We start from the raw sequence: 57,671 nt of genomic DNA on the forward strand, positions 1-57,671 counted from the left end.
GTCGTCTTGCAGAGGGGTGCCGGGCGCAAAGTGGGCGACGGCAGCGATCAGCTGGCCCTTGTCGAAGTGCCACCCGGTCACTGCCCGCGAGGACATCACCGTATCTGGCGGCACCGGAGCCAGAATCTCCAGGACAGCACGGGACTTCGGGCCGTCACCAGGCAGGGCTGGGGCTCCTTCCCGCCGGGTGACTCCGACGTAGGGCAGGGAGGTAGTGGCTATGACCTGGCGCCACAGTACGAAGCCCGTGATGTCTTCCCAGGGCACGTGGGTGGTGGTGGCCTTGTACCGGGCGGGGCTCCCACCGAGGAGCACGCCTGTCTCGTCCACCCGGAACGCGACCTTGCGGCTCATTGCCACGAACGCCATGAACAACCCTCCCGCGCCGAACAGCGGCAGGCCGAGTATCCGCGCGAGCAATGGCATGCCTGGGAGCAGCAGGGCCGCAGCGAAGATGATGGAGAACACCGCGACTCTTATGGTCTTGGGGTCCCAGCCGTAGCGCGCCTCATACACGGGCGAGGTGTTGCGAGTCATGGCTAGATCATGACAATGCCCAACTCGCTCGGGAAGCCCTGCGGACAGTGCCGTCAAGGGTAGGAGCGCATACGGCGGACCCTAGTCCAGCGAGTTCGGTTTGATCTCCACTCGGTTGGTGTCGAAGCCCCTGCCCTTCCTCGTCGCCGGGAGTACGACTACGGCCGCGAACAGGAATCGGTAGATCGCGTTCATCCGCTCGTAGTCCTCAGCCTCCTCCAGCTTCTTCCAGTTGGCTTCGGCCTCCGGTCCGGCGATGCCCTCCAGGACGGCGATGGGCCGCTTGACCGTCTTCCGCTGGCGCTCCTTCATCCGCTTGAGTACGACGGCGCGCATGGTGTGGAACTCGGCGGTCGTGAAGTCGTCGTCCGTGAGCCAGAGTTGTTTCAGCTCCTCCAGCTTCGCGCGGTCCTTCTCGTCCGCGGTCACGTCGGCCTCGGGACGTGTGGTCGTCGGGGGCTCGTAGCCGGAGGTGTCCAACTTCGTGAGGACCTTGATCGCCACATCGCGGGCGAACGCTTCGAGAGGAACGGCGGAGACGGAGCGTCCGCACTTCTGCTGTCCGACTTCGTCGGCTCGTATGCACCGGTAGTAGGCGTACTGCATGCTGTTGGTGCCGGCCATGCGGACTCCGCATGAGCACGTCGCGACTCCACGCAGCAGGTAGAAGCGGCTCGGTCGCTTCTGGTCGTCTCTGTGTTGCTGGGCCCGGTACTCCCTGAGCCGTTGAACCTCGTCCCACTGGCCGCGGTCGATGATGGCCGGCCACGTCCCGGTTCCCACTTCCTCGCCCTGGTGGATGCGGACACCCGCCACGAAGTTGGACGACAGCAGACGGCGGACGTGCTCCGGCTGCCAGGTCCTGCCCTTGGACGTCGCCACTCCCCGCGCGGTCAGATCCTGGGCCAAGTGCATGGGTGACTCGCCGTCCAGGTACCGCCGGAAGACCTCGCGGACGATCTCCGCCTCTTCCTCGATGATCGCCTGACCGTTGCTCGTGTAGCCGTAGGGGCGACTGCCCACATGCGGCCTGCCCTCGCGGGCCTTGTCCTTCAGGGCATCCTTCAGCCGACGTGACGCGTCGTCGGAGGAGCGGCAGGCGTGAGCCACCTCGATGCGGAGGATGAACCGGTCGTCGGGGTCCGAGAGATCGCGCCGGTTCGCCTCGCCGTGCAGAAGTACGCGCTTGTCGTCGGCTATCGAGAGGAGCTCTTCGAGGTCCTTGGGCTGCCGCATGAGGCGGTCGGGGTGGTAGACGATGACGTGCCGGATCTCTCCGTCCGCCATCGCGCGCAGCATTTCCTCCCACCCGGGACGCTTGCGGTTGCGCTGCCACGCCGAACGGTTGTTGTCGACGTAGATGTGGGCCGACTCGACACCGAGTTGAAGGCGTTCGGCGATCTCTCGGCAGATGCGCTCCTGCCGGTCGACTCCGGTCTGGTCCTCGTCCTTGGTGTGCGAGATGCGGCAGTAGATGGCGGCGGGCTCACCCGGGGTGATCGCGGCCTTGGCTAACTTAGGTCGGCTCATGCAAAACACTGTATGAGCCCGGTACGACCTCGATCACCAGCAGTGCGGTGTTCGGGCGATCGGGCAGGGTCGTCATCAGGGTCTCCTGTCTCTCGTCATGCTCTTCACAGCAGCCGCGTCCGGCCATGGATCCTCTGCTCGACCACACTAGATCCGGGCACTGACAACGACACCGGAATGCGGGGAGGGGCCCGCGAGAACACCTCGTGGGCCCCTCCCTCCCCTCCGGGTGCCGCCCGGTCCGTCACCACCGGGGCAGTACCACGACATGCGCGGCCGGATCGCGGTCGTTCGCGGCCATCAGCGCGGTGCGCACGACCGCGGCCTGCTGCTCCATCGCGTCCCGGAGCCCCCGCGGGGTGATGCGGACGACGGTGATGCCCAGCCGCTCCAGGTACTCGCGCTTGCGGGCGTACGCGGACCGCGCCGCGTCCTCGTCCTGGCGCGGGGCGCGGGTGTCCAGTTCGACCGCCACCGCCTGCTCGGGCCAGTACGCGTCCAGACCCCCGAGGTGCGGACCACCGGGCAGTCGCAGGTCGACGTTCCAGACCGGGTCGGGCAGCCCGTGTTCGCCGACCATCCGGTACAGGCGGTTCTCCGCGATCGCCCTGCCCTCCGCCACCAGCGAGTCCACGGCGTCCACCACGTGCGGGCGGCCGAGCAGCCGGGCCGCCGTCAACTCCTCCACGACCGGCCGCGGTTCGCAGTGACCGCGGCGCACCGCCTCGGTCAGCAGCCCGCGCACGGCCTCCGCGTCGGTCAGCTCCGCGACCGCGTCGGCCAGCGCGCGCGGCACGGCGGCGACCGGGACACCGGCCACGAACACGGGGGCGGGCAGCGTCGTCGTGCGCACGATACGGACGCAGCCGGTCGAGCGCAGCCGGCGCAGACGGGGGACCAGCACGTCGATCGTGTCGAGGGAGTCCAGCACCGGTGCGGAGGTGAAACCGTGCAGGGCCAGTGCCGCCAGGCCGGTGATCAGCGCGTCCGCGGGGGGCGGGGTGGTGCGCGGTTCGTCGGAGACCGGCTGGGCGGGGATGGCGGCCGCCGTGCGGGCGGCGGGGGTCCGGGCGGCGTAGAGCAGCGCCGCGTGCAGCCGTTCCTCGGGGGTGGGCGGGCCGGGACGCAGGAGGAAGACGCCGGGAAGGATCCGCTGCCAGGGCCCGTCGGGCCGGCACCGCTCGTTGGTGTCCGCGGTGGTCACGCCGCGGCCGCGCAACTGGGCGGTGGTCAGGACCCGGTGCCGCACGGGCGACGAGTGGCGGAAGGGGTGGGGGGAGAGCGGGGTGCTGTGGTTCATGAACCGGGGATTCCCGCCCGGCGCCCGCTCTCTAACCGCTGTTACCCGCTCGTCGGCAAATCGGGACAAGCGCGCCCTGAGGTACGGGCGTTCGAGTGCCGAAAGGCGCTGGTCCCGCGGGTGATTAATACGGGTTACGGCTCTGAATACCTGCATTTCGTAACCAGTGCGCGCAGGTGATCATTTCACCGGAGGGGACGCCGGGCGCGGATGGCGCCGGTGCCCCCTCCGGTGTGGTTCGCACAGGGCGGGTGTCAGCCCGCCGTGGCGATGTCGCAGGCCTGCCCCCGCAGCGCCCGGGCCAGATCGTCCCGCGACTCCAGCACCAGCCGTCGCAGGGCGGGCGGTGCGTCCTCGTGCGACGCGAGCCAGGCGTCCGTCGCCTCCAGGGTCTCCGGGGAGTCCTGGAGCGAGGGGAACAGCCCCCGGACGATGTCCATGCCGATCTGGATGGACCGCTCGGCCCAGACGCGGTCGATCGCGGCGAAGTACTTGGCGGCGTACGGCGCGAGCAGGTCCCGTCGGGACGGCTGGACGAAGCCGGAGATGGTCGCCTCGACGAGGGCGTTGGACAGCGCGTCGGATTCCACGACAGCCGCCCAGGCCTGGGCCTTGACCGCCGCCGAGGGGCGGGCGGCGAGGCAGCGGACCTGGTGCCGCTTGCCCGATGCCGTGTCGTCGCGGGCGAGTTCGGCGGCGAGGACGGACTCGTCGGCGGCGCCCTGCGCGGCCAGCGGCTCCAGGAACGCCCAGCGCAGCTCCTGGTCGACCTCCAGCCCGTCGATCTTGGCCGTCCCCTCCAACAGGCCCTGGAGCAGCTGGAGATCGGCCTCGCTCGACGCGACGTCGGCGAAGAAGCGGGCCCAGGCGAGCTGGTGCTGGCCGCCCGGCTCGGCGAGCCGCAGCTCCTTCAGCGCACCCTCGGCGAGCAACTGCCCGCCTTCCGCGCGCCAGTCGGGCGCCACGTAGTTGACGAGCGCGGAGTTCGCCCAGGCGTGCAGCATCTGGAGAACGCCGATGTCGGACTCGCGGCCCGCGAAACGCAGCACCATGGCGATGAAGTCCCGGGCGGGCACGATCGCGTCGCGGGTGAGATTCCACAGCGCGGACCAGCACAGGGCCCGGGCCAGCGGGTCGGTCATCTCGCCGAGCCCGTCCCGCAGCGTGGCCAGCGAGCCCTCGTCGAAGCGGATCTTGCAGTACGTGAGGTCGTCGTCGTTGACGAGGACGAGCTCGGGGGCCTCCGCTCCGACCAGGTCGGTGACGACCGTGCGCGGCCCGTCCACGTCCACCTCGGCGCGCGCGTAGCGGGCGAGCGAGCCGTCCCCGCCCTCGAGCGGCGACCGCCGCCGGTAGAGGCCCACGGCCACGCGGTGCGGGCGCAGTTCGGGATGGGACTCGGCGGCCTCCTGGATGATCGCCAGCTCGGTGACGCGTCCTTCGGAGCTCAGGATCACCTGCGGGGTGAGGGAGTTGACGCCCGCGGTCTGGAGCCAGGACCGGGACCAGGCGGCCATGTTCCGTCCGCTCGTCTCCTCCAGGGCCGACAGCAGATCGCCGAGGCGGGTGTTGCCGTACGCGTTCCGCTTGAAGTAGCGGCGGGCGCCCTCAAGGAAGGCGTCCTGCCCGACGTACGCCACCAACTGCTTCAGGACCGAGGCACCCTTGGCGTAGGTGATGCCGTCGAAGTTCAGCTTGGCGTCCTGCAGGTCGCGGATGTCGGCCGTGATCGGGTGCGTGGACGGCAACTGGTCCGCGCGGTAGGCCCAGGCCTTGCGGCGGTTGGCGAACGTGATCCAGGCGTCGGTGAAGCGGGTCGCGCCGACGTTCGCGAACGTGCCCATGAAGTCGGCGAAGGACTCCTTCAGCCACAGGTCGTCCCACCACACCATGGTGACGAGGTCGCCGAACCACATGTGCGCCATCTCGTGCAGGATGACGTTCGCCCGCGCCTCGTACGACGTCTGCGTCACCTTGCCGCGGAAGATGTACTCCTCGCGGAAGGTGACGAGCCCCGGGTTCTCCATCGCGCCGAGGTTGTACTCGGGCACGAACGCCTGGTCGTACTTCCCGAAGGGGTACGGGTAGTCGAAGTGGTCGTGGAAGAAGTCCAGCCCCTGCTTGGTCACCAGGAAAACGTCGTCGGCGTCGAAGTGGGGGGCCAGGCCCTTGCGGCACATCGCGCCGAGGGGGATCTCCAGCTTCGTACCGTCGTCGAAGGTGCGGGAGTAGGAGTCGGTCACGTAGTGGTACGGGCCCGCCACGACCGCCGTGATGTACGTCGAGATCGGCTTCGTCCCGGCGAACTTCCACACGCCGTCGGTGAGTTCACCGGCGCCGTTGCTCCAGACGGTCCAGTCCTCCGGGGCCCGTACCTCGAAGCGGAACGGCGCCTTGAGGTCGGGCTGCTCGAAGTTCGCGAAGACGCGCCGGGCGTCGGCGGGCTCGTACTGCGTGTACAGATACACCTCGCCGTCCTCGGGGTCGACGAAGCGGTGCATGCCCTCGCCGGTGCGGGAGTAGGCGCACTGGGCGTCCACGACGAGTTCGTTCTCGGCGGCGAGGTCCTCCAGCCGGATCCGGGAGCCGTCGAAGACCTCACCCGGGTCGAGGTCCCTGCCGTTGAGTGAGACGGCCGTCACACGCGGCGCGATCAGGTCCGAGAAGCTCGTCGCGCCCGGCTCGGCGCAGCGGAAGCGGAGCGTGGTGACCGAGCGGAAGGTGCGGGGCTCACCGGCCGCCGTGCCGGGCTCCGTCTCCCCGACGGCCGAGCGCAGGTCGAGGAAGACGTCGTAGCTGTCGACGGACAGCAGTGCCGCCCGCTCCTGAGCCTCGTCGCGGGACAGATTCTCACCGGGCACGGCTGCACTCCCTCATGGCGTCATAGACATGTGCGAACAGGGCCGATCCTGCCATGTGCTCCTTACAACGGGCGCTGTGACGGCGCAGACACAGGGGAATCCCTAGGACCCGTCGGAATCGCACAGACACACGGGAATGACGTGGGCGAGTGCCGGTGTTGCCACGGGAAAGACCGCATTCCGAGGAGAGCCATGCCCGAGCAGACCGCTCAGACCAGTTCCGGCAAGACCCCCGTCGACTTCTGGTTCGATCCGCTGTGCCCCTGGGCCTGGATGACCTCGCGCTGGGTGCTGGAAGTGGAGAAGGTCCGCGACATCGAGGTCCGCTGGCACGTCATGAGCCTCGCCGTACTGAACGAGCCCAAGCTGGACGAGCTTCCCGACCACTACCGCGAGATGCTCGCGACCACGGCGTGGCAGTCCGTCCGGGTGGTCACCGCCGCCTGGCAGAAGCACGGCGACGACGTCCTCGGCCCGCTGTACACCGCGCTCGGCACCCGCTTCCACAACGACGGCACGGGCCCGACCAAGGAGGCGATAGCCGGCGCCCTCGAAGAGGTCGGGCTGCCCGCCGACCTGATCGACTACGCCGACCAGGACGACTTCGAGTTCGACGCAGAGCTGCGCGCCTCCCACAAGGAGGGCATCGACAAGGTCGGCCAGGACGTCGGCACCCCGGTCATCGCCGTCCCCGGCGCCGACGGCGAGCAGCTCGCCTTCTTCGGCCCGGTCGTCACCCCCACCCCCAAGGGCGAGGACGCCGCCAAGCTCTGGGACGGCACGCTCATGGTCGCCTCGGTGCCGGGCTTCTACGAGATCAAGCGCACGCGTACGGCGGGACCGGACTTCAGCAACCTGTAGTCACGTGGTCCTGGGCTCGGGAAAGTTGTCGCCGTCGCGCCAGTTGCTCCAGCGCTGGAAGCGGCGGCAGCCCTGACGGGTGCAGCGATGGTAGGCGGCCGGGTCGTCCACCCGCTTGATCCGCCGTACGGCCTCCTCCTCGTCCCTGGTGAGCTTGCGGAACGTCTGCAGGGGGCCTCCGCAGTTCGGGCAGCGCACATCCACGGCGATACCTCCGTATGAGAACGGGCCGTGCGAGAAACGGTCCGCGTGAGAACGGACGGAAAAGGGCGAGAAGCATCCGGGTGCCGAACGCCGGCCCCGCGAGCGTATGCGCCCGCGGGGCCGGCGGTGGGGCGGAATCACCGTTCGCCGGCCCGTACGCCCGGTTCGGGGTGAACCGGAGCGGCGCGGTCGGTTCCCGGTCCCCTCGCGGCGCGTACACGGGCCCGCCCCGACCTGGATACTGCGGCCTCATGAGTACTACGAGCCGCAGTACGACCCTCCTCCTGGCCCGGCACGGGCAGACCGTCTGGCACGCGGAGAACCGCTACGCCGGAGTGAGCGACGTCCCCCTCACCGACGAGGGCCGAGCCCAGGCGGAAGCCCTCGGCCGCTGGGCAGCCGCGCACCCGGTCGACGCGATCTGGACCTCGACCATGTCCCGCGCCGTCGCCACCGCCGAGCCCGCCTGCCACGCCCTCGGGCTCGTCGCGCACCGCGAACCCGCCCTGCGCGAATGCGACTTCGGGGTGGTGGAGGGCAGTACGCTCGCCGAGTTCGAGCTGGAGAACCCGGTCCGGGCCAAGGCGTTCCGGGCCGATCCGGTGTCGTACCCCTTCCCGGAGGCGGAGGATCCGCGCACCGCGGCGGCCCGTGGCACGCGCGCCCTGCGCCAGATCGCCGCGGCCCACCCCGGTGAACGCGTGCTGGTCGTCGCCCACAACACCCTGCTGCGCCTGGTGCTGTGCACCGCCCTGTCCATCCCGCTGGGCGAGTACCGCCGGGTCCTGCCGAGTCTCGGCAACGCGGCGGTCACCGAACTCCGGGTGGAGGACGGGTCGGCCGCCCTGCTCTCGCTCAACGTGCCGTGCGCGCCGTGACGGGGCCCGCGCGTCACACCCGCGTGGGACGTGGGGTGTGTGTCCGAGCGCCTGCCGCGTTCCGAGGGCGCCGGGGAGACGCGTCCGGGCACGCGAAAGGGGCCCACGCGTGAACCGTCCGTCACGTGAGGGCCCCTTCGGCGAGGCGGCACACCGGTCAGGCGCGGCTACGCGCCTGCCGCCGGCCAGGGCCGACCGCCGCCGGGAACAGCGTCATGCGGCCACCGAGGTGTAGTGCGAGGCGTCGCCCGCGATCGAGTAGCTCTCCTTGCCCTCGATGCCGACCGGCACGTCACCGGCGACCGTCACACGGTGCAGGCGGCGCGGCTGACCGTCGTAGTTGTCGATCGCGTAGTGCTGGGTGATCCGGTTGTCGAACAGGACCAGCTGGTTCGGGGACCAGCGCCAGCGCAGGATGTTCTCGGGCCGGGTCACGTACGACTGGAGCAGGTCGAGGATCTTGCGGGACTCGCCCACCGACAGCCCGGCGATCCGCTGGGCGAACCCGCCGATGAACAGCCCGCGTTCACCGGTCAGCGGGTGGACCCGGACGACCGGGTGGGCGGTGCGGAACTTGATGGACGTGAACTGGGCCCGCTGCGCGGCTTGTTCCTCGTCGATGTTCTCGTCCGGTACCGCGTAGTCGTAGTCGTTGGTGTGCTCGGCCCACAGGGTGTCGGCGAGCGCGCGGAGCGGTTCGGGCAGATCGCGGTAGGCGGCCGCGGAGTTGGCGATGAGCGTCTCACCGCCGTACGGCGGGACGGTGATGCTGCGCAGGGTGCTGGCCTGCGGAGGGTTGAGCACGAAGGTCACGTCGGTGTGCCAGTGGTTGGCGCGGCCCCGCTCGCTGTCCACGGGCAGCACGTTCGGGGCGCCGTCCACGGCGGGCACGGTGGGGTGCGCGGTGGTGAGGTCGCCGAAGTGGCGCGCGAAGGCCTGCTGGCCCTCGTCGTCCAGGTCGACGTCGTCGAAGACCAGCGCCTTGTGCTGGTTGAGGGCGGTACGCAGGGCGGCGGCGGTGACGTCGTCCAAGGGCTTGGAGATGTCGACGCCGGCGACACGGGCACCGATGTGCGCGGTGACCTTCTGGATCTCGATGTCGGTCATGGGTGCGGGTCCTTTCGGAACGGCGGATCGGACAGGAGCAGTGGCAGTGGCAGTGGCAGTGGCAGGGAGGGGGAGGGGGGAAGAGGAAGGGGAAGGAGACGTGCGCGGGTTCAGGCGGTTGCGGTTGCGGTTGCGGAGGCGGGAGTGGAGGCGGGTGCGGTGGTCGGGGACGGGATCGCGTACTGGTTGGCCGGCCGGGGGAGGCCGTAGCGCTCCCGCAGGGTCTGCCGGGGCCCGTACTCCCGGCGGAGCAGGCCCCGGTCGCGCAGGATCGGCACCACGTGGTCCACAAAGAGGTCGAGGCCGGAGGGCAGCACGGCGGGCATGATGTTGAAGCCGTCGGCGGCGCCCCGCAGGAACCACTCCTCGATCGCGTCGGCGACCTGCTCGGGCGTGCCGGCGAAGGTCAGATGGCCCCGCCCGCCGCCGAGCCGGCCGATCAGCTCGCGCACGGTCAGCCGCTCGCGCCTGGCCAGCTCCACGACGAGGGTGTAGCGGCTCTTGGCCCCCTCGATCGCGCTCTCCGGCGGCAGATCGGCGGGCAGCTGTGCGTCGAGGCCGAGGGTGCCCGGCTCCAGGCGCAGCAGATGCTCCAGGCGGTTCAGCCCGTGCTCGTGGACGATGTGGTCCTCCAGGACACGTTCGTGGGCGCGCGCCTCCGCCTCCGTCGAGCCGATGACCGGGACGATGCCGGGCAGGACCTTGATGTGGTCCGGGTCCCGGCCGGCCCGTGCGGTACGGGACTTGAGGTCGGCGTAGAAGTCCTGGGCGTCCGCCAGGGTCTGCTGGGCGGTGAACACCGCTTCCGCGTACCGGGCCGCGAACCGCTTGCCGTCCTCCGACGAGCCCGCCTGCACGAGGAGCGGGTAACCCTGCGGTGTGCGGGGCACGTTGAGGGGGCCGTCGACGCTGAAGTACGTCCCCTTGTGGCGCGCGGGATGGATCTTGCCGGGGTTGCCCCAGACGCCCGCCGCCTTGTCGGCGACGACCAGGTCGTCCTCCCAGCTGTCCCAGAGCTTGAGCGCCACGTCCAGGAACTCGGCGGCGCGCTCGTAGCGGGTGGCGTGCGCCGGCTCCTCGTCGAGACCGAAGTTGCGGGCGGCCTCCGCCCCCGCGGTGGTGACGATGTTCCAGCCCGCGCGGCCACCGCTGATGTGATCCAGGGAGGCGAATCTGCGGGCCAGGTTGTAGGGGGAGTTGTAGGAGGTGGAGGCGGTGGCGATCAGGCCGATGTGCTCGGTGGCCGTGGCCAGCGCGGTGAGCAGGGTGATGGGTTCGAGGGCACCGGACGGGCGCTGGCCCACGCTGTTGAAGAGGACCGGGCCGTCGGCGAGGAAGAGGGAGTCGAAGGTGCCGCGTTCCGCGATCCGGGCGAGACGTACGTAGTGGGCCGTCTCGACATGGGCGTACGGGTCGCTCTCCGGGAGCCGCCAGGAGGCCTCGTGGTGGCCGGTGTTCATCAGGAAGGCGTTGAGGTGGAGCCGGCGCGGACTGGTCACGGGTGCTTCTCCTTCCGGTGCGCGGACACGTCGTGCCCGGCGACGCCGACCGCCGTTCCGTCCGGCCCTGCGGCGACGTCGTTTGCCGTTCCGCCCGGTCCTGCGGCGGGCTGTGCCGTCGCTCGGTCCGGTTCCGCGGCGGGGTGTGCCGCCGTTCCTCCGCGTTCCGATGCCTCCGCTGGTCCTGTCACGTCCTCGGTCACCCCGAGGGCGTTCAGCAGGCGGTCGCGGTACTCGCCGAGCAGCGGATCGCGGTACGAGCGGGGATGCGGGCGGTCGATGGCCAGGTCGAGGCCGATACGTCCGTGGTCGAGCACGAGCACCCGGTCGGCCAGCACGATCGCCTCGTCCACGTCGTGCGTGACGAGCAGCACCGACGGCCGGTGGCGCTCCCACAGCTCGCGCAGCAGTACGTGCATCCGGATCCGGGTGAGCGCGTCCAGCGCCCCGAACGGTTCGTCCGCCAGCAGCAGTTCGGGTTCCCGTACGAGCGAACGGGCCAGGGCGGCACGTTGCGCCTCCCCGCCCGACAGCTCGTTGGGCCAGGCCCGTTCGCGTCCCGCGAGTCCTACCTCGGCGAGGGCCGAGCGCCCCTTCTCCGCCGCCTCACGGCCGTCCGTGCCGAGCAGGACGTTGTCGAGGACCCGGCGCCAGGGCAGCAGCCGGGAGTCCTGGAAGACGACGGACACCCTGTCCGGGGCGGTGAGCCGCCCGCTCCCGGCGACGCCGTGATCGAGGCCGGCGATGGCGCGCAGCAGCGTGCTCTTGCCGGAGCCGCTGTGTCCGAGCAGGGCGGTGAACTGGCCCGCCGGGAGGTCGAGGTCGATTCCGTCGAGGACCGTACGCCCCTCGAACGACCTGGTGAGACCACGCAGTCGGACTGTGTGGGAACGGGTCAGCTGCTGAGTGTGCGTCGCCACGACAGCACCTTTCGTTCGATGAGACGAACCGCGCTGTCGGAGACGAGCCCGAAGATGCCGTAGATCAGCAGGCCGACGAGGATGATGTCGGTCCGGCCGTAGTTCTGGGCCTGGAACATCATGTAGCCGAGGCCGCTGGTGGCGTTGATCTGCTCCAGGACGACCAGGGAGAGCCAGGAGGCGGTCACCCCGAGCCGCAGTCCGACGAAGAAGCCGGGCAGGGCGCCGGGGATCACGATCTCCCGGACGAAGCGGAGCCTCGACAGCCCCTGGACCTCGGCGAGTTCCACATACCGGTGGTCGATGCCGGACAGGGCGGAGTGCAGGTTCAGGTAGATCGGGATGTAGACGACGATGGCGATGATCGCGATCTTGAAGGTCTCGCCGATGCCGAGCCAGAGGATGAACAGCGGGATCAGACCGAGGGTCGGGATCGCCCGGTTGAGCTGCACGGTCCCGTCGATCAGCGCCTCCCCGACCCGGCTGAGCCCGGACGCGAGGGCGAGGACGACTCCGGCGGTCAGGCCGAACCCGAATCCGTATCCCGCGCGCTCCAGGGACGTCAGCACATCTGTGGGCAGGGTGCCGTCGGTCCACAGATGACCGGTGGTCCTGAGCACAGTCCAGGGCGCGGGGATCGCGCCGGGATCCAGTTGTCCGGCGGCGGACGCGACGGCCCACAGCGCGAGGAACAGCGCCGGGCCGATCAGCCGGGAGGCGGGCAGCCGCTTGCCGGGCGCGAGGCCGCGGCGCCGGGGACGAGGAGACCGACGGAACCGACGACTGTCGGCCTTGGTTTCGACCGCCTCGGCTCCGTCCGCCTCGGTCGCGACCGGTGCGGGCGGGGCGGGGGCCGCGGCCGGCCCGGTGCCGGTGCTCGTGTCGGCTGCGGTTCCGGTTCCGGTTCCGGTTCCGGCGTCGGCGTCGGTGGGCGAGGTGGGGATCGAGTCGGTGACGGATACGGAGGTGGAGGCGGGGGTGGGGGCGGCTTCGTCCGTGATAGCGGTCGACGGTGTGTCGGAGGCCGCGTTCCTGGTCGTGGTCGTGGTCCTGGTCGTCATGGCCGTCACCTCTGGTATTCCGCGGGTACGGACTTCGCCGCGATGGCCTCGAAGCGCCGGTCGAAGAGCGAGTCGACCTTGAACTCCTTCACGAAGCCGCCCTCCGCCAGCAGATCGGCGGTCTCCTGCTCCCATTTGACGGCCTCGTCCCAACTCGGCGGGAACAGCGGCTTGTTGGCGAGTGCGGTGATCGACTGTGCCTGTGCGAGGGTGAGGTTCTGCGTCTTGACGTAGAACTCCTTGTTCCAGGCGTCGGGGTGCTCGTAGGCCCATACCTGGCCCTTGGCCCAGCGCGGGATGTACGCGGCGACCGCTGCCGCCTTCGCGCGGTCGGCCAGCACCGAGGCCGGCGCCCAGAGCAGGTTGAGCAGGTCCACCACGTCGGTGTCGATGGTGTGGGCGCCCTTGGGCCCGTACTGCTTGAGGTAGGCCGGTGCCTGGCTGTTGGCGAGCGGGGCGACATCCACCTGGCCCGCCTGGAGCGCGGTGAGGAACTGGTTGCTGGTCAGCGGTACGAGGGTCACGTCGCCGTAGGCGATGCCGGCCTGCTTCAGGGCGCGCAGCAGGACGACACCCTGTGCCTGGCCCTGCGAGAAGGCCAGTTTCCTGCCCTTGAAGTCCTGTACGTCATGGATGTCGCTGCCGGGCTTGGTGGCGAACAGATAGTTGGGCTTGCGGGTGATGTTGATCGCGACGATCTTCGCGTCGAAGCCCTGGAAGTGCGCCTGGATCGGCGGGATGCCCGCGTTGTTCCCGACGTCCAGGGACTTGGCGCGGAAGGCGTTGATGACATCGGGACCGGCACCGATGTTCACCCAGTCGGAGACGGTGAACGGCAGACCGGACAGCCCCGCCAGCTTGAACTGCAGTTGCTGGACGCCTTGGTACGAGGCGACCGTGAGCTTGGTCCCCCGCGGCACCTTGCCGGACAGGGGCGCCGATATGTCCCCCTGGGACCGGGCGTCGGCCGCATCGGCACCGGCGCAACCGCTCAGCCCCGCCGCCGCGGCGACACCGAGCAGGGAGGACAGGAACACGCGCCGGTCGACACCGGACCTGGAGGGGGACGAGGAGGACAAGGGGGAAGGCGGGGACAGTGGTGGCATGGAAGGACTCCAGGGTTCCAAGTGGCGGGAGGGCGCGCGGAGTTCCGGGCAGGGCGAAGCCGGAACGAAGCGAGGCGCGCCGATGGGGGCACACGCCGATGGCGTGCCTGAGAGGACGAGCCGACCGGGGGCGACGACAGCCGGACGGTCCGCGCGGGCGACGTCGGTCGGATCGGTCCTCGGTGCGCCGACGGCCGACTGAACCTTCTGGGCTGCGAAGGCCGGTCGATCTTCCGCGTGACGGCGTGAGGCGCGACGGCGTGAGCGCGTGACGGCGGCCGATCGGTTTCCAGGGCGAAGGGCGCCGAGTGAACCTCAGCGCTTCAACGGGATCAGCCTGTCAACGGGATCAGCCTGTCAATGGACCGGCGTGTCAGCGTGGTCGCGGATCAGCGACAACGGGTCAGCAACAACGTGTGCGTGCGACCCGCATCAGGTCGACCACACGGCACTTGGTGAGCGGAACCTGCACCCGCGCGCTGCTCATGCACACGATGCTCCTGTCCGGGAACGAGCCCTGTCAACATTCCGAGTTTCTGAATTAATTCGCTCCCGGTGGGGAGCCCGAAGAGCCCGGGCGCGAGCCCGAGGAACCCAGCGGATCGCGGTACAGGACGTCGAGCGCGACCGACCCACCCGCCACGGCCAGCACCGAATCCGGGAAACTGGTCGGGACGACCGCGGAGGCCCGCTCCGGTCCCACCGCCTCGCGCAGCGCACCGAGGCAGTCCTCCCGGTGCACGGCACCGATCTCGGTGACGACGACCGTCTCCGGGTTGAGCACGTCGAGCAGCAGCCGCGCCGCCCGCCCGACCATCCGGGACCGCTCCAGCAGCAGCCGTACGGCCCGTGGGTCGCCGTCGGCCGCCGCGGAGACCACGTGCAGGGGATTCAAGCCGCCGATGACACCCAGCTCCCTGGCCCGCCGGCTCAGTGTCCTTTCGCTCAGTTCGGCCTGGAGGCAGCCCGTCCGTCCGCAGTCGCAGCGCTCCGAGCCGCCCGTCAGGGGCAGATGGGCGATCGCCCCGGCCTGCGAGCGCGGTCCGTAGTGCACCTGGTCGTGGGTGGCGAAGGCGGCATCGACCACATTGCCGACAAAGAGATGCAGCAGGCTCCGGCTTCCCCGGGCTCGCCCGAACAACCGCTCCCCGTTGACCAACGCCCGTGCGTGGCCGTCCACATGGACCGGCAGTCCCGTGCGCGCCCCGATGGCCTCCCGGACGGCGACATCGCGCCAGCCCAGCAGCGTGTGCTCCACGATCGTGCCGGAGTCCGGGTCCACCCAGCCGCCGGCCGCCACCCCGATGCCCAGGGCGGTACGGCCGGGGGCGCCGGCGAAGAGGGCGGCGAGCCCGTCCGCGGCGTTCGCTAGAACGAGTCCCGGCTCGGTGCGGTCGTGCCGGAGACGCTTCTCGGCGACGACCCGCCCGCGCAGATCCAGCAGCGCGACGGTCGTGTACGGCACGGCCACGTGCACCCCGCCGACCACGAACTGGGAGCGGTCCAGGTCGACCGGGAGATGCGGCCGCCCGACCCCGCCCGACCGGCGGGGCGCGGTGGCCTCCCGGATCAGGCCCCGTTCGGTGAACCGGGCGCAGTAGTCGGTCACCGACGCCGGGGAGAGCCCGGTCAGCCGGGAGATGGTGCTGCGGGCGACCGGCCCGTGCTCCAGCACCGACCGCAGGATCACGCTGGCGCTGGCCCGGCGCCGGTCGAGTACGGGGGAGGGCGGGGACGTCGAAGGGGGTGCCACGGTACTGGCCATGGAGTTCATCCTCGGGAGCTGGTCCGGCACTGCGCCGTCACGTACGCCACGTCACAACGAATGCGACGTGCGACTGGTGTGGTCCGCTGTGGTCTCGTCGCGGCGAGCCGGATCCGCTCCGCCTCGCCTCAGGACGGGCGGCGACAGGTGGCAGTGCCCTGGCGTCGCAGGTCGACATAGCGACGCGACGCGAAGTTCAGGGCCTGGGGAACCATGGGGTGAAGGGTAGGGGTCGGCCGGGGGACCTGCCAGGTACGCCCAAGGACCGGACAGTCGGGGCACGTTCCCGCTCCGGCCCGCACCGGATCCCGTCGGATCGGCCGGGTCGGCGTCCCCGAGGAGCGCGCGACGCGCATCGCGGGTCCGCAGGCGCAACGCCCGCCGGACGCGAGGGGCGCACCTCGGCCCGGAGGCGGACGCGGACGCGGAGGTGTAGATGGAGGCGGAGATGGACTCGGGGTTGGAGACGGGGTTGGAGACGGAGTTGGAGACGGGGTTAGGGGCGGAGATGGAGGCGGAGTGCTCGCAGGGGTGACGGGCTGCGGTCCGGCGGCGGGAGGGCCCGGCGGGCCGGCGCCGCGTAAGCCCGGTGAGGGTCGGGCGGAGGCCGACGCCGCGCAAGTCTCTTTGGTGAGTCTCCACAGTCCCGGCCCCGAACCGTTCCGTAACGGAAACGACGTCACCTCAGTGACCAGCATCACCTCGGCACAGGTGTACCGGGCACTCTTTGTAAGGAGCCCACCAATCTCCGGATCCGCGCTTTGTCGAGCACTGACGGTGATCACCCGTATGCCCCTGGGATAGCGTCACCGTGTCCCGACCTGTCCTCCCCCGAGCTCCCCGTGAGCCAAGGGGGTACCCCCGTTCGCCGGAGTCCTCATGAGCACCGCTGTCGCCACGCCCTCCCGACCCGGCGAGGTCCTCGCCGACCTTCTTCCGGCCTCCCGCGTCCGTGACGTCGCCCTCGTGCTCGGCGGTGCCGCACTCACCGGCCTCGCCGCCCAGATCTCGCTGCCCGTCCCGGGTTCCCCGGTGCCGGTGACCGGCCAGACCTTCGCCGCGCTGCTCGTCGGCACGGCGCTCGGCGCGCGCCGCGGCTTCCTGTCGCTCGCGGTGTACGCGCTGGTCGGCATGGTCGGTGTCCCGTGGTTCGCGGACGGCGGCTCCGGCGCCGCGGCACCGTCCTTCGGCTACATCCTCGGCATGCTGCTCGCGTCCACCGTCGTGGGCGCCCTGGCCCGCCGCGGCGCCGACCGCTCCGTGCTGCGCATGGCGGGCACGATGCTCCTCGGTGAGGCGATCATCTACGCGATCGGCGTTCCCTACCTGGCTCTGGCCACCGGCATGTCGGCGAGCGCGGCCGTCGCGGCGGGCCTCACCCCGTTCCTGATCGGGGATGTCCTCAAGGCCGCCCTGGCGATGGGCGTCCTGCCCACGGCATGGAAGCTCATCGACAAGAAGTGACACCCGCGTCGGTGACGTGATGGCGTCAGCCCTCAGTCGACACCTGCGTCGGTGACGTGATGGCGTCAACCGTCGTGTGACACCCATGTCGGTGACGTGACGAGGTCACCGGCCATATGGCGCTCGCGTCCGTGACGTCGTCGTTCCGTGCAAGAGGCTCGCCGGGTCGTGTTCCGAACTCGACCCGGCGAGCCTCCGCGCGTTTTCACCCGGTGCCGCGCCCGGCGGTCACTGTTCCTGCCGGGGCCTGCGGCTGACCCACCACAGCCCCGCGGCTCCGGCCGACATCAGTGCCGCGCCCGCCATGCCGAGCGGCAGACCCTCGGTCCCGGCGCCGGTCTCCGGCAGCCGGTCGCCGCCCGGTGCCACCGGCTTGTTGTCGGTGCCCAGCAGCAGCGGGGTCGCCGGGGCGTTCGGCGACGGGTTCGTCGTACCGAACGGAACCGGGCCCTGCTGCCAGTACGTCTTCTTCCCGTCGCTCGTCTGGACCGGGAGGCAGATCTTTCCGGTCCTGCTCAGATCGAACGTCGCGTCGACGGCGTACGATTTCGACTTCCCCACCGCGAGATTTCCGGTGGAACAGATGAAACCGCTGTTGGACCCCTTGGGGAGATCCTTTTCGGCCATGGCGGTGCAGCCTTTGACGTTTTTGACCTTCAGGCCGTCGAAGCCGACCACCAACAGCCTGATATCGCCGCTTTCCTTGGTCCCTTCGTTCTTTACCGTGGCGGTAATAGCCGTCTTCTGAGTACTGTTGTCGACCGAGATCTTCTCCGGCAGCAGCGTGGTCACCTTCACGCCCGCCGGCGGCTTGTCCATGGCCTTTCCGCCCTTGCCGCTCCCCGGTCCCTGGTCGTCCGCGACGGCGGTGTAGGAAAGGATCATCACGGTCGAGAAGCAGGCCGTGAGCAGCGATCCCGTAATGGTCGTCGTCCGACGAGAACTCATGTTCGCCCCCCTTGGCTACGCCTGAATTCGCAGTACTTGAAGAGGTACCACAAGATTTCTCCGCACTATGCTGGTACGGCCTGAAGTGTGACCATTGTGTTTCTGCTGTGGCGGGCGATTGTGGCTGATGTTGAGGGGGTGCAGAGATTGTCGGCGAACGTACAGGGTGGTGTTCCGGGATTATTGGTGACCGGACGTTACCGGCTGGTCGAGAGTATTGGTCAGGGGGGAATGGGGCGGGTGTGGCGAGCCGCCGACGAAATGCTCGACCGGCAGGTCGCGGTCAAGGAAATGCGCATAGACGGACTCGATCCCGAGGACACCCGCACGCGCCGGGAACGCACCCTGCGCGAGGCGAGAGCGACGGCCCGGATCGACCATCCGGGCGTCGTCCGCATCTACGACGTCGTGGACGCGGGCGAACGGCTGTGGATCGTCATGGAGCTCGTGGCCGGCCGCTCCCTCGAACGCATCGTGGTCGAGGACGGACCGCTCGACACGCGCGAGGCCGCCCGCGTCGGGTTCGAACTGGTCCGGGCACTGCGCCAGGTGCACGCCCAGGGAGTGCTGCACCGCGACATCAAGCCGGGCAACGTACTGGTCGAGCGCGCCGGACGGCATCGCGTCGTCCTCACCGACTTCGGCATCGCCGCGCTTCAGGACGCAGAGGCGCTCACCATGGTCGGCATGCTGGTCGGTTCCCCCGACTACATGGCGCCCGAGCGGATCTCCGGCCGCCCGCAGGGCCCGCCCTCCGACGTGTGGTCCCTGGGCGCCACGCTCTGCGCGGCCCTCGGCGGCCGCTCCCCGTTCTCCCGCTCCACCACCCTCGCGACCCTGCACGCGGTTCTGTACGAGGAACCAGAACTCCCCTCTGGGGCAGGCGAGTTGCAGGAGATCCTGGCAGCCCTGCTGGAGAAGGACCCGACCGTACGGCCCGGTCTGGAGGAACTTGAGGCAGGTCTTGAGGAACTCGTCCGCCCGCCGAGGACGGGGACGAGGACCCGGAGTCCCGCGGGACCGCCGACAGGGGAGCCCGAGTACGACGTCGCCTCCCCGTTCGAGTACGGGACCGCGCGCGAACCCGCTCCCGGGAACCGCCCCGCGCACCAACCCCTCCCCGAGTCGGATCACTTGTCGGCCCGCACCCTGGACGCGAACCGTGATTCGCAACCCGAACCGGCCCCCGAACCGACCTCCGAACCGGCCCCCGAGCCGGCATCCGAGCCAGCGCCCGATCCGGCCCCGGAACCCGATCCGACCCCGGGCCGTGAGCGGAATCCGACGCCGGGCCGTGAGCGGACCGGGCCGACCGAGGGGCATGACCTGGCCGAGTCGGCCACGCGCGCCCTGCTGGACGTCCAGTTCGTGAGGGCGGCGCGGCAACCCCCGGTGGACCTTCCCGAAGCCACTCCACCTCCGGGCGGACATCGCACCGACACGAGCGATCCGCGGGAGCCGGGGCCCACGCGGATCACGGAACCCGAACCCGTACTCGCAGCCGAACCTGAACCCGAAACCGAACCTGTACTCGAAGCCGAAGCCGAACCTGGACCCGTACTCGCAGCCGAACCTGAAGCCGAAGCCGAACCCGGGAACGAGCCGGAGTACCACTCCGTGCACGACGCCGTCCCGATCCGGCCGACTCCGACCCTGAAGAGCCCGCCCGGCTTCCGGAAGGATCCTCAGGCGCGTTCCCCGGAACCCTCCGCGGTCTCCGGACCCGAAGCCGTCACCGGGGGCCCCGACGCGCAGGCGACGGCCAACGCCTCCACCGAAGTCCCCTCCGAACCCCGCGCGGAGCCCAGTTCGCCGACCCCGTCCGAACCGCGCGCGGAGCCCGGCACGGGTGCTCCCTCCCAACTGCCCACGGCACCCGTGCCCGTAGTGCCGCCACTGGGTGAACTCCCGGACCCAGCCGTATCGTCCGGCTCCGCCGAGGGCCGGAGCCAGAGTCGCGGTCGGCGGCGTACCGGATTCGCCGCCGCCGGGGTCGTCGCGGCGGGAGCCGTCGCCTGGGCCGTCGTAGCCATGACCGGCGGACCGCCCGGCGGCAGCACCGGTGCCGCCACGGGCTCGTCCACGTCGACGGCCTCCACCACCGGCGGCCCCTCGTCCCGGGCACCCACCGTCGAGGGCACCTCACGCCCGCCCGGCCTGCCCCCGGGAGCGCACCGGGAGGCCGGCGGATACGCGTGGGTGACGCCCAAGGGCTGGCGGCGCGATCTGCAGACCGGCTCCGAGGTGCACTACACCTCGCCCGACGGCGCCCAGGAACTGGCGGCCAAGTCCTCCCTCGCCAAGGGGCATCTGATGGACACCTGGACGACCTCCGAGCGGAACGCCCGCCAGGGGCAGGACTACCGGAAGATCCGGCTGGAGGAGACGACGTTCCGGGGCCGGACCGCGGTCGTCTGGGAGTACACCTTCACGCTCAAGGGGGTGAGCTGGCACGCGCGGCTGCTCGGCTTCGACGCCGACGGGAAGTCGTACCAGATCAACACCTGGTACCACCAGGACATCGAGGACCAGGCCCTCACGGTCTACAACCAGGTCAAGAACAGTTTCACCGTGCTGTGAGCCGGCGGCCGTCGCCGCGGCCCGGACGGAGGACGCGGCAGGAGGCGGACGCGGCAGGAGGCGGACGCGGCAGGAGACCGACGCCACCGCGGCCCGCCCGGCGGAAGAGCGGAAGAAACCGCGGCCCGCCCGGCGGTAGGCGGAAGCAAGGGAACGCGGGAGGGGCCCGCGGCGATGTGCCGCGGGCCCCTCCTCGCTCAGGCTTCGGCGGCGGGTCAGGCGCGCACCTCGGCCTGGGTCTCATCGCGGGAGCCGCTCGTGAACGGTTGCGCGGCCGGCCGGGCACCCGCGCCGGCCTTCTGCCGGACGAAGGCGATGACCAGCACGATCGCCGCGACGAGCAGCGACAGCAGCACGGTCTCCCGGCCGTCGTGTTCGGTGTCGGTCAGCATGTAGCCGAGCACGAAGACGATCATCGCGGCGGTCGCCCAGGTCAGGTACGGGTAGAGCCACATCCGCACGACGAGCTTCTCCGGCGCCTCGCGCTGGATGATCTTCCGCATCCGCAGCTGCGAGAAGCAGATGACGAGCCACACGAACAGGGCGACCGCACCGGAGGAGTTGACCAGGAAGAGGAAGACCGAGTCCGGGAACTTGTAGTTGAAGAAGACGGCCACGAAGCCGAACACGACCGAGACGACGATGGCGGTCATCGGCACACCGCGTCGCGTGGTCCGGGCGAACGCCCTCGGCGCGTCCCCGCGCTGACCGAGCGAGAAGGCCATCCGGGAGGCGGTGTAGAGGCCGGAGTTGAGGCAGGACAGCACGGAGGTCAGCACGATGACGTTCATGATCTGACCGGCGTGCGCGATGCCGAGGGAGTCCAGAGCCGCGACGTAGGAGCCCTTGTCCTTGATCGACGGGTCGTTCCACGGCAGCAGGGCGATGACCACGAGGATCGAGCCCAGGTAGAAGACGGCGATACGCCAGATGATGCTGTTCGTCGACTTGGTGACGGCCCGCTGCGGGTCCTCGGACTCGCCGGCGGCGAGGGTCGCGATCTCGCTGCCCATGAAGGAGAAGACGACCAGCAGCACACCGGTGAGGATCGCGCCGGGCCCGTGCGGCAGGAAACCGCCGTGCTCGGTCAGATTGCCCAGGCCGGCCTTGGGGGCGTCCACACCCGGCAGTACCCCGAAGATCGCGAGAGCGCCGACCACGATGAACGCGCCGATCGCCACGACCTTGATCCCGGCGAACCAGAACTCGAACTCGCCGTACGAGCCGACCGAGACCAGGTTGGTGGCCGTCAGCACCACCATCACGATGAGCGCCCAGCCCCACTGCGGTACGGCGGGCATCCATCCTTCGAGGATCTTGGCACCGGCGGTGGCCTCCACGGCCAGCACCACGACCCAGAAGAACCAGTACAGCCAGCCGATGGAGAAGCCGGCCCAGCGGCCGAGCGCGCGGTCGGCGTGCGCGGAGAACGAGCCGGAGGTCGGGTTGGCGGCGGACATCTCACCGAGCATCCGCATCACCAGCACCACGAGCGTGCCGACGAGGGCGTACGAGAGCAGGATGCCGGGGCCCGCGGTGGCGATGCCGGAGCTGGAGCCCACGAAGAGCCCGGCACCGATGACACCGCCGATGGCGATCATCGACAGATGACGGTTCTTGAGTCCGGCCTGGAGGCCGCCACCGGGTTCTCCGGGGCCTCCGGGGGCCTGTGCGGCCTTCGTGGGGGTCGGCTGCGAGGTCATGAGGGGGATTCCTTTGCGCCGGATGAGCAGATTCCCGTACAGAGCGCCCAACCCGTACGAGCGGTGTACGGGGCACGCACTGATCCATCGTGTGGACCGGCGTACGAGTTGGTCCAGTGAAACGGAGGCAAAGAGATTCGTGAACCTTTGAATCCAGATCGTTACTTGAGGTTTCCTTGAGGTTCTGTAGGATTGCTCGCGCTTTTCCAGTGCGGCCCCCGGCGAGGCCGATCCGAAACGGCCGTGTCACACTCGGAACATGCGCGTGTATCTCGGCTCCGATCATGCCGGTCTCGAACTGAAGAACCACCTCGTCGAGTGGCTCAAGGCCGCCGGCCACGAGCCCGTCGACTGCGGGCCCCACATCTACGACGCCCTGGACGACTATCCGCCGTTCTGCCTCCGCGCCGCGGAGCGCACCGTGGCCGACCCGGGCGCCCTCGGCGTCGTGATCGGCGGCTCCGGCAACGGCGAGCAGATCGCCGCGAACAAGGTCGCCGGCGTACGGGCCGTACTCGCCTGGAGCGAGGAGACGGCGGCGCTGGGGCGCGAGCACAACAACGCGAACGTCATGTCCGTCGGCGCCCGTATGCACACCCAGGAAGAGGCGACGAAGTTCGTCGAGACCTTCCTCGACACCCCCTTCACCGGCGAGGAGCGCCACGTCCGCCGCATCGAGATGCTCGCGGACTACGAGACGACCCGGGAACTCCCGCCGATCCCGGCCCACCACCCGCAGGCGTAGCACCGCCGGGCGGACGTGCCGACGGGCCGTCGGGCCTCGGACGAGAGACAGCAGGAGGACCGGTGCCCGAGGGGCACACCATTCACCGGCTCGCGGAGGACTACCTCGCCGCGTTCGGTGGCCGCGGCGTCCATGTGGCCAGCCCCCAGGGCAAGTTCAGTGACGCCGCGGCCCTCCTCGACGGATCGGTCCTGACCGCGGCGCAGGCCCACGGCAAGCACCTCTTCCTCGGCTTCCGTCCGGCGCAGTGGATCCACATCCACCTGGGCCTCTTCGGCAAGGTCGGCTTCGGCGGCATGCCCGCCCCGCCGCCCACGGACACCGTCCGTCTCCGGCTCACGAACGACACCGCGTACGTCGACCTGCGCGGCCCCACCACCTGCGCCCTGATCGCGGACGACGAGAAGCGCGCGATACACGACCGCCTCGGACCGGACCCGCTGCGTCCGGACGCCGACCCGGCGGCGGCCTACCGCCGGATCTCCCGCAGCCGTACGACGATCGCCGCCCTGCTCATGGACCAGAAGGTCATCGCGGGCGTGGGAAACGTCTACCGCGCGGAGGTCCTCTTCCGGCACGGCATCGATCCGTACCGCGCGGGGAAGGACCTCGGCGCGACGGAGTGGGACACGATCTGGGCCGACCTCGTGGATCTCATGCGCGAGGGTGTCCGCAACAACCGCATCGACACGGTCCGCCCGGAGCACACCCCCGAGGCGATGGGCCGTCCGCCGCGCGTGGACGACCACGGCGGCGAGGTCTACGTGTACCGCAGGGCCAACCGGCCCTGCCACATCTGTGGCGGCGAGATCAGCACCGCCGATCTCGCCGCCCGTAACCTCTTCTGGTGCCCGACCTGCCAAAAGGCCTGAATCCGGGCCGAGTCGGGACCTGGCGCCGTGGCCTGCCCGCCGGACCCGGTCCGGCAGCCGATGTGCGGTCACCGGGTCCTGCGCGGCATGCACGCCGGCCCCCGTCCGGCGGCCGGGCGCGGTCACCGGGTACTAGAACCCGTGCGGCAGCCAGGGCGCGACCACCGAGGTGAACGCCATCGACGCCTCCGCCAGCGCTCCCTGCCGCAGTTCACGCACCAGGCCGCCCGCCGCGAGCGAGGCCAGCGACACCCCGCCGAGATAGACCATGCCCAACTCCCGTACGGACAGGGCGAGATCGGGGGCGTCCTCGGTCCGGACGCACGACGCCCCCTTCGCGTCGCCGGTGAGCCGCCAACGCCCCTCGTTCCAGGGGCAGAAGGAGTCCTCGACCTCGAACACCATGTCCAGCGGGGCCTGATAGGTCCGCGCCTCCAGCGCGGCCCCGACGTCGACGAGCCGTACATGCAGCGCGTCCTTCATCTGCAGCCGGCAGCGGCGGATGTCGGAGACCATGTGCTGCCAGGCCTCGTCCACGGGGCGGCCCCGGGTGTGCAGCGTGGTCGTCAGGTCGATGTCGAAGAGGAACCGCCACAGCGCGGCCCGCACCGCCGGGTCCACTCCCTCCAGATCCACCATCATGACCGCCCCGTCGTGCCCGGACGGGCCCCACTCGGGCTTGACCCGGAAACGCGTGTAGCCCACGACCTCGCCGTCCCGCTCGGCCACCACACACTGCAACGGTGAGGCGCCGCTGCGCTGGTCCTCGGTGTCGAGCACCCCGAGCCGCTGCCAGCCGGGCTGCCGGGCCAGCATCCCGGGACGCTCCGGTACGAGCCGCGCGTACACCGCCTCGCACGCGTCCAGCACCTCCCTGGGCACCGCGTAGCGCAGCCGTACGTCGTCGGTCCCGGGCGGTACGGACAGACGTACGCGACTGGTCTCGATCTCCGCGCGGATCTGCAAGGTCCCGATGCCATAGCCGAACCGCCCGTAGATCGCCGGCTCCGACGCGGTCAGGACGGCGAGCGGCTCGCTCCAGGTACGGATGTCGTCCAGCTGGCGGCGCATCATCGTGGTGAGCACCCCGCGCCGCCGGTGGGTGGCCGCGACGCTCACCGCCGTGATCCCGGCCGCCGGTACCGAGGCGCCGCCGGGGACCGTGACGCGGAAGGAGAAGGCCCCCGCCGTACCCACGCACTGCTCGCCGTCCCACACCCCCAGCGAACGGTCGTACTCTGTGAGCGCGTTCCACAGTTCGCGCTCCTCGGACGACTCCGCCACACCTCCGAACGCGCGGATCAGGTTGTCGTACCACTTGTCCCAGTCGGCCTGCCGCAGCACCCGAACGTCAGTCGTCATAGCCCATGCCTACCAGGGCAATGCGGTACGAGCGAGGGAATTTCGCCCGACCGCCACGGCCTCCAACCGGAACGTGCCTGTGCAGTTCTCTGTGAAGTTGAGCGCTCGGAGGGGGGACAAGTGGGACCTCCCGTGCCAAGCACCTGGTCCGATGGATAGGGTCCCGAACTAATGGCAGCAGGACGACAGCGGCGCGCGGAAGCCGATACGTTCACGGCCCGGCTGAGGAAGCAATGGCACCGGGCCCGCACAGGGCTGCGCAGATCCGCTGTCGACTACTTCCGCGGGGACGGTTCGGACTGGATCGCGCTGGCCGGTCTGCTGATCACGATCCCGGTGATCGCCTCCACGACCCTGGTGAACTCGGTGTGGTGCTCGCCCTCCGCCCTGGTCCTGCCGATCGTGGCCGGCGGACTGCTGCTCCGGCCCGCCAGCCTGCTCGGGCTGTACGCGGCCGCCGCCACCGCGCTGATAGTGGAGTCCGTGAAGCTCGGCCCGTACACGGAGGGCCCGTCCAGGGTCACCCCGGGCGTGGTTCTGGTGGTCGCGGCCTGCGGCTTCTTCGGACTGCTGATCGCACAGTTCCGCAGCCGGGTGGGTGTGCCCTGGCGACGCGGCGGCACCATGCTCTTCGACCTGCGCGAACGCATCCGGGTGCAGAGCAAGCTGCCGAAGCTGCCGCTGGGCTGGCACCGCGAGATGGCGCTGCGCCCGGCGGGCGGACAGTCCTTCTCCGGGGACTTCGTCGTGGCCGCGCGGACGAACGGCGGCCGGACCCTCGAAGTCGTCCTCACGGACGTGTCCGGCAAGGGCATGGACGCGGGTTCACGCGCCCTGCTGCTGTCCGGAGCCTTCGGCGGTCTCCTCGGCTCACTGCCGCCGCACGCCTTCCTGCCCGCCGCGAACGGCTATCTGCTGCGCCAGGACTGGGACGAGGGCTTCGCCACCTCGATCCACCTGGTGCTCGATCTCGACTCGGGCGACTACGAACTCTTCTCGGCCGGACACCCGCCGGGCCTTCAGCTCAGCGCGGGCAGCGGACGCTGGGAGGAGAAGGTGGCGGAGGGCCCCCTGCTGGGGGTGTACGACGGCGCCCAGTTCGACCCGGTGAAAGGCTCACTGCGGCCCGGGGACGTGCTGATGCTGTTCACCGACGGTCTGGTCGAAACCGCGGACCGGGACATCGTCGAGGGCATAGACCGGCTCACCGGCGCGGCCGACCGCTTTGTCGCCGGCGGGTTCCACGGTGCCGCCTGGCACCTCATCGAGGCGGTGGCCAGGGACGTCAACGACGACCGGGCCCTCCTCCTGATCTGTCGCGAGGGCCTGACCCCGGTACGCTGACCGCGCCCCACGGATTTCGGCAACGCGGCGGCAGCGGCCCGTACCGAGGAGACACTGATCGCGTGACGCAACCTCCCCTGACCCTGGCCGAAGTCGAAGCGCTCGCCCGCGCGGCGCACGCCGCCCAGACCGACAAGGCCGGCCGGCCGTACGCCGAGCACCTCCAAGCCGTGGCGGACGGCGTCCGCGAGCGCGGTGGCGACGACGACCAGATAGCGGCAGCCTGGCTGCACGACGCCGTCGAGGACGACGCCCTCTCCGAGGACTGGCTGAACGAAGCCGCGCTGACCCCTGGTACGAAGGACATCGTGCTGGCGCTCACCAAACAGGACGGCGAGTCCCCGGAGTCGTACGCACGACGCATCCGCACCACACGGGGCGCCCTGCTGGTCAAGGCGTCCGACCTGGCGCACAACGCCGACCCGGGCCGCCTCGCGGTCCTCGACGAGCACACCCGGGCCCGCCTGACGAAGAAGTACACGACGATGCGGACCCTGCTCGGGCTGCCGCCGAGCTGAACGCGGTGCCTTCCACCGTCTTCCGCCGGTGTGCACCGCCGTCCACTGTCCTCCGCGTGAGCCTGCGCCGAAGAGGGCGGACCCGGAATCTGCGGGCCCGCCCTCTTCGTGTGCCGATCGGCCGGTCATGAACCGGCCGGTTATGCGTTGGCCGGCTGCGCCTCGGCCGGCCGGGCGGCGGGTCGCACGTTGCCCTTCGCCCGCTCCCGGGCGGCTTCCGCCGGGTCCTCCTTGAACGCCCACGCCATCTTCGGCTCCATCGCGAAGCGGAAGATCCGCTGGACGGGCCGCGTGCACAGGACGGTGATGAGCGCGGCCGCGGCGACCGTCAGGACGGTCTCGCCGAGCGGATTGCGCACCCACCCTTCGTCGAACCAGCCCCCGTACGCGAACGCCTTGATGACCAAGCCGTGCAGCAGATAGCCGTACAGCGTGCCCGCGCCGAGCGCCGTGAACCAGAACGTGCGCCGCGGCACCCAGGCGAAGAAGCACGCGGTGAGCACCAGCGAGCAGCCGTAGAGCGCGAGCGTCATGACGACACCCGCCCACCAGGGGGCACCCATCTCCTGTGCGCTGTCGCGGTGGTAGAACCAGGCGATGTTCATCCGGGGCGCCGCCCAGTAGCCCACGACGAGCGCCGCGGCCAGGATCGGCACCGCCAGGACGCGCACCTCACGGCGGCGCGCCAGCTGGAAGTGCTCGGGCTTCATGGACAGGCCGAGGACGAAGAACGGCAGGTACTGCAGCACCCGTTGGAGGTCCAGATCGTCACCGATCTCCGGTGAGACGGACGCGATCAGGCCGAGGCACAGGGTGAGCGGAAGCGGCCAGCGGACCAGCTTCCACAGGGGGGTCGTGAGCCGCCAGACGAAGAGCGCGGCCAGGAACCAGGTGAGGTACCAGGGGTCGAGCAGGCTGACCGACAGGTCCGAGCCGCCGACCCAGCGGCTGAAGAGGGAGTACGCCGTCTCGAAGAGGACATACGGTACGACGACGCCGGTGACCAGCCGCTTCAGACGGTCGGGACGCATGTCGAAGCTGCGCGAGAAGTAGCCGGAGATGATGACGAAGGCCGGCATGTGGAAGGCGTACACGACCATGTACAGCGCTTCCAGGAAGCGGCTCTGGCTCTTCAGCGGATCCCACACATGACCCATGGCCACGAGCACGATCGCCAGGTACTTGGCGTTGTCGAAGAAGGCGTCGCGCTGTTTGGCGGACTTGCCGCCCGGTGCGGCGGCGACGGCCGCCGCAGGCGTCCGGGGGGAGCGAGGGCCCGGCAATCCGTCCGCGGGCCGCTCGGCCGGCGGGAGCGGCGATCCGTGGTGGCCGTGGGGTCGGGGCGAGTTGGTCACAGGCCCTCCCGCCAAGAACTCCGGGAGACGATTCTGGACCTCGCTGCGCGTATGGGGGGCGTGGCGGCGTGGAACATCTGAGGCACCTTAGCGTTGTCAGCACGTTCTCGTAAAACGCTCGAACTCATTCCTGCTTATCGTCTGCGCCTACCCCGGATTCGGAGATGTGTGCCTGTCGATCCGCAGATGGTTCCGTAATGGATTCGCTTACCGGCAGCGAGCGTTCTGTCCCGCTTCGTCGTGACTAAGCGGTGCATAGTGCCCGAAGGCGACTCCTAGGATATGTCCGGTTCGATGGACTTCGGTCGCCCGTGCTCCGTGCTCGCGTTGTGCCTGCGGCGGCGATTTGAATTACCCGCGAACAGGATGTGTGGACATGGCAACGGTCGTCGTGAATTCGCTCCCCGGGCGCCTTCTCGAATTGCGGTGCGGGGCAGTGCGGTTGACGTGTTTCCGCGGTGCCGGGGGAGGGCGGTGCGCCACTGCTCCGGTGGGGCGCCGGCTCACGCCCGGGTCCGCCGCCGGCCGACGATGCGTCACCTGTCGCATACGAGTGGCCGGTTGGTGGCACGATGGTTCTGGCGGGGGTGTGCGGGGCTGCACCTCCGGGCCGGGAGAGCGGACCGACCGTAGGGTGTGATCAGTTGTGGCCATTTCGCTGTCAGTGGTGCTGCTGTTGGCGATCATCCTCGTGGTGCTGATCCGAGGAGGATCTATCAAGGCGGGACCTGCCATCGTCGCGGTGCTCTTCGGCTTCTTTCTCGCGTCGACCGGTATGGCTCCGTCCATCAACCGGTTTCTCGATTCGATAGCGCAGACCATCAACTCGATCAGCTTCTGAACGGGACGCGGCGCAAGAGGCCCATCACCGGGCCGCGGACGCGTGCGGGATGCGCGGCGCAGTCTGCGCCGGGCACGCGTCACCGGCTCCGCGCGCCGGTCGCGCACTCCACTGCGCCCGAAACTCCGCGCTCGAAGGAGCGGTCGTCATGACGAGGGTCCGCCACAACGTCCGCGCGGTCCTGCGCGACGACGGTCATCTGGTGTTCCTGCGTCGCGAGTGGCCCGGCGGTACCCCTTACTGCACCACCGTCGGCGGCGGTGTCGAGCCGTACGACGCCGGCCTGGAGGCGGCCCTGCGCCGCGAGGTCATGGAAGAGATCGGCGCCACCATCGGCCCGGCCGTCGAGTTCCTGACCCTGACCGAACCGGGCGAGCGGACGACCGTCGTACGGCACTACTTCCGCGCCGACGTTCTGGACATGGACCCGAACCGCCGGAGCGGCCCCGAACCCGACGACCCCGACACGGGCGACTTCTCGGCCGTCCGGGTCGCACCGGAGGCGTCGGCCCTGGCGGCCCTCGGACTCCAGCCGCCCGAACTCGCCGCCCACCTGCATGAACATCTGGGGTCCTGGCGCGACTGACGACCGACGCCGGCCAACCCCTCCGCACGAACCCGGACGAGGCCCGTTTGCGGCGCCGAACAGGCGTGAGGCCCACGCTTGTTCGGCGCAGGTCTCAGCGGTAGTCCTCCGGGTGGCCCTGCATCCAGGTATTGATCCTGTCCCTCGTTCCGGTGAGCAGGGCCTGGTGCTTCTTGAGGTTCCCGAAGGATCTGTCGCCGCCCAGTTCGGCCCGCAGTTCCGCGATCCACGCGAGGGGTTCCTTGAAGTGTCCAGGGCCTTGCGGGTCGGCTTTCATCGACTCGTCGAGGCTGCTGAGCTCATCGAGCACCCGCCCCAGGAAGTACTCGCAGTTCCCCGGAGTCGTGCACCCGTCGTTGTAGGTGGCCTGAAGCCGGGCGAACACGTCGCGGACCTTCTCGACTCCCGGTGTCGGTTCCGCGGTGACTCCCGGTGTCGGTTCTGCCGTACTCGGGGCGGGCGGCTGTCCGGTCGCCGATGCCGATGCCGTAGTGCGGACATCGCCGACCGGCGACTCCACGTCGCTCGAATTCGTGCCCGGACTGCCGGAACAGGAGAGCAGCAGTGACGCCAGGGCCACGAGGAGCGTGGGGGCGCCGAGAGTGTGCCGTGCGCGCAAATTGATCATGCCGCGTACGACTCCTCAGCGAGCTCACTGGTTGCGCCGCCTGTCGGAACCGCGACGCATTTCCATCGGCGCAGGTACGCCACCGGGCGTGCAGGGGATCAAGAAAAGGAGTTCAGAAGCCCAACGGGCACGGAGCGGGCACGGAGCGGGCACGGAGCGGGCACGGAGCGGGCACGGAGCGGGCACGGAGCGGGCACGGAGGGCTGATCGGAGCCCCGGAAACGACTCAGGGCCAGGCAGAGAATCCAACCTCTGGCCTGGCCCTACGTCATATGGAGCGGGCGACGGGAATCGAACCCGCGTAGCTAGTTTGGAAGACTAGTGCTCTACCATTGAGCTACGCCCGCACAGGGTGCGCCGCAGGTCAGCGACCGCGGCACAGATGCATCGTAGCGGGTCGACAGCCCACATCGCACACCCCGTTCCCGCACGCGTCGACGCTCGCGAAATGCGGCAGCCACGCTGCCTGCGGGCATGTACCCTACGTGTCGCACCGACGGGGTGTGGCGCAGCTTGGTAGCGCGTCCGCTTTGGGAGCGGAAGGCCGTGGGTTCAAATCCCGCCACCCCGACCACCGGCACGACCCGCCAGGGATCCGCCCGGACAAGATCACCTTTTGGGGCGTGTACCGCCTGCGGTTACTATGCAAGCTGCGTGCCCGTATGTCTGCAGTGTTACGTCTCTCAAGGGCCGTGAATCCGCCCAAGGCTCTGCCCGACCGGCAGCAGCACGCAGCAGAACCCCCCAAGAAGTCAGCCACAAGGAGACCGAACCGTGAAGAGCGCCGTGGAGACCCTGAACCCGACTCGGGTTCGGCTCACTGTCGAGGTGCCCTTCGAGGAGCTCAAGGACAGCCTCGACGCGGCGTACAAGAAGATCAACCAGCAGGTCACGGTGAAGGGGTTCCGGAAGGGCAAGATCCCGGCGCGCATCATCGACCAGCGGTTCGGTCGAGGCGCCGTGCTCGAAGAGGCCGTCAATGACGCGCTCCCGAAGTTCTACACCGAAGCGGTCAACGAGGCTGAGCTGAATGTCCTCGGACAGCCTGAGGTCGACATCACCGAGCTGAAGGACGGCGAGACGCTGAACTTCACCGCCGAGGTCGACGTCCGCCCGACCATCGAGATCCCGGACTACTCCGGTATCGAGGTCGAGGTCGACGCCATCGAGGTGAGCGACGAGGACGTCGAGAAGGCCGTCGCCGACCTGCGCGAGCGCTTCGCCTCGACCTCCCCGGTCGAGCGCGCCGCCCAGGACGACGACGTCGTCACCCTCGACCTCGCGGCCAAGGTCGACGGAGAGGTCCTGGAGGACGGTGTCGCCGACGGTGTCTCGTACACCATCGGTTCCGGCGAGCTCCTCGACGGCATCGACGAGGCCGTGAAGGGCCTGGAGGCCGGTGGCGAGACCACCTTCACCTCCGAGCTCAAGGGCGGCTCCGCCGCCGGCAAGGCGGCCGAGGTCACCGTCAAGGTCACCCAGGTCGCCGCCCGTGAACTGCCCGAGCTGGACGACGAGTTCGCGCAGCTCGCCTCCGAGTTCGACACCCTCGACGAGCTCAAGGCGGACAGCCGCAAGCGCCTCGAGAACATGAAGCAGTACGACCAGGCCACGCAGGCCCAGGAGCGCGTCCTGGAGAAGCTGCTCGAGCTGGTCGAGGTGCCCGTCCCCGAGAAGCTGCTCGAGGACGAGATCAACACCCGCAAGCACAACCTCGAGCACCACCAGCTCGGCCAGATGGGCCTCGACCTCGCGAAGTACCTGGAGATCCAGGGCAAGACCGAGGAAGAGTTCGACGCCGAGACCAAGGAAGCCGCGGTCAAGGGCATCAAGACGCAGTTCGTCCTTGACGAGCTCGTCAACAAGGAGAAGCTGAACGTCAACCAGGAGGAGCTCACCGAGCACCTCATGCGACGCGCCGCCTCCTCCGGCATGTCCCCCGACCAGTTCGCCCAGGCTGTCGTCGAGGGCGGCCAGGTCCCGATGCTCGTCGGCGAGGTAGCCCGCGGCAAGGCCCTCGCGGTCGTCGTCGAGGCCGCCACGGTCAAGGACACCAACGGCGAGGTCGTCGACCTCGACGACGAGGAGGACGAGACGGCCGCGGCCGCCGACGACTCCGAGACCACCGAGGGCGCCACCGAGGCCGAGGCCGAGGACAAGCCCGAGGCCTGATCGCCTCACTTGTACGCCTGACGGGCCCCCGGGAACTTGTTCCCGGGGGCCCGTCAGCTGTTCAGGGGCGCGGGGAACTGCGCGAGCGACCCCCACTGCGCCGCAGCCGCGCTCCTGGCCCCTGGTGCCCCGACGGGTGCGGCTTTTCGAGGGTGCGCGCTGCCGACCCGCACCCGTGAAAGAGGGCGCCCGGAACCCCGGTCGAGCCAGCGCAGCGCATGCGCTCACAGCGAACAGTTCCCTCTGCGGGATTCCCCGGAGGGACCCGCGCGTTAGGGTCCATGAATACGAGGGCAGGGGAGTCTCCGGACGCCGTCGAGAGGCGGCGCGGAACCCGGGGTCCCAGGCCCTGCAGAAGACGTGAGACGGCCCGGCGCCGTCGCAAGACGAGCAGGTGGATACGTGACGAATCTGATGCCCACAGCTGCCGGCGACCCTATCGGTGGTGGCCTCGGCGACCAGGTCTACAACCGACTGCTCGGCGAGCGGATCATCTTCCTCGGCCAGGCGGTCGACGATGACATCGCCAACAAGATCACGGCGCAGCTGCTGCTCCTTGCCTCCGACCCGGACAAGGACATTTACCTTTACATCAACAGCCCCGGCGGATCGATCACGGCCGGCATGGCGATCTACGACACCATGCAGTACATCAAGAACGACGTGGTGACGATCGCCATGGGCATGGCGGCCTCGATGGGCCAGTTCCTGCTCAGCGCAGGTACCCCCGGCAAGCGCTTCGCCCTGCCGAACGCCGAGATCCTGATCCACCAGCCCTCCGCGGGTCTCGCGGGCTCCGCGTCGGACATCAAGATCCACGCCGAGCGGCTGCTGCACACCAAGAAGCGGATGGCGGAGCTGACCTCCTTCCACACCGGTCAGACCGTCGAGCAGATCACTCGTGACTCGGACCGCGACCGCTGGTTCGACCCGATCGAGGCCAAGCAGTACGGCCTCATCGACGACATCATGCCCACCGCTGCCGGAATGCCGGGCGGCGGCGGCACCGGGGCGGCGTAAGCCCCTCCAGCGCCCCCGAGAGCGGCGCAGGGCCCCTTCCCGCCCCCGGGTGGCGCCGGGCCCCCAGCGTGCTCTCAGCCGACCGCTCAGCCCTTTCAGGTTTTTCAGGAGACACAGTGAACGACTTCCCCGGCAGCGGCCTCTTCGCCCGCACGCAGGCCGAGTACACCGGTCCTCGCGCGGAGTCCCGCTACGTCATCCCGCGCTTCGTCGAGCGCACCTCGCAGGGCGTGCGTGAGTACGACCCGTACGCGAAGCTGTTCGAGGAGCGCGTGATCTTCCTCGGCGTGCAGATCGACGACGCCTCCGCCAACGACGTCATGGCGCAGCTGCTGTGCCTGGAGTCGATGGACCCCGACCGTGACATCTCGGTCTACATCAACAGCCCCGGTGGCTCGTTCACGGCCCTCACGGCCATTTACGACACGATGCAGTTCGTGAAGCCGGATGTTCAGACGGTCTGCATGGGGCAGGCCGCCTCGGCCGCCGCGATCCTGCTGGCCGCCGGAACCCCGGGCAAGCGCATGGCACTTCCGAACGCCCGTGTGCTGATCCACCAGCCGTACAGCGAGACCGGCCGCGGGCAGGTCTCGGACCTCGAGATCGCGGCGAACGAAATCCTCCGGATGCGCGCGCAGCTGGAAGACATGCTGGCCAAGCACTCGACCACGCCGATCGAGAAGATCCGCGAGGACATCGAGCGCGACAAGATCCTCACGGCCGAGGACGCCCTGGCGTACGGCCTGATCGACCAGATCATTTCCACCCGGAAAATGAACAACTCCGCGGTCGTGTGACGTATCGCTGTATCGTCTGCCGCTCCTTGGCACGGTTCACGACAAAGTGAACCGCGCCAAGGGGGGCCCGAACGAGGGGCTCGGCAAGGTACCGTCGGACATAAGGCAGCACCAGGAGCCGCTGGACCTAGGCGTCTCCCAGGCGAAGGGGAAGCACACCGTGGCACGCATCGGTGACGGCGGCGATCTGCTCAAGTGCTCGTTCTGTGGCAAGAGCCAGAAGCAGGTCAAGAAGCTCATCGCAGGCCCCGGTGTGTACATCTGCGACGAGTGCATCGATCTCTGCAACGAGATCATCGAGGAAGAACTCGCGGAGACGAGCGAGGTGCGCTGGGAGGAACTCCCCAAGCCCCGCGAGATCTACGAGTTCCTCGAGGGCTATGTGGTCGGTCAGGAGTCGGCCAAGAAGGCCCTCTCCGTCGCGGTGTACAACCACTACAAGCGCGTCCAGGCCGGTGAGAACAGCGCGGGCCAGAACCGCGAGGACGCCATCGAGTTGGCGAAGTCCAACATCCTCCTGCTGGGCCCCACGGGCTCCGGCAAGACGCTCCTCGCCCAGACCCTCGCGCGCATGCTGAACGTTCCGTTCGCCATCGCCGACGCGACGGCGCTGACGGAGGCGGGATACGTCGGCGAGGACGTCGAGAACATCCTGCTGAAGCTGATCCAGGCCGCCGACTACGACGTCAAGAAGGCCGAGACCGGGATCATCTACATCGACGAGATCGACAAGGTGGCTCGTAAGAGCGAAAACCCGTCGATCACCCGCGATGTGTCCGGCGAGGGCGTCCAGCAGGCCCTGCTCAAGATCCTCGAGGGCACGACGGCCTCGGTGCCGCCGCAGGGCGGACGCAAGCACCCGCACCAGGAGTTCATCCAGATCGACACGACGAACGTCCTGTTCATCGTGGGCGGTGCCTTCGCGGGCCTGGAGAAGCTCATCGAGTCCAGGGCCGGCGCGAAGGGCATCGGCTTCGGCGCGACGATCCGCTCGAAGCGCGAGCTGGAGTCGAAGGACCAGTTCGAGGCCGTCATGCCGGAGGACCTGGTCAAGTTCGGCATGATCCCCGAGTTCATCGGCCGTCTCCCGGTCATCACCTCGGTCCACAACCTGGACCGCGAGGCACTCCTCCAGATCCTGGTCGAGCCGCGCAACGCCTTGGTGAAGCAGTACCAGCGCCTCTTCGAACTCGACGGCGTGGAGCTGGACTTCGAGCGTGAGGCCCTGGAGGCCATCGCCGACCAGGCCATCCTCCGCCAGACCGGCGCCCGAGGCCTGCGCGCCATCATGGAGGAAGTCCTCCAGGCCGTGATGTACGAGGTCCCGTCCCGAAAGGACGTGGCCCGCGTGGTCATCACCGCCGACGTGGTCCTGCGCAACGTCAACCCGACCCTGATCCCGCGCGACGCGCGAGGCCGGGGACCGGGGGAGCAGAAGACGGCCTAGGCAACGCACTTACGACGAAGGGGCGCCTGGCGAGCAATCGCCGGGCGCCCCTTTTTTCTGTCTCGTCCGGCGGGTCCGCCTCACCCGGGCGAAGCGAACGAGCCGTGCTCGCGAAGGGGCCCGGCCTGATGGCCGGGCCCCTTCGCGTCGCGCCCGCCCGCGGGTGCGGTCGCCGTCAGACCTTCTGGCGGACGTCGTTGCGGAGCTTCGCGGCGGTCTCGGCCGCGGCCTCAGGGGTGCTGCCCTTGCCGGCCATCATGCTCGCGAAATCGATCGGCATCACAAGGCCGAGCGTGCTGTGGTCGCCCCAGATGCAGACCGGCATCGTGAACTCCTTCGGGCCGGCGGCACCCGTGCTCGACGAGTCGTTCTTGATCTTGATTTCCTGGCACTTGAGGACAGCACCGTCGAGCGCGCTCGGCGTGTACGCCTTCGGGCTGCCGACGAACTCGCCGTCCTTGGTGCCTTCCTTCTGCTGCTCCTTCTTCATGCCGGCGAACATGTTGTCGACCGTCGTCTCCGGGTCGTCGATGGTTCCCCAGACGCCGCCGAACGTGATCTGCTTCATCGCGAGCGGATTGCTCTTGTCGCCCGACTGGTACGCCGCGCTGACGTCCTTGGGGTTCTTCACACCCCAGCCCTCGGCGTCCTTCAGGTCGTCCTTGGTCATGCCGCCGTCGGCGTCGGCGGCGTCGGTGGACTTCTTGTACTCGCCGCCGAGGACCGACGCCGGCGTCGTGAGCTTGTGCGGGCCGTCGTCGGCCACGGAGCTTCCGCTGTTGCTTCCGGCGAACAGGAGGTACGCCCCCACCGCGATGGCCGCCACCACGGCGACGCCGCCGATTATCAGGCCCGTCTTCTTCTTGCCGCCGGACGGCTCGGGCGGCATCGGGACCGTGCCGTAGGGAGGCTGCTGTCCGTAGGCGGGCGGCTGGCCGTACGGAGGGGTCGGCGGCTGGGCGCCGGGAGCCTGCTGGGGATAGCCGTAGCCGGGCTGCGCGGGGGGAGCCTGGGGCGGATAGCCGTAGCCGGGCTGAGGGGCCTGCGGCTGCTGGCCGTAAGGGCCAGGCTGGCCCGGCTGACCGTACGGTCCGGGCTGCTCGGGCTGCCCGCCGTACGGGCCCGGCTGGTTGTAGCTCATTCCTGGGTTCCCCTCCAGATACTTATGTGTTCCGAACATCCTGGCGTACAGGTCACGCCCCCAAGCTCCCGGGGGCCGCACCGTTACGAAGTAATCCCGTTTCGGGACAGGGGCGTGACGCCTCTAAACTGACCCCGTGACCGAAAACGCTCAGCAGCAGCCACCAGAGCCCAACGCCGAACTGCCGACCCAGTACGCGCCGGCCGATGTAGAGGGGCCGCTGTACGAGCGCTGGGTGGAGCGCGGCTACTTCGAGGCGGACGCGAAGAGCGACAAGCCTCCGTTCACGGTCGTCATCCCGCCGCCGAACGTCACGGGCAGCCTGCACCTCGGGCACGCCTTCGAGCACACCCTCATCGACGCCCTCACCCGCCGTAAGCGCATGCAGGGTTTCGAGACGCTGTGGCAGCCCGGCATGGACCACGCCGGCATCGCCACGCAGAACGTCGTCGAGCGGGAGCTGGGCAAGGAGGGCAAGTCGCGGCACGACCTGGGCCGTGAGGCCTTCGTCGAGCGCGTCTGGCAGTGGAAGGCCGAGTCCGGCGGGCAGATCTCCGGGCAGATGCGCCGCCTCGGTGACGGTGTCGCCTGGTCGCGTGAGCGCTTCACCATGGACGAGGGCCTGTCCCAGTCCGTCCAGACCATCTTCAAGAAGCTCTACGACGACGAGCTGATCTACCGCGCCGAGCGCATCATCAACTGGTGCCCGCGCTGTCTCACCGCCATCTCGGACATCGAGGTCGAGTACCAGGACGACGACGGCGAGCTGGTCTCCATGAAGTACGGGGAGGGGGACGACTCCATCGTCGTCGCCACCACCCGTGCCGAGACCATGCTCGGTGACACCGCCGTCGCCGTTCACCCGAGCGACGAGCGGTACAAGCACCTCGTCGGCAAGCTCATCCGGCTGCCGCTGACCGAGCGTTCGATCCCGGTCGTCGCGGACGAGCACGTCGACCCCGAGTTCGGCACCGGCGCCGTCAAGGTGACGCCCGCCCACGACCCGAACGACTTCGAGATCGGGCAGCGCCACAACCTGCCCAACATCGCCGTCATGGACGAGCACGCCGTCATCACGATCCCGGGCCCCTTCCAGGGCCTGGACCGCCTGGAGGCCCGTTCAGCCATCGTCGCCGCCCTGCGCGCCGAAGGCCGGATCGTCACCGAGAAGCGGCCGTACAGCCACTCCGTGGGCCACTGTTCGCGCTGCAAGACCACCATCGAGCCGCGGCTCTCCATGCAGTGGTGGGTCAAGGTCGGTCCGCTGGCGAAGGCCGCGGGCGACGCCGTCCGCGACGGCCGCGTCAAGATCCACCCGCAGGAGATGGAGAAGCGGTACTTCGACTGGGTCGACAACCTCCACGACTGGTGCATCTCACGGCAGTTGTGGTGGGGCCACCGGATTCCGGTCTGGTACGGGCCGAACGGCGAGATCGTCTGCGTCGGCCCCGACGACGAGGCCCCGACGGGCGAGGGCTGGCACCAGGACACCGACGTCCTCGACACCTGGTTCTCCTCCGGCCTGTGGCCGTTCTCCACGCTCGGCTGGCCCGAACAGACCGAGAGCCTCGCGAAGTTCTACCCGAACTCCGTCCTGGTCACCGGCTACGACATCCTCTTCTTCTGGGTCGCCCGGATGATGATGTTCGGCCTGTACGCGATGGACGGCACCCCGCCGTTCCACACCATCGCCCTGCACGGCATGGTCCGCGACCAGTTCGGCAAGAAGATGTCCAAGTCCTTCGGGAACGCGGTCAATCCGCTGGACTGGATGGACAAGTACGGCAGTGACGCACTGCGGTTCACGCTCGCGCGCGGCGCCAACCCCGGCGTCGACGTGCCGATCGGCGAGGATTGGGTCCAGGGCTCGCGCAACTTCGCCAACAAGATCTGGAACGCCACCCGCTTCGCGCTGATGAACGGCGCGACGGTCGAGGGTGAACTCCCGCCCGCCGAGGAGCTGTCGGCCACCGACCGCTGGATCCTGTCCCGGCTGAACGCCACGGTCGCCGAAGTCGACGCCCTGTACGACGACTTCCAGTTCGCCAAGCTGTCGGACGCCCTGTTCCACTTCGCCTGGGACGAGGTCTTCGACTGGTACGTCGAGCTGTCCAAGACGACGTTCATGGCGGGCGGCGAGCCCGCGAAGGTCTCCGGCCGGGTCCTCGGCGAGGTCCTGGACGTGACGCTGCGCCTCCTGCACCCGATCGTCCCGTTCGTGACGGAGACCCTCTGGACCACCCTCACGGGCGGCGAGTCGGTCGTCATCGCGGACTGGCCGAAGGCCGTGTCCGTTCCGGGTGCCGAGGCGGCGGGCGGCTTCCGCGACACCGCCGCCGAGCAGGAGATCGAGAAGCTCCAGCAGGTCATCACGGAGGTCCGCCGCTTCCGTGCCGACCAGGGCCTCCAGCCCGGCCAGCGGGTCCCGGCCCGGCTGACCCTCGACGGGACCGCGCTGGCCCCGCACGAGGCGGCCATCCGCCAGCTCCTGCGCCTCCAGCCGGAGGGCGACAGCTTCTCGGCCACGGCGACGCTGCCGGTGGCCGGTGCCACCGTCGCGCTCGACCTGTCGGGCACGATCGACATCGCCGCGGAGCGCAAGCGTCTGGCCAAGGACCTCGCCGCCGCCGAGAAGGAGAAGGCCCAGGCGAACGGCAAGCTCGGCAACGAGGCGTTCCTCGCGAAGGCCCCGGACAACGTCGTGGAGAAGATCCGCGGACGGCTCGCCAAGGCGGACGAGGACATCGCCCGCATCCAGGAGCAGCTGAACCGGCTGCCCGAGGCGTAGCCGCTCGCCCCTGCCCAAGCGAAGGCCCCCCGGACCGTTCGGTCCGGGGGGCCTTCGGCCGTCCGGCCAGACTTTTCTCCGCCCCCTCCGCCCCCTCCGCCCCTTCCCGTCCCTGGGGGCTGCGCCCCCAGACCCCCGCTTCGGCCTGACGGCGTCGTCCTCAATCGCCGGACGGGCCAAGACTTTCCAGTGCCGGACGAGAGGGATTCAGCCCCTCCGGCGATTGAGGAGCTGGGGTCCGGGGGCAGCGCCCCCGGGAACGGGACGGGAAGGGGCGGAGGGGGCGAAAAACCCCACACGGCCCCACACGCCCCCACACCCCGCCGTCTCCGTAGACTGGCCCCGTGAGCGACCTCCCCCCGCACGACAGCAGCGCGTCCGACGACTCGGAGCGTGATCCGCTCGGTCTCTTCGAGGAGATCGTCGAGGCCGAGACCGACCTTCCCCAAGATCTCGACTCCGCTCGACCAGGGGAGACCCCAACCCCGGACCTCGCGTTGATCGAGGCCGGCAGCCGCACCCTGCGCACCCAGGGCGGCGGCGGCCCGCAGGCAGACGTACCCGGGCGTCCTTCCGACCCCGAGGTCGACAAGGCACTGCGCGAGGTGGAGGCCGAACTCGCCACCCGCTGGGGCGAGACCAAGCTGGAGCCGTCCGTCAGCAGGATCGCGGCGCTGATGGACGTCCTGGGGGAGCCGCAGCGCGCGTACCCCTCGATCCACATCACCGGCACGAACGGCAAGACCTCCACCGCCCGCATGATCGAGGCGCTGCTCGGCGCCTTCGACCTGCGGACCGGGCGCTACACCAGCCCCCATGTGCAGTCGGTCACCGAGCGGATCAGCCTGGACGGGGCGCCGGTCTCCGCCGAGCGGTTCATCGAGACGTACAACGACATCAAGCCCTACGTCGAGATGGTCGACGGGCAGCAGGAGTACCGGCTGTCCTTCTTCGAGGTGCTCACCGGCATGGCGTACGCCGCCTTCGCCGACGCGCCCGTGGACGTCGCCGTCATCGAGGTCGGCATGGGCGGCAGCTGGGACGCCACCAACGTGATCGACGGGGACGTCGCCGTCGTGACCCCCATCGATCTCGACCACACCGACCGGCTCGGTGAGACACCCGGCGAGATCGCCACCGAGAAGGCGGGCATCGTCAAGCAGGACGCCACCGTCATCCTCGCCCAGCAGCCGGTCGACGCGGCCCAGGTTCTGCTGAAGAAGGCCGTCGAGGTCAACGCGACGGTGGCCCGCGAGGGGCTCGAATTCGGTGTCGTGGCACGGCAGATCGCCGTCGGCGGGCAGCTGCTCACCCTGCGCGGCCTCGGCGGGGAGTACGAAGAGGTCTTCCTGCCGCTGCACGGCGCCTACCAGGCGCACAACGCCGCCGTGGCGCTCGCCGCGGTCGAGGCGTTCTTCGGTGTCGGCTCGGCACACACCCAGCGGCTCGACATCGACACCGTGCGCAAGGCGTTCGCGGCGGTCACCTCGCCGGGCCGCCTGGAGATCGTGCGGCGCTCGCCCACCGTCGTGCTCGACGCCGCGCACAACCCCGCGGGCGCCCGCGCGACCGCCGAGGCGGTGAGCGAGGTGTTCGACTTCAGCCGACTGATCGGGGTCGTCGGCGCGAGCGGCGACAAGAACGTCCGGGGGTTGCTCGAAGCCTTCGAGCCGATCTTCGCCGAGGTCGTCGTCACCCAGAACTCCAGCCATCGCGCGATGGACGCGGACGAACTGGCCGGGATCGCCGTCGAGGTCTTCGGCGACGACCGGGTACAGGTCGAACCGCGGCTCGACGACGCCCTGGAGGCCGCGATCACGCTCGCCGAGGAAGAGGGCGAGTTCGCGGGCGGGGGCGTGCTGGTCACCGGATCCGTCATCACGGTCGGCGAGGTCCGACTGCTTCTGGGGAAGGGCTGACTCCCGTGCGTACGCTCTGTGCTTCCACGCTGATCGGCGAGTTCTTCGTCATCGGCTTCGCCGGGCTCGTCGCCATGAAGGAACCCGATCTGTCCACGGCCACGGTCTGGACGGTCTGCGGGGTCCTGATGGCGCTGAGCGTGCTGCTGTGCGGCATGATCACGCGGCCCGGCGGTGTCCAGCTCGGCTGGGCGCTGCAGATCCTGCTGATCGCCGGGGGCTTCGTCGTTCCGTCGATGTTCGTCCTGGGCGCGGCCTTCGCCGCCCTGTGGTGGGCCTCGGTCCACTACGGCCGGAAGATCGACGAGGCCAAGGCCCGGTTCGCCGCGCAGCCGCAGCCGCAGGCCCCGGCGCAGGCCGCGCCGGGCGGTAACCCGGCGTAGACGTGCGCGGGCGGGCGACGGTCCGGCTCAGGCGGGCGAGGCACCTGTGCCGGCCTGACGCCGCTGCCGCCGCTGCTGTCGCCTTCGGCGTCAGATTCGGGTTCGGTGTCGGGGGCTTGCGCCGACTCCGTGAGGCGCCCCGGCGCGCGGTGCCGGCGGACAGGAGCGTGTGCCGGTACCACCTGACGCTGTGTGACAGCCACCCGGACACGCCCTGTAGCCTCGGTCATCCGCACAAGTGTGACCAGAAGGAGCCATCCCGTGAGCCAGCGCACCCTCGTCCTTCTCAAGCCCGACGCCGTCCGTCGAGGCCTGACCGGCGAGATCATCAGCCGTATCGAGCGCAAGGCCGGCTGGCAGATCACCGCGCTGGAGCTGCGGACCCTGGACCAGGACACGCTGGAGCAGCACTACGGCGAGCACAAGGGCAAGCCTTTCTACGAGCCGCTCGTGGAGTTCATGGCCTCCGGCCCGGTCGTGGCCCTGATCGTCGAGGGCGAGCGGGTCATCGAGGGCGTGCGCGCCCTGGCCGGCCCGACCGACCCGATCGCCGCCGCCCCCGGTTCCATCCGCGGTGACTACGGCGTGATCGTCCGCGAGAACCTGATCCACGCCTCCGACTCCGAGGAGTCCGCCGAGCGCGAGGTGAAGATCTTCTTCCCCGGCCGCGCCTGAGCGTACGGACGCCGGCCTCACGTGCGCCCGCGCGCACGGACGGTCACCGAGTGGCGTACGGACGGTCGCGTCCGAGGTCACGGGCGGTCTCGGCGAGGCCGCCCGGACGATCTCCGGAACACGGCGGGCAGTACACGCAAAAGAAATTTTCTGAGACGGCGTCAGCGCCGCTCCGACAGTCTGACCTGGGACGGCCGTGAAAAATCCGGCCGTCCCGTGGCATATGCGTGCTGATCGAGGGAACGCGTGACCCCGATGGCTCGTCTCCACAAGCAAGTCGGCCCGCCATCTGCTGACAATGGCGAAGACCCTCGCGCCGCGTTCGTGTATGCGCGTCTACGATGGAAGCATTCACGTCGCTGCACCAACCTCGCCGTCCTAAAAAGCCGTCAAAGCTCCACTTGGGAAGGCCAGACGAATCCTGATGGGGAACTCAATGTCGTTCATCGGCCGTGACATGGCTGTCGACCTCGGGACCGCCAACACGCTGGTGTACGTCAGGGGTCGAGGGATCGTACTCAACGAGCCGTCCGTCGTCGCGATCAACACCAACACCGGCGGGATCCTCGCGGTGGGCGCGGAAGCGAAGAAGATGATCGGGCGGACGCCGGGCAACATCGTTGCCGTGCGCCCGCTGAGGGACGGCGTCATCGCCGACTTCGAGATCACCGAGCGCATGCTCCGCTACTTCATCCTGAAGATCCACAAGCGGCGCTACCTCGCCCGCCCCCGCGTCGTCGTCTGTGTGCCCTCGGGCATCACGGGAGTCGAGCGCCGTGCCGTCATCGAGGCGTCGTCCCAGGCGGGCGCCCGCCAGGTGCACATCATCGAGGAGCCCATGGCCGCGGCCATCGGCGCCGGCCTGCCGGTCCACGAGGCCACGGGCAACATGGTGGTGGACATCGGCGGCGGTACCACGGAGGTCGCGGTCATCTCGCTCGGCGGCATCGTCACCGCCCAGTCCATCCGCGTCGCGGGCGACGAGCTGGACAACGCGATCATCCAGCACATCAAGAAGGAGTACAGCCTCCTTCTCGGAGAGCGGACGGCCGAGCAGATCAAGATCACGATCGGTTCGGCGTACGACCTCGACACTGACGAGCACACCGAAATCCGCGGCCGGGACCTGGTGTCCGGACTGCCCAAGACGGTCGTCATCTCCGCGGCGGAGGTCCGCAAGGCGATCGAGGAGCCGGTCAACGCGATCATCGACGCCGTGAAGACGACGCTCGACAAGTGCCCGCCCGAGCTCTCCGGTGACGTGATGGACCGCGGGATCGTTCTCACCGGCGGCGGAGCCCTGCTGCGCGGTCTGGACGAGCGACTGCGCCGCGAGACCGGCATGCCGATCCACATCGCGGAGGACCCGCTGGACAGCGTGGCGCTCGGCTCCGGCAAGTGTGTCGAGGAGTTCGAGGCGCTCCAGCAGGTTCTGGACGCCCAGCCGCGCAGATGAAGTAACACTTCGATTCCGCCGTACGAGATCACCCCTTCTCGTGCGGCGGATCGTTGGTATGGAGGCATAAACTCCTGCGACATAGAGTCATAACCTCCCCCATAACAGCCACCCCGTCACACCCCCACCACCTCAGCCTCATCGCACCGTGGGCATCCTTTTCGCCCAGGGTGCGCCCCTGTTGACCCAATACGACGAGGAAGGCACGGCCGCCGCACGTGAGGGACACACGAGAGAGCCGGCTGCTCCTGGTGCTGCTGATCGCCATCGCGTTCGCACTGATCACGGTGGACATCCGCGGCGGGCAGGACTCACCGGTCGACGGTGCCCGCCAGGCCGCCGCGACGGTCTTCGGCCCGATCGAGAACGGGGTGTCGTCCGCGGTCGACCCCGTCGGCAACGCGATCTCCGCGGTCCGCGACTCGGGCGACCGGCACAGCCGCATCGCCCAACTGGAGCACGACAACGCGGCGTTGAAGGCGAAGCTCGGCAGCGACGACCGCAACCGCAGCCGCCTCAAGCAGCTCGACAAGATGATCAAGGTGGCGGGTGAGGGCCAGTACGGCATCAAGGGCGCCGAAGTGATCGCCATAGGGGCGGCCCAGGGCTTCTCCTGGACCGTCACCATCGACGTCGGCGCCAACGACGGCATCCAGCGCGACATGACCGTCCTGAACGGCGACGGACTGGTCGGCCGGGTCACCACCGTCGGCCCCGACACCGCGACCGTCCTGCTCGCCAACGACCCCGACTTCACCGTCGGCACCCGCATGGAGTCGACCGACGAACTCGGCTTCGCCTCCGGCCAGGGCGACCGCCCGCTGCGCGTCGAACTCCTCAACGCCAAGGCGAAGATCAGGAAGGGCGACCGGCTGATCACCTTCGGCTCGCAGGCCGACAAGCCGTTCGTGCCCGGCGTCCCCGTCGGTGTCGTCTCCCGGGTCGACCCGTCCGGCGGCGACCTGACCCGCACGATCTACGTGACGCCGTTCGTCTCGTTCACCAAGCTCGACATCGTCGGCGTCGTCGTCGCGGCACCCAAGAGCGACCCGCGCGACACCGTCCTGCCACCGAAACCCAGACCGACGCCCACGCCGACCGTGACCGTGACGGTCACCCCCTCGGCGAGCGCCCCCGCCCTCGGCCAGCAGCAGTAGCAGGAGGAGCCGAATCCCATGCGTTTCAACCGGATGCTGCTCTCCGTCACCCTGGTGGTCGTCGCCCTGGTGATCCAGGTGAGCGTTCTTGCCCGACTTCATCTCCCGGGCGCCGTCCCGGACCTGGTGCTGCTGACCGTGCTCGCCCTGGCCATGGTCTACGGCCATGTCGGCGGCGCGCTCATCGGCTTCGGCGCGGGTCTGCTCTCCGACCTCGCCCCGCCCGCCGACCACGCCGCCGGGCGCTACGCCCTCGTGCTCTGCGTCATCGGCTACCTCGCCGGCCTGGCCAAGCCGGAGAACGGCCGGCTCAAGTCGGCCACCGGACCGATGGCCGTGGTCGTCGCCGCCGCGATCGGCTCCACCCTGCTGTACGCGAGTGTCGGCGCTCTCGTCGGCGACACCGCCGCCCGCCACGTCGGGCTCAACAGCCTGCTTCTCACCGCCGCCGTCTACGACCTGCTGCTCGCGCCCTTCGTCGTCCCGGTGCTGATGGCGCTGGCCCGGCGAGCCGAGAACGATCCGCTCTCCGAAGGTGGCGCGGCGTCCAAGACGGCCGACGTCGCGTCGGGCTGGCTGTCCTCCGGCGGCACCGGCCTGCGCATCGGCAGCCAGCGCGGCGGACTGCGCGTGAAGGCGGCCAAGGCGCGGGTCGCCCGCGCCGGACGCATCAAGGGAGTCAAGCGGCTGTGACGACAGCGACGAGCGCGGTCCGGCGGACACCTCAAGCGCCGCACGGGCCGCCGGACTTGACCGACCGCGGTGTCGGCGCGCACAGGTTCGCCGTGTACTCGTATGACTCGTACACACACTGAGAGGGGGAGGCAGCAGCAGTGACCAACGCCCACCCGTCGCCCACCACCACCCTTCCAGCGGATGGGCTGCGCCCATGACCAATATTCCCGAGACCGGCCGGACCCCACGGGTCCAGATCCGGCTCGTCGTCATCCAGATTCTCGTACTCTCCCTCCTCGGCACCCTCGGCGGACGCCTCTGGTTCCTCCAGATCCGCAACGGCGACGAATACGCCAAGGAAGCCTCCGGCAACCACGTCCAGCAGGTCGTCCAGCCCGCCGTACGGGGCTCGATCCTGGACGCCCGGGGCGTTCCGATCGCCGACAACGAGACCCGGCTCGTGGTCTCCGCCTCGCGCACCGACCTGCTGAAGATGCAGGACGACGGGAAAGCCGTCCTCACCAAGCTCGCCGGAGTGCTGGGCCTCAAGGCCGAGGACGTCATCCAGAAGGTCCGCCTCTGCGACGCCAAGACGCCGCAGCCCTGCTGGAACGGCTCGCCCTACCAGCCGATCCCCATCACCGACAAGGCCACCCCGCGCCAGGCCCTGCAGATCCGGGAGCGCTCCGAGGACTTCCCCGGCATCACCGCCGAGCCGGAGGCGGTACGCCGTTACGCGGCCCCCGGCAAGGCCAACACCGCCCAGGTGCTCGGCTACCTCTCGCCCGTCACCGACGACGAGATCACCAAGGCCAAGGACACCGACTCGCCCTACCTCCGCTCCGACCAGGTCGGCCGCTCCGGCCTGGAGCGCCAGTACGACAAGGCGCTGCGCGGCAAGGCCGGTGTCACCCGCTACGAGGTCGACAACCTCGGCCGCGTCATCGGCAAGGCCAAGAGCGACAAGGCCGAACCCGGCGCCAACCTCGTCACCAGCATCGACGCCCGCGTCCAGCGCGTCGCCGAGTACGAGCTGGACTACGCGATGAAGGTCGCCCGGACCCAGTTCGACAAGATCACCGGCGAGAACTACAAGGCAGACTCCGGTGCCGTCGTGGTGATGGAGGCCAAGACCGGCCGCGTCGTGGCCATGGCGTCCCAGCCGACGTACGACCCGAACGCCTGGGTCGGCGGCATCTCCGGCAAGGACTACACAGCGCTCACCGGCAAGAAGTCCAACTACCCGCTGCTGAACCGGGCCACCCAGGGCCAGTCGGCGCCCGGCTCGACGTTCAAGGTGGTCTCCACCGCCGCCGCGGTCGAGGCCGGCTACGCCTTCGACGGCCACTACCCGTGCACGAGTTCGTACTCCGTCGGCAGCCAGGTCTTCAAGAACTTCGAGGGCGAGAGCTTCGGCCCCATCTCGCTCGGCCGCGCGCTGGAGGTCTCCTGCGACACCGTCTTCTACGGACTCGCCGACAACGAGTGGAAGAAGGACGGCGGGATCAACCCGAAGAAGACCCCCAAGGACTTCTTCTACAAGGCCGCCCACCAGTTCGGACTCGGCAAGGAGACCGGCATCGACCTCCCCAACGAGGTCACCGGCCGCGTCCCGGACCGCCACTGGAAGTCCAGCTACTGGAAGGCCAACAAGGACGCCTGGTGCAAGAGCGGCAAGAAGAACGGCAGCTACGTCGAGCGGATCGCGTACGAGAACTGCCTCGAAGGCAACAGGATGCGCGAGGGCGACTCGATCAACTACTCCATCGGACAGGGTGACACCCTCGTCACCCCGGTCCAGGAAGCCGCCATCTACTCCGCGGTCTCCAACGGCGGCACCCTGTACGCCCCGACCATCGGCAAGGCGATCGTCAGCGCCGACGGCAGGACCGTCCAGGAGATCAAGCCGAAGGTCAACGGCAAGCTGCCGGTCAGCAAGGCGACGCTCAAGGGCATGAACGAGGCCTTCGCGGGTGTCGTCACCCGTGGTACCGCCGCCTGGAAGTTCGGCGGCTGGCCGCAGGACAAGATCCCGCTGCACGCCAAGACCGGTACCGCCGAGGTCTATGGCAAGCAGACGACGTCCTGGCTCGCCACGTACTCCAAGGACTACACGATCATCATGACGATCTCCCAGGCCGGTACGGGTTCGGGAGCGTCCGGTGAGGCCGTGCGCAAGATCTACAACGCGCTCTACGGCGTCTCCGCCGACGGCGCCATCGACAAGAAGAAGGCCCTGCTGCCGACCCCGCAGAGGAGCCTGCCGAAGATCCAGACCGACGGCTCGATCGACGCCCCGGCCATCTCCAAGGACCCGGCCAAGGACCAGCAGGCCAGCCAGGCCCCCAAGGACGGCACCACCGACCCGAACCTGCCCGCCGGTACCACCGCCTCGCCCACGGCCGTCAACCGCGTCACCCGAAGGCACAAGGCCCGCCCGCCCAAGAGGCGGGGGAAGAGGATCCTGACATGACGAGGGCGGCGACCAAGGTGCTGAGGATCCTGACATGACCGGAGCCAACAACTTCTCCGTCTCCGGATACGGACCCGAGCGCGCGGGCTGGACACGACTGTTCGCCCGCGACTCGCTCGCCCGCCGGCTCGACTGGCCGATACTGCTGTCGGCCGTCGCGCTCTCGCTGATCGGCGCGGCCCTCGTCTACTCGGCGACCCGCAACCGCACCGAGATCAACCAGGGCGACCCGTACTACTTCCTCATCCGCCATCTGATGAACGCCGGCATCGGCTTCGGCCTGATGATCGGCACGATCTGGCTCGGCCACCGCACTCTGCGCACGGCCGTGCCGATCCTGTACGGGCTCTCGGTCTTCATGATCCTGCTGGTACTGACCCCGCTCGGCGCGACGATCAACGGCCAGCGCAACTGGCTCGTCGCGGGCGGCCTGTCGCTCCAACCCGCCGAGTTCATCAAGATCACGATCATCCTGGGCATGGCGATGCTGCTGGCCACGCGGGTGGACGCGGGCGACAAGCAGTACCCCGACCACCGCACCGTGCTGCAGGCGCTGGGCCTCGCCGCCGTCCCGATGATGATCGTGCTGCTCATGCCCGACCTCGGCACGATCATGGTCGCGGTCGTCATCGTGCTCGGTGTGCTGCTCTCCTCCGGCGCCTCCAACCGCTGGGTCTTCGGCCTCATCGGCGCGGGTGCCCTCGGCGCGGTCGCCGCCTGGCGGCTGCACGTCCTCGACGAGTACCAGATCAACCGCTTCGCGGCCTTCGCCAACCCCGACCTCGACCCGGCCGGCGTCGGCTACAACACCAACCAGGCCCGTATCGCCATCGGTTCCGGCGGCCTCTTCGGCACCGGCCTCGGCCACGGCTCGCAGACGACCGGCCAGTTCGTGCCCGAGCAGCAGACGGACTTCGTCTTCACGGTCGCCGGCGAGGAACTGGGCTTCGTCGGCGCGGGCCTGATCCTGCTGCTCCTCGGCGTGGTCCTGTGGCGCGCCTGCCGCATCGCCCGCGAGACGACCGAGCTGTACGGCACGATCGTGGCCGCCGGGATCATCGCCTGGTTCGCCTTCCAGGCCTTCGAGAACATCGGCATGACCCTGGGGATCATGCCGGTCGCCGGTCTGCCCCTCCCGTTCGTGTCCTATGGAGGATCCTCCATGTTCGCGGTCTGGGTCGCGATCGGGCTCCTGCAATCGATCAGAGTGCAACGCCCGATGTCGGCCTAGCCCGCCGAGGACACCTAAGACCGGGTGCCGCCTCGGAGAACACGAGGTGACACCCGGCCCAACGGGAAAAGACGGTCCCTGGCCAAGCCGGGGCCGATTGGGTACTGCCCACCGCTCGCAAACGCGTCTAGATTCGGGTCATGGCGGACACGAAGCGCGAGATCGAGCGTAAGTACGAAGGTCCCGCGGCCGAGGGCGGCACCGATCTGCCGGACCTGAGCGGTGTCCCCGGAGTCGCGGGCGTCGTCGACAAGGGCGTCGCCGAACTCGACGCGACCTACTACGACACACCCGACCAGCGCCTCGCCGCCGCCTCTCTCACCCTGCGCCGCCGCACCGGTGGCGACGACGCCGGCTGGCACCTCAAACTCCCCGTCTCCGAGGGCGTACGCGACGAGATCCAAGCCCCCCTGTCCGACACCGTGCCCCGCGCACTGTCGGGCCTCGTCCGCTCCCGGGTGCGCGACGCCGAGCTCGTCCCCCTCGTACGCCTGCGGTCCGCCCGGGACATCCGCCACCTCGTCGACGACTCCGGCGCCCTGCTCGCCGAGGTCAGCCTCGACCGGGTCCGCGCGGAGCGGCTCAGCGGGGGCAAGGGCACCGCCGCGTGGACCGAGATCGAGGTGGAACTCGCGGACGACGGCGACCCCGCCTTCCTCGACAAGGTCGAGAAGAAGCTCCGCAAAGCCGGACTGAGCCGCTCCGCCTCGTCCTCCAAACTGGCGAAGGCCCTGGGCGAGACCGGGAAGCGCGCCAGGAAGCCCGCCCCCGAGAAGGAGCCGGTCACCGCGGGCGACCACGTCCTCGCCTACCTCCGCGCCCAGTACGACGCCATGGTCGAACTCGACCCGGCCGTCCGCCGCGACCTCCACGACTCCGTGCACAGCATGCGCGTCGCCACCCGCCGGATGCGCAGCACCTTCCGCTCGTACGGGAAGATCCTCGACCGTGCCGTCACCGACCCGATCGGCGACGAGCTGAAATGGCTGGCCGGCGAGCTCGGCGTCGACCGTGATCAGGAAGTCCTCACCGAGCGGCTCACCGAGGCCCTCGGCCAGCTGCCCCGCACGCTGCTCTCCGGACCCGTCCGCACCCGGCTGCGCACCTGGGCGCACGCCCGTCACGGCGGCTCCCGGCGCCGCCTGATCGCCGTCCTGGACGGTAGGCGCTACATGGCGCTGCTGACCGCGCTCGACGCGCTCGTGACCGACCCGCCGCTGCTCAAGGCGGCCGCAGGTGACCCCGCGAAGGTGATCGCGGAGGCCGTTCGCAAGGACTTCGGCAAGGTCTCCGACCTCGTCGTCCAGGCCCTCGACCGGCCGCCGGGCGCCGACCGCGACCACGTGATGCACGACGCCCGCAAGAAGGCCAAGCGCACCCGTTACGCCGCCGAGGCCGCCGCCCCGGGCCTGGGCGGACCGGCCACCGGTCTGGTCAAGTCGATGAAGTCCCTGCAGACCCTGCTCGGCGACCACCAGGACAGCGTGATGACCCGCGAGGCCCTGCGGGAACTGTCGGCCCTGGCGCACGCGGCGGGGGAGAGCTCGTTCACCTACGGAGTGCTCTACGGCCGCGAGGAACAGCGCGCGGCGGCGGCCGAGGCGGCTCTCCCGGGGGCCTGGGAGGCGATCGAGGCACAGGCGGCGGTCTGACACATGGCGGCAGCGCTACCGCGGCCCGGGAGGCGGCCGGGGGCCCGGTGTGCGTCCGGCGGTGCGGCGGGTCCCTCCGGTCGCGTTACGCTAGATGGTCACCCCCCATCAGCTCACGAAGGTTCGCGAGATGCCTGCCGAAACCGCCGTGTCGGTCTTCCCACAGCTCGAAGCTCTGCTCCCGCATGTGCAGAAGCCGATCCAGTACGTCGGCGGAGAGCTCAACTCCACGGTCAAGCCCTGGGACGCCTGTGACGTCCGCTGGGCACTGATGTACCCCGACGCCTACGAGGTCGGTCTGCCCAACCAGGGCGTCATGATCCTCTACGAGGTGCTGAACGAGCGCGAGGGCGTCCTCGCCGAGCGCACGTACAGCGTCTGGCCGGACCTGGAGGAGCTGATGCGCGAGCACCGGGTTCCCCAGTTCACGGTGGACAGCCACCGCCCGGTGAAGGCCTTCGACGTGTTCGGCCTGTCCTTCTCCACGGAGCTGGGCTACACGAACATGCTGACCGCCCTCGACCTGGCCGGCATCCCGCTGGAGTCCAAGGACCGCACGCTCGACGACCCGATCGTGCTGGCCGGCGGTCACGCGGCCTTCAACCCCGAGCCGATCGCCGACTTCATCGACGCGGCGATCATCGGCGACGGCGAGCAGGCCGTGCTCGACATGACGGACACCATCCGCGCCTGGAAGGCGGAAGGCCGCCCCGGAGGCCGCGAAGAGGTCCTCTTCCGCCTGGCGAAGACGGGCAACGTCTACATCCCGGCCTTCTACGACGTCGAGTACCTCCCCGACGGCCGGATCGCCCGCGTGGTCCCGAACAAGTCGGGCGTCCCGTGGCGCGTGTCCAAGCACACGGTCATGGACCTCGACGAGTGGCCGTACCCGAAGCAGCCCCTGGTGCCCCTCGCGGAGACCGTCCACGAGCGGATGTCGGTGGAGATCTTCCGCGGCTGTACGCGCGGCTGCCGCTTCTGCCAGGCGGGCATGATCACCCGCCCGGTGCGCGAGCGTTCCATCACGGGCATCGGCGAGATGGTGGAGAAGGGCCTGAAGGCGACGGGCTTCGAGGAGGTCGGCCTGCTCTCCCTGTCCTCCGCCGACCACTCGGAGATCGGCGACATCGCCAAGGGCCTGGCGGACCGGTACGAGGAGGACAAGATCGGCCTCTCCCTCCCCTCCACCCGCGTGGACGCCTTCAACGTCGACCTCGCCAACGAACTGACCCGCAACGGCCGGCGCTCGGGCCTGACCTTCGCCCCCGAGGGCGGCTCCGAGCGCATGCGCAAGGTCATCAACAAGATGGTCTCGGAAGAGGACCTCATCCGGACCGTCTCCACCGCCTACGGCAACGGCTGGCGCCAGGTGAAGCTGTACTTCATGTGCGGCCTGCCGACGGAGACGGACGAGGACGTCATGCAGATCGCCGACATGGCGATGAACGTGATCGCCGAGGGCCGCAAGGTCTCCGGCCAGAACGACATCCGCTGCACGGTGTCCATCGGCGGCTTCGTCCCCAAGCCCCACACCCCGTTCCAGTGGGCGCCGCAGCTCTCCGCCGAGGACACGGACGCCCGCCTCACGAAACTCCGCGACAAGATCCGCGGCGACAAGAAGTACGGCCGCTCGATCGGCTTCCGCTACCACGACGGCAAGCCGGGCATCGTCGAGGGCCTGCTCTCCCGCGGCGACCGGCGCATCGGCTCCGTCATCCGCGCCGTCTACGAGGACGGCGGCCGCTTCGACGGCTGGCGCGAGCACTTCTCGTACGACCGCTGGATGAGCTGCGCCGAAAAGACCCTCCCCGACTTCGGCGTGGATGTCGACTGGTACACCACCCGCGAGCGCACCTACGAGGAGGTCCTGCCCTGGGACCACCTCGACTCGGGCCTCGACAAGGACTGGCTCTGGGAGGACTGGCAGGACTCCCTCGACGAAACCGAGGTCGAGGACTGCCGCTGGACTCCGTGCTTCGACTGCGGCGTGTGCCCGCAGATGGACACGAGCATCCAGATCGGCCCGACGGGCAAGAAGTTGCTGCCGCTGACGGTCAAGAACGCCGCGTCGGCGCCGAGCGGTCACGCCCACTGAGGTGAGCGAGGCACTCGATCGGGTGGTTTGAGGCGCTGGCGGGGGCGAGCGGGGACGAGGTGACGGCTGCGCCGGGCGCGGTGGGTGCTTCGCGTCCTCCCCTCCTGCGCCGCCCGCCTCGTCCCGGACTCCGCTGCCGGGCCCTGGAGGCGCCTCGCAGATCGTCTCCGAGGTGGAGTGCGTTGAGGGGCAGTCCAATGTTTGTGTACGGCGGTGTGACCTTCGAGCCCCTTCCTTGGCCGGGAGGGGTTCATTGGTGTCCTGCGGCGTATGGGTCCGTGAGCCTGGTGTCGTGGAGTCTCCCGGCGCGGATCCGGGCGGGGCGGCTATGTGGCGTGGTCGCCATGAGCGATCTCGACCTGCGGGGGTTCGCGGATGTCGCTGCGGCACGGGTTCGGCGCAACCGTCAGTCGGCAATGACAGAGGCGTAAGGAGTCGGCTCGCCGCCAGGATGAGGACGTATCGGCTCTGGGCGTGCGGCGGTTCAGGAGTCCTTGATCGCGGAGATCTCGAACTCGAGCACGATCTTCTCGCTGACCAGGACGCCGCCGGTCTCGAGCGCGGCGTTCCAGACCACGCCGTAGTCCTTGCGGTTGATGGTGACCGAACCTTCGAGCCCCACACGCAGGTTGCCGAACGGGTCGGTGGCGGTGCCCTCGTAGGTGAACGGGATGGTCACCGGATTGGTGACGCCCTTGACGGTGAGGTCGCCGGTGACTTCGAAGCTGGTGTCGTCGCTGCGCTGGACGGAAGTGGAGACGAAGGTGATCTCCGGGTATTCGTCCATGTTGAGGAAGTCGTTGCTGCGCAGGTGCTCATCACGCTGGGCATTGCGGGTGTCCACGCTGGTGGCCTTGATGGTCACTTTCCCGGTCGACTTGGCGGGATCCGTGCCGTCGAAGTATGCGCTGCCGTCGAACTCGTTGAACGCGCCACGCACCTTCGTCACCATCGCGTGCCGGGCCACGAATCCGATCCGGCTGTGCGTGGCATCAAGGGTGTAGTGGCCGGTCAGGGCAGTCAGGTCGGTCGGAGACGTAGCCACGGGACCTCCCGGGGGAAATGGAACATTTGGGGCAATATCAAACCTAGCAGTCATCATTTACGTATGGCGTGCCAGGTGATGGCGCTGACACCGCCGCGGCGGACGAGACCTTCGGCCACGCATGACCCCGGCCCGCACGCTCGTGCGCGTTGGTCCGTCGTGCCGGGCCGAGATGATTCCCCGTCGCCCGTTCGGGTGTCGTACCAGCTGCGGCGCGGCCTCAGCAGAAAGCACCAGGATGACCCTCGACCCCCTGGCGATCCTCACCGCCTTCGGCCTCATCTTTCTCGCCGAACTGCCCGACAAGACGATGTTCGCCTCGCTGGCCATGGGCACCCGTATGCGCCCCTTGTACGTGTGGTTCGGTACCTCCACGGCGTTCATCGTTCACGTCGCCATCGCGGTCGGCGCCGGAAGCCTGCTCAGTCTGCTCCCCACCATGGTCGTCAAACTGGTCTCGGCCGCCCTGTTCGCCTTCGGGGCTTTCGTTCTCCTGCGCGAGAACGGCGACGACGAGGACGAGGAGGGCGGAGCCAAGACCATCACCGGTTTCTGGCCCGTCTACACCACCGCCTTCATGGCCATCTTCATCAGCGAGTGGGGCGACCTGACACAGATCACCACCGCCAACCTCGCGGCCACCAACGGCTGGCTCCCCACAGCCATCGGCTCCGCCGCGGCTTTGATGTCCGTGTCCGCCCTCGCCCTGCTTGCGGGCCGCTTCATCGCCAAACGGGTCCCCCTGAAAACCGTGCAGCGCATCGGCGGCCTCTGCATGATCGCGCTGGCGCTCTGGACACTGATCGAAGCCTTCACGAGTTGACCGCGCATTCCTGAGGGATCGCCTCGACGGAGTACGGGCGACCAGGCCCTAGGTCCTAGTCCGCGCGGAGCCCGCACGAGGGGCCTCACGCCGACTTCGATCGACACATGGAGCAGCCAACTCTGGCAAGGAAGTTGAAGGAAGGCGTCGGCTGTCGTGTGTTTCTCAAGATGGACACGAGCATCCAAATCGGCCCGACGGGCAAGAAGTTGCTGCCGCTGACGGTCAAGAACGCGGCTCCGTCGCCGAGCGGTCACAGCCACTGACGTGAGCGAGCCATTCGATCGGGTGATCGAGGTGTCGGCGGGGTGAACGAGGAGGACGTGGCTACGGCGCCGGCTGCGGTCGTCGCTTCGTCCCCTCGCCCGTCGGCGCCGCCGGCGTCCTCTCGGACGCCCCTGCCGGGTCCTGGCCGTGCCCTGCACATCGCCTCCGAGGCGGAGTGGATCCGAGGGCCCGTTCCAGGCTTGCGCGAGACTCCGTGACCTTCGCGCCCCTCCCCGTCCGGGAGGGGCTCTCGGCGTGGTGGTCGGCCGCACGACGACGATGCACGTGCGAACGCGGTGGGTCAGGCCGGGGCGTCGGCGTCCTGTGTGGAGGCCGCGAACGCCTCGGGGCCCTGCTCGGCCACCGCCGGGTCCATCCACATGACCTGCCAGCCGTGGCCGTCGAGGTCGAAGAAGCTGCGTGAGTACATGAAGCCGTAGTCCTCGGCGCCATCCGCCTCGGAGCCGCCCGCCGCGAGCGCAGCGGCGCTGACCGTATCGACCTCATCGCGGGACGACACGCTGAAGCAGTACAGCGCCAGCGTGTGCGTGGTGGGATCGGCCATCGGCAGTTTCGCGAACTCCGCGAACTTCTCGCGGCTGAGCAGCATGACGAAGGCGTGCTCGCCGACCAGCATGCAGGCGGCGGTCTCGTCGGTGAACTTCGGGTTGAAGCTGAACCCGAGCTTGGCGAAGAACGCTTTGCTGCGCTCGAGGTCCGCTACGGGGATGTTCAAGAACAGCATGCGGCCGGGGTGTGCGGGATTGGTCATGGTGGGTCTCCAGTCCGTGGCTCGATGGCGTACGTCCTGGTAGACCTGCCCAGTCGGTGGAACTCATCGGTGGATCTCGGCCGGCTCGCGGTCGCAGCGTTGACCAAGTCCACAGCCGCGGTTCAGAGACCCGGCCCTTCCTGCCTATCACCCTCACCAAGGATTTCGGGCCGCTCCTCTGATCCCCGGCTGTGACCGTGTCCGGCGGCGCGCTTGTGGATCGGGCGTTGAGCGGGAGCCCCGAGAGCCGGACCATGGCCTGACGCATGGTGGTCGCTTGATCCGGCGGCGCGCGGCGCCGCATGCGAGATCACGGCCTGCCCCGCAGGACCTTCCGTAACTCGGCTGACGGCCCCTCCCCGGCCTCACGCTCCTCTTCCTGTCACGGCTCCGGCCCTGCCGAAGGGATTCCAGGGGCGCAGCCCCGCCCTGCGGGCCGGTGTCGAGGCGCGGCGGCTGAGGCGGCTCCGGGGCCGCACTCGCGTACATCCCAGGGCTCGCTACGAAGATTTTGCGATCGCGCGGGAATCGCATGAACCGCTTTCCAGCTGCGCGAAGTCCCCTTTGCCCGCCTGCGCGGCCGACCGGTGACTGCGCGTTCACCCACCTTCCCTTCCTCGGCTGTCTACGCGCGTGGTGTCATGCACACGCCCACGGTCCCCCGGGTGGGCGTCAACTCGACTAGGAGTCACGCATGTTGTGGAAGGTCTTCGGCCGCGCCGGTGTCACGCTGGCAGCAGGCGCCGCCGTGCTCGCCACCGCCGTCCCCGCGAACGCCGCGAGCTACACGGCGTTCGCCTTCTCGCAGAGCAGCAGCCAGCCCGCCGTCTACGGCTTCATCAACTCGGCCACCACCTCGCTCGACATGACCATGTACGAGCTGGAGGACACCACGGCCGTCAACGACCTCATAGCCCTGGAGAAGAAGGGCGTCACGGTACGGGTGATCCTGGACAGCGCGCACAAGTCCGCCAACCAGTCGGCGTACAACTCCCTGACGAGCGCGGGCGCGGGCGCGGTCTGGTCGTCGTCCACCTTCGTCTACACCCACCAGAAGACCATCACGGTGGACGGCGCGAAGTCACTGATCCTTACCGGCAACCTCACC

At 69.3% G+C, this 57,671-nt stretch carries 46 protein-coding genes, 2 tRNA genes and 1 pseudogene (1 of these 49 running past the window's edge); 29 read left to right on the forward strand and 20 right to left on the reverse strand.

Going from position 1 to position 57,671, the window contains the following annotated elements; translation table 11 throughout:
- The 4 genes from N4G66_RS37325 to pepN all read right to left on the reverse strand — a co-directional run.
- A partial coding sequence (locus tag N4G66_RS37325) for a hypothetical protein (protein WP_261708745.1) occupies nt 1–537 on the reverse strand: 537 nt, incomplete at its 3' end.
- Nucleotides 538–618: 81 nt separating this feature from the next.
- Nucleotides 619–2,067 carry a recombinase family protein gene (locus N4G66_RS37330; RefSeq protein WP_261708746.1) on the reverse strand — a complete coding sequence of 483 codons (1,449 nt, stop codon included), beginning with the start codon at nt 2,065–2,067 and terminating at the stop codon, nt 619–621.
- A 244-nt stretch (nt 2,068–2,311) separates the two neighbouring features.
- Complete coding sequence (locus tag N4G66_RS37335) at nt 2,312–3,367, reverse strand: hypothetical protein (RefSeq protein ID WP_261708747.1); 1,056 nt, start codon at nt 3,365–3,367, stop codon at nt 2,312–2,314.
- Between the two features lie 254 nt (nt 3,368–3,621).
- Nucleotides 3,622–6,228 carry an aminopeptidase N gene (pepN, locus tag N4G66_RS37340; RefSeq protein WP_261708748.1) on the reverse strand — a complete coding sequence of 869 codons (2,607 nt, stop codon included), beginning with the start codon at nt 6,226–6,228 and terminating at the stop codon, nt 3,622–3,624.
- Nucleotides 6,229–6,420: 192 nt separating this feature from the next.
- Between pepN and N4G66_RS37345 the strand changes: the two genes are divergently transcribed.
- The gene (locus N4G66_RS37345) at nt 6,421–7,089 is read left to right on the forward strand and encodes a DsbA family protein (RefSeq protein WP_261708749.1); all 669 of its coding nucleotides are present in this window, start codon (nt 6,421–6,423) and stop codon (nt 7,087–7,089) included.
- On the opposite strand, the gene N4G66_RS37350 is transcribed toward N4G66_RS37345, so the two are convergent.
- Nucleotides 7,090–7,293 carry a hypothetical protein gene (locus N4G66_RS37350; protein WP_261708750.1) on the reverse strand — a complete coding sequence of 68 codons (204 nt, stop codon included), beginning with the start codon at nt 7,291–7,293 and terminating at the stop codon, nt 7,090–7,092. It lies immediately after the preceding gene.
- 251 nt (nt 7,294–7,544) lie between these two features.
- Here N4G66_RS37350 and N4G66_RS37355 point away from each other — a divergent pair, with 251 nt between their 5' ends.
- On the forward strand, nt 7,545–8,171 hold the full coding sequence (locus N4G66_RS37355; RefSeq protein ID WP_261708751.1) for a histidine phosphatase family protein: 627 nt from the start codon (nt 7,545–7,547) through the stop codon (nt 8,169–8,171).
- A 213-nt stretch (nt 8,172–8,384) separates the two neighbouring features.
- Here the strand turns inward: N4G66_RS37355 and N4G66_RS37360 are convergent, their stop codons facing one another.
- From N4G66_RS37360 to N4G66_RS37385, 6 genes and pseudogenes are all read right to left on the reverse strand, one after another.
- Complete coding sequence (locus N4G66_RS37360; protein WP_261708752.1) at nt 8,385–9,278, reverse strand: TauD/TfdA dioxygenase family protein; 894 nt, start codon at nt 9,276–9,278, stop codon at nt 8,385–8,387.
- A 110-nt stretch (nt 9,279–9,388) separates the two neighbouring features.
- On the reverse strand, nt 9,389–10,777 hold the full coding sequence (locus N4G66_RS37365) for an LLM class flavin-dependent oxidoreductase (RefSeq protein WP_261708753.1): 1,389 nt from the start codon (nt 10,775–10,777) through the stop codon (nt 9,389–9,391).
- A 185-nt stretch (nt 10,778–10,962) separates the two neighbouring features.
- Nucleotides 10,963–11,697 (reverse strand): annotated as a pseudogene (locus tag N4G66_RS37370) (ABC transporter ATP-binding protein); the annotation flags it as partial.
- A complete protein-coding gene (locus N4G66_RS37375) occupies nt 11,673–12,758 on the reverse strand; it encodes an ABC transporter permease (RefSeq protein WP_261708755.1) in 1,086 nt (361 codons plus the stop codon). The pseudogene N4G66_RS37370 and the gene N4G66_RS37375, both read right to left, overlap by 25 nt.
- A 5-nt stretch (nt 12,759–12,763) precedes the next feature.
- Nucleotides 12,764–13,864, reverse strand: coding sequence for an ABC transporter substrate-binding protein (locus N4G66_RS37380; RefSeq protein WP_261708756.1), 1,101 nt, complete (start codon nt 13,862–13,864; stop codon nt 12,764–12,766).
- Nucleotides 13,865–14,405: 541 nt separating this feature from the next.
- On the reverse strand, nt 14,406–15,629 hold the full coding sequence (locus N4G66_RS37385) for an ROK family transcriptional regulator (RefSeq protein WP_261708757.1): 1,224 nt from the start codon (nt 15,627–15,629) through the stop codon (nt 14,406–14,408).
- Nucleotides 15,630–16,508: 879 nt separating this feature from the next.
- Between N4G66_RS37385 and N4G66_RS37390 the strand changes: the two genes are divergently transcribed.
- Nucleotides 16,509–17,093, forward strand: coding sequence for a biotin transporter BioY (locus tag N4G66_RS37390; RefSeq protein WP_261708758.1), 585 nt, complete (start codon nt 16,509–16,511; stop codon nt 17,091–17,093).
- A gap of 228 nt (nt 17,094–17,321) precedes the next feature.
- Here N4G66_RS37390 and N4G66_RS37395 read toward each other — a convergent pair whose 3' ends face one another.
- Complete coding sequence (locus N4G66_RS37395; RefSeq protein ID WP_261708759.1) at nt 17,322–18,041, reverse strand: LPXTG cell wall anchor domain-containing protein; 720 nt, start codon at nt 18,039–18,041, stop codon at nt 17,322–17,324.
- 231 nt (nt 18,042–18,272) lie between these two features.
- On the opposite strand from N4G66_RS37395, the gene N4G66_RS37400 reads away from it, so the two are divergent.
- Nucleotides 18,273–20,621, forward strand: a complete 2,349-nt coding sequence (locus N4G66_RS37400) for a serine/threonine-protein kinase (protein WP_261708794.1) — start codon at nt 18,273–18,275, stop codon at nt 20,619–20,621.
- 215 nt (nt 20,622–20,836) lie between these two features.
- Here the strand turns inward: N4G66_RS37400 and N4G66_RS37405 are convergent, their stop codons facing one another.
- Complete coding sequence (locus tag N4G66_RS37405) at nt 20,837–22,324, reverse strand: amino acid permease (RefSeq protein ID WP_261708760.1); 1,488 nt, start codon at nt 22,322–22,324, stop codon at nt 20,837–20,839.
- A gap of 259 nt (nt 22,325–22,583) precedes the next feature.
- On the opposite strand from N4G66_RS37405, the gene N4G66_RS37410 reads away from it, so the two are divergent.
- Both N4G66_RS37410 and N4G66_RS37415 read left to right on the forward strand, forming a co-directional pair.
- The gene (locus N4G66_RS37410; RefSeq protein ID WP_261708761.1) at nt 22,584–23,069 is read left to right on the forward strand and encodes a ribose-5-phosphate isomerase; all 486 of its coding nucleotides are present in this window, start codon (nt 22,584–22,586) and stop codon (nt 23,067–23,069) included.
- Nucleotides 23,070–23,131: 62 nt separating this feature from the next.
- Nucleotides 23,132–23,941, forward strand: coding sequence for an Fpg/Nei family DNA glycosylase (locus N4G66_RS37415; protein WP_261708762.1), 810 nt, complete (start codon nt 23,132–23,134; stop codon nt 23,939–23,941).
- Nucleotides 23,942–24,073: 132 nt separating this feature from the next.
- Here the strand turns inward: N4G66_RS37415 and N4G66_RS37420 are convergent, their stop codons facing one another.
- Nucleotides 24,074–25,303: a GNAT family N-acetyltransferase gene (locus N4G66_RS37420; protein WP_261708763.1), complete on the reverse strand. Its 1,230-nt coding sequence runs from the start codon at nt 25,301–25,303 to the stop codon at nt 24,074–24,076.
- Between the two features lie 171 nt (nt 25,304–25,474).
- On the opposite strand from N4G66_RS37420, the gene N4G66_RS37425 reads away from it, so the two are divergent.
- A complete protein-coding gene (locus tag N4G66_RS37425) occupies nt 25,475–26,647 on the forward strand; it encodes a PP2C family protein-serine/threonine phosphatase (RefSeq protein ID WP_261708764.1) in 1,173 nt (390 codons plus the stop codon).
- A 62-nt stretch (nt 26,648–26,709) separates the two neighbouring features.
- On the forward strand, nt 26,710–27,165 hold the full coding sequence (locus tag N4G66_RS37430) for an HD domain-containing protein (RefSeq protein WP_261708765.1): 456 nt from the start codon (nt 26,710–26,712) through the stop codon (nt 27,163–27,165).
- 140 nt (nt 27,166–27,305) lie between these two features.
- Here the strand turns inward: N4G66_RS37430 and N4G66_RS37435 are convergent, their stop codons facing one another.
- Nucleotides 27,306–28,520: an acyltransferase family protein gene (locus tag N4G66_RS37435; protein ID WP_261708766.1), complete on the reverse strand. Its 1,215-nt coding sequence runs from the start codon at nt 28,518–28,520 to the stop codon at nt 27,306–27,308.
- 646 nt (nt 28,521–29,166) lie between these two features.
- On the opposite strand from N4G66_RS37435, the gene N4G66_RS37440 reads away from it, so the two are divergent.
- Nucleotides 29,167–29,361: a hypothetical protein gene (locus N4G66_RS37440; RefSeq protein WP_037618829.1), complete on the forward strand. Its 195-nt coding sequence runs from the start codon at nt 29,167–29,169 to the stop codon at nt 29,359–29,361.
- Nucleotides 29,362–29,509: 148 nt separating this feature from the next.
- Entirely contained in the window at nt 29,510–29,947 is a 438-nt protein-coding gene (locus N4G66_RS37445) for an NUDIX domain-containing protein (RefSeq protein WP_261708767.1), read from the forward strand.
- Between the two features lie 94 nt (nt 29,948–30,041).
- Here the strand turns inward: N4G66_RS37445 and N4G66_RS37450 are convergent, their stop codons facing one another.
- Both N4G66_RS37450 and N4G66_RS37455 read right to left on the reverse strand, forming a co-directional pair.
- Nucleotides 30,042–30,575 (reverse strand): hypothetical protein, encoded by a 534-nt coding sequence (locus tag N4G66_RS37450; protein WP_261708768.1) that lies wholly within the window; start codon nt 30,573–30,575, stop codon nt 30,042–30,044.
- 273 nt (nt 30,576–30,848) lie between these two features.
- A tRNA-Gly gene (locus N4G66_RS37455) sits at nt 30,849–30,922 on the reverse strand.
- 150 nt (nt 30,923–31,072) lie between these two features.
- Between N4G66_RS37455 and N4G66_RS37460 the strand changes: the two genes are divergently transcribed.
- The 5 genes from N4G66_RS37460 (at nt 31,073) to clpX (ending at nt 36,011) form a co-directional block, all read left to right on the forward strand.
- A tRNA-Pro gene (locus N4G66_RS37460) sits at nt 31,073–31,149 on the forward strand.
- Nucleotides 31,150–31,349: 200 nt separating this feature from the next.
- Complete coding sequence (gene tig / locus N4G66_RS37465) at nt 31,350–32,747, forward strand: trigger factor (RefSeq protein WP_261708769.1); 1,398 nt, start codon at nt 31,350–31,352, stop codon at nt 32,745–32,747.
- A gap of 414 nt (nt 32,748–33,161) precedes the next feature.
- A complete protein-coding gene (locus tag N4G66_RS37470) occupies nt 33,162–33,767 on the forward strand; it encodes an ATP-dependent Clp protease proteolytic subunit (RefSeq protein ID WP_261708795.1) in 606 nt (201 codons plus the stop codon).
- A 116-nt stretch (nt 33,768–33,883) separates the two neighbouring features.
- Nucleotides 33,884–34,564: an ATP-dependent Clp protease proteolytic subunit gene (locus N4G66_RS37475; protein ID WP_261708770.1), complete on the forward strand. Its 681-nt coding sequence runs from the start codon at nt 33,884–33,886 to the stop codon at nt 34,562–34,564.
- 160 nt (nt 34,565–34,724) lie between these two features.
- Nucleotides 34,725–36,011, forward strand: a complete 1,287-nt coding sequence (clpX, locus tag N4G66_RS37480) for an ATP-dependent Clp protease ATP-binding subunit ClpX (RefSeq protein WP_261708796.1) — start codon at nt 34,725–34,727, stop codon at nt 36,009–36,011.
- Nucleotides 36,012–36,186: 175 nt separating this feature from the next.
- Here clpX and N4G66_RS37485 read toward each other — a convergent pair whose 3' ends face one another.
- On the reverse strand, nt 36,187–37,152 hold the full coding sequence (locus tag N4G66_RS37485; protein ID WP_261708771.1) for a hypothetical protein: 966 nt from the start codon (nt 37,150–37,152) through the stop codon (nt 36,187–36,189).
- 136 nt (nt 37,153–37,288) lie between these two features.
- On the opposite strand from N4G66_RS37485, the gene N4G66_RS37490 reads away from it, so the two are divergent.
- The 11 genes from N4G66_RS37490 to N4G66_RS37540 all read left to right on the forward strand — a co-directional run bounded on the left by N4G66_RS37490 (nt 37,289) and on the right by N4G66_RS37540 (nt 53,656).
- Nucleotides 37,289–39,940, forward strand: a complete 2,652-nt coding sequence (locus N4G66_RS37490; RefSeq protein WP_261708772.1) for a valine--tRNA ligase — start codon at nt 37,289–37,291, stop codon at nt 39,938–39,940.
- A gap of 344 nt (nt 39,941–40,284) precedes the next feature.
- On the forward strand, nt 40,285–41,859 hold the full coding sequence (gene folC / locus N4G66_RS37495; protein WP_261708773.1) for a bifunctional tetrahydrofolate synthase/dihydrofolate synthase: 1,575 nt from the start codon (nt 40,285–40,287) through the stop codon (nt 41,857–41,859).
- 5 nt (nt 41,860–41,864) lie between these two features.
- Entirely contained in the window at nt 41,865–42,242 is a 378-nt protein-coding gene (locus tag N4G66_RS37500) for a DUF4233 domain-containing protein (RefSeq protein ID WP_261708774.1), read from the forward strand.
- A gap of 261 nt (nt 42,243–42,503) precedes the next feature.
- Nucleotides 42,504–42,917, forward strand: coding sequence for a nucleoside-diphosphate kinase (ndk, locus tag N4G66_RS37505; protein WP_057615965.1), 414 nt, complete (start codon nt 42,504–42,506; stop codon nt 42,915–42,917).
- 436 nt (nt 42,918–43,353) lie between these two features.
- The gene (locus tag N4G66_RS37510) at nt 43,354–44,373 is read left to right on the forward strand and encodes a rod shape-determining protein (protein ID WP_261708775.1); all 1,020 of its coding nucleotides are present in this window, start codon (nt 43,354–43,356) and stop codon (nt 44,371–44,373) included.
- A 218-nt stretch (nt 44,374–44,591) separates the two neighbouring features.
- Nucleotides 44,592–45,530 (forward strand): rod shape-determining protein MreC, encoded by a 939-nt coding sequence (gene mreC, locus N4G66_RS37515; protein WP_261708776.1) that lies wholly within the window; start codon nt 44,592–44,594, stop codon nt 45,528–45,530.
- An 18-nt stretch (nt 45,531–45,548) separates the two neighbouring features.
- A complete protein-coding gene (gene mreD, locus N4G66_RS37520) occupies nt 45,549–46,223 on the forward strand; it encodes a rod shape-determining protein MreD (RefSeq protein ID WP_261708777.1) in 675 nt (224 codons plus the stop codon).
- A gap of 196 nt (nt 46,224–46,419) precedes the next feature.
- Nucleotides 46,420–48,678, forward strand: a complete 2,259-nt coding sequence (mrdA, locus tag N4G66_RS37525) for a penicillin-binding protein 2 (protein WP_261708778.1) — start codon at nt 46,420–46,422, stop codon at nt 48,676–48,678.
- Nucleotides 48,679–48,712: 34 nt separating this feature from the next.
- Nucleotides 48,713–49,909: a rod shape-determining protein RodA gene (gene rodA, locus N4G66_RS37530; protein ID WP_261708779.1), complete on the forward strand. Its 1,197-nt coding sequence runs from the start codon at nt 48,713–48,715 to the stop codon at nt 49,907–49,909.
- A 140-nt stretch (nt 49,910–50,049) separates the two neighbouring features.
- Nucleotides 50,050–51,561: a CYTH and CHAD domain-containing protein gene (locus N4G66_RS37535; RefSeq protein ID WP_261708780.1), complete on the forward strand. Its 1,512-nt coding sequence runs from the start codon at nt 50,050–50,052 to the stop codon at nt 51,559–51,561.
- Between the two features lie 130 nt (nt 51,562–51,691).
- Nucleotides 51,692–53,656, forward strand: a complete 1,965-nt coding sequence (locus N4G66_RS37540) for a TIGR03960 family B12-binding radical SAM protein (RefSeq protein WP_261708781.1) — start codon at nt 51,692–51,694, stop codon at nt 53,654–53,656.
- 484 nt (nt 53,657–54,140) lie between these two features.
- Here the strand turns inward: N4G66_RS37540 and N4G66_RS37545 are convergent, their stop codons facing one another.
- Nucleotides 54,141–54,701, reverse strand: a complete 561-nt coding sequence (locus N4G66_RS37545; RefSeq protein ID WP_261708782.1) for a YceI family protein — start codon at nt 54,699–54,701, stop codon at nt 54,141–54,143.
- A 238-nt stretch (nt 54,702–54,939) separates the two neighbouring features.
- On the opposite strand from N4G66_RS37545, the gene N4G66_RS37550 reads away from it, so the two are divergent.
- Entirely contained in the window at nt 54,940–55,524 is a 585-nt protein-coding gene (locus N4G66_RS37550) for a TMEM165/GDT1 family protein (RefSeq protein ID WP_261708783.1), read from the forward strand.
- A 107-nt stretch (nt 55,525–55,631) separates the two neighbouring features.
- Complete coding sequence (locus N4G66_RS37555; protein WP_261708797.1) at nt 55,632–55,790, forward strand: hypothetical protein; 159 nt, start codon at nt 55,632–55,634, stop codon at nt 55,788–55,790.
- Nucleotides 55,791–56,092: 302 nt separating this feature from the next.
- On the opposite strand, the gene N4G66_RS37560 is transcribed toward N4G66_RS37555, so the two are convergent.
- Nucleotides 56,093–56,563: a VOC family protein gene (locus N4G66_RS37560; RefSeq protein WP_261708784.1), complete on the reverse strand. Its 471-nt coding sequence runs from the start codon at nt 56,561–56,563 to the stop codon at nt 56,093–56,095.
- Nucleotides 56,564–57,257: 694 nt separating this feature from the next.
- Between N4G66_RS37560 and N4G66_RS37565 the strand changes: the two genes are divergently transcribed.
- Nucleotides 57,258–57,671 carry the 5' end (the start) of a phospholipase D-like domain-containing protein gene (locus tag N4G66_RS37565; protein ID WP_261708785.1) on the forward strand. Its footprint extends 579 nt past the window's final position, so the window shows 414 of its 993 coding nt (coding positions 1–414); it begins with the start codon at nt 57,258–57,260; the stop codon falls past the right edge of the window.

Source organism: Streptomyces rhizosphaerihabitans, from assembly GCF_025399795.1.
GTDB classification, from domain to species: Bacteria; Actinomycetota; Actinomycetes; order Streptomycetales; family Streptomycetaceae; genus Streptomyces; species Streptomyces rhizosphaerihabitans.

Bases quoted from the DNA above. Each gene is read 5' to 3' on its own strand.
- N4G66_RS37540 (WP_261708781.1), top strand. From the start codon at position 51,692: ATGCCTGCCGAAACCGCCGTGTCGGTCTTCCCACAGCTCGAAGCTCTG.
- N4G66_RS37550 (WP_261708783.1), top strand. From the start codon at position 54,940: ATGACCCTCGACCCCCTGGCGATCCTCACCGCCTTCGGCCTCATCTTT.
- N4G66_RS37355 (WP_261708751.1), top strand. From the start codon at position 7,545: ATGAGTACTACGAGCCGCAGTACGACCCTCCTCCTGGCCCGGCACGGG.
- mrdA (WP_261708778.1), top strand. From the start codon at position 46,420: ATGACCAATATTCCCGAGACCGGCCGGACCCCACGGGTCCAGATCCGG.
- N4G66_RS37420 (WP_261708763.1), bottom strand. From the start codon at position 25,303: ATGACGACTGACGTTCGGGTGCTGCGGCAGGCCGACTGGGACAAGTGG.
- N4G66_RS37385 (WP_261708757.1), bottom strand. From the start codon at position 15,629: ATGGCCAGTACCGTGGCACCCCCTTCGACGTCCCCGCCCTCCCCCGTA.
- N4G66_RS37555 (WP_261708797.1), top strand. From the start codon at position 55,632: ATGGAGCAGCCAACTCTGGCAAGGAAGTTGAAGGAAGGCGTCGGCTGT.
- N4G66_RS37485 (WP_261708771.1), bottom strand. From the start codon at position 37,152: ATGAGCTACAACCAGCCGGGCCCGTACGGCGGGCAGCCCGAGCAGCCC.
- N4G66_RS37560 (WP_261708784.1), bottom strand. From the start codon at position 56,563: ATGACCAATCCCGCACACCCCGGCCGCATGCTGTTCTTGAACATCCCC.
- N4G66_RS37400 (WP_261708794.1), top strand. From the start codon at position 18,273: ATGGGGCGGGTGTGGCGAGCCGCCGACGAAATGCTCGACCGGCAGGTC.
- N4G66_RS37535 (WP_261708780.1), top strand. From the start codon at position 50,050: ATGGCGGACACGAAGCGCGAGATCGAGCGTAAGTACGAAGGTCCCGCG.
- N4G66_RS37410 (WP_261708761.1), top strand. From the start codon at position 22,584: ATGCGCGTGTATCTCGGCTCCGATCATGCCGGTCTCGAACTGAAGAAC.
- N4G66_RS37395 (WP_261708759.1), bottom strand. From the start codon at position 18,041: ATGAGTTCTCGTCGGACGACGACCATTACGGGATCGCTGCTCACGGCC.
- N4G66_RS37445 (WP_261708767.1), top strand. From the start codon at position 29,510: ATGACGAGGGTCCGCCACAACGTCCGCGCGGTCCTGCGCGACGACGGT.
- N4G66_RS37380 (WP_261708756.1), bottom strand. From the start codon at position 13,864: ATGCCACCACTGTCCCCGCCTTCCCCCTTGTCCTCCTCGTCCCCCTCC.
- N4G66_RS37425 (WP_261708764.1), top strand. From the start codon at position 25,475: ATGGCAGCAGGACGACAGCGGCGCGCGGAAGCCGATACGTTCACGGCC.
- N4G66_RS37335 (WP_261708747.1), bottom strand. From the start codon at position 3,367: ATGAACCACAGCACCCCGCTCTCCCCCCACCCCTTCCGCCACTCGTCG.
- N4G66_RS37330 (WP_261708746.1), bottom strand. From the start codon at position 2,067: ATGAGCCGACCTAAGTTAGCCAAGGCCGCGATCACCCCGGGTGAGCCC.
- mreD (WP_261708777.1), top strand. From the start codon at position 45,549: ATGCGTTTCAACCGGATGCTGCTCTCCGTCACCCTGGTGGTCGTCGCC.
- N4G66_RS37470 (WP_261708795.1), top strand. From the start codon at position 33,162: ATGCCCACAGCTGCCGGCGACCCTATCGGTGGTGGCCTCGGCGACCAG.
- N4G66_RS37510 (WP_261708775.1), top strand. From the start codon at position 43,354: ATGTCGTTCATCGGCCGTGACATGGCTGTCGACCTCGGGACCGCCAAC.
- N4G66_RS37345 (WP_261708749.1), top strand. From the start codon at position 6,421: ATGCCCGAGCAGACCGCTCAGACCAGTTCCGGCAAGACCCCCGTCGAC.
- N4G66_RS37450 (WP_261708768.1), bottom strand. From the start codon at position 30,575: ATGATCAATTTGCGCGCACGGCACACTCTCGGCGCCCCCACGCTCCTC.
- N4G66_RS37405 (WP_261708760.1), bottom strand. From the start codon at position 22,324: ATGACCTCGCAGCCGACCCCCACGAAGGCCGCACAGGCCCCCGGAGGC.
- N4G66_RS37360 (WP_261708752.1), bottom strand. From the start codon at position 9,278: ATGACCGACATCGAGATCCAGAAGGTCACCGCGCACATCGGTGCCCGT.
- rodA (WP_261708779.1), top strand. From the start codon at position 48,713: ATGACCGGAGCCAACAACTTCTCCGTCTCCGGATACGGACCCGAGCGC.
- N4G66_RS37375 (WP_261708755.1), bottom strand. From the start codon at position 12,758: ATGACGACCAGGACCACGACCACGACCAGGAACGCGGCCTCCGACACA.
- N4G66_RS37390 (WP_261708758.1), top strand. From the start codon at position 16,509: ATGAGCACCGCTGTCGCCACGCCCTCCCGACCCGGCGAGGTCCTCGCC.